Source organism: Clostridium sp. 2218st1_F5_2218SCRN_220325 (assembly GCF_039062665.1).
Classification (GTDB): Bacteria; Bacillota; Clostridia; order Peptostreptococcales; family Peptostreptococcaceae; genus Intestinibacter.
Genome location: NZ_JBCLNH010000005.1, coordinates 115,344 through 163,586, shown reverse-complemented (window position 1 = coordinate 163,586; position 48,243 = coordinate 115,344). Strand labels below are relative to the sequence as shown.

Sequence of the window (48,243 nt, the reverse complement as noted above, 5' to 3'; positions counted from 1 at the left end):
TTGGATATAAAACACCTGCAGAGGTCTTCGCTGCAACATAAACATAAAATGTTGCACTTATATTGACAATCTATCATATAAAAAGGGAAAGGTTAAAAGGTGATTATATGGCAAATTATATAACATTTTTTCCAGTAGATAATGGGGATATGACACTTATTGAAACAAAAAATAAAAGATATATTATGATAGATTGTAATATCAGAGATGCTCAAAGTAATGATAAAATTTATGACTGCAATGAATATTTGCATAATAATTTACTTACTGATAATGGACAAATTTATTTAGATGCATTTTTCTTAACTCATTCTGATAATGATCATTGTCGTGGGATTAGAGAATATTTCAATCTATGTGAACCAGATAAACTTGATGACGATAAAATGAGGATTGATGAATTATATGTACCTGCAAAACTTATGATGGATGATGAACATTATAATGATGATGCAGATGCAATAAGAGAAGAGGCACAGAGAAGACTAGACTTATTAGGTGAAGATAAAGCTGATTTGCCTGGTAATCGTATAAAAATTGTAGGATATAGCAAAGAGTTAAAAGATTACACTAATGTTATTATTCCCGCTGGAGCAACTATTGATACTATAAATGGAGATGAAGATTATGGTGCAGAAATATTTGTATTAAGACCGGTAAAGAAAGCAAATGATGATGAGGAATCAGATGTAAATGACTGTACGGCTTCTTTTAAAATAAGTTTCGAGATTAATGGTAGTACATATGTTGCTATAATTGGTGGGGATCTAGTTTGTGATAATTGGAAAGAAGTTATTGAATTAAATCCAGATATGGAATTTGATTTATTATTGGCACCACACCACTGCTCTTGGCATGCGGTTAGTACAGAAGATACACATACAGGAAAAGCAGATTCAAATATTAAATCCTTTCTTGAAAAATCCAAAGAAAAGGCTTATATAGTTTCTTCAAGCAAAGCTATTAAGCGTGATGACGATAATCCACCAAGTTATAGAGCAAAAAATGTATATATAAAGCATTTAAAAGAGGCAGAAAGGTTTAAATGTACAGCAGAATATCCGAATGAGAACAACCCAAAACCATTAACTTTTAAAATTACTGGTCAAGGACTTTCAATTAAGTCCATTGATATGTCAACAACTCAATATAACTCTTTTACACAAAAATCATATGGTGGGAAATAATATGCAGAATACAATTTTTGAATGCTACGAATTTCATGAATTAAAGGAGTATCCTGAAAAATATATGCCGTTAATAGAATCAATAAATGAAAATTATAGTATGGATATAATAAAAATATATGAAAGTAACTTATCTGAAGGGTTATTTATTCATATTAAGCTAAAAATTTCAATACCAACAAATGGTGTATATAGAGAACTAGATGTTAATCCGAATGAGGAAATTCTAATGTATGCAAGAACAGATTATCCTTTTTCTGCACCAGCAATTTTATTTGTAAGAAATGATTTTCCTGTTGATAGAATACCACATTTGAATAATGGTGTTCCTGATAGTAATATTCAAATGATGAATCTATGTCTGTACAGGGGAGATATAAACGAATGGTTTTATGAAAATGGTCCAATGGCATTTTGTGATCGTGTTAATGATTGGTTTTCTGACTTGGTTAATGGCGAACTTATAAATGATGATGGGTTTGAAACAGTTAGATATGAAAATATATCAGGATTTGTTGAAATTGATTTTGATTATTTATTAAATATTATATCAACGTATAAACAAGATTGTGGAGATTGTGTTATAGGAATGAAAAAAAAGGGAGAGCAATATTTTGAAGTTTTAAATTTACAATACGATAAAGGATTAGATAAAAATATTCTGCCATGTATATTTGTATTTGATAGGAAAAATGTAATAAGCGATTATATTAGTCAACCTTTTTATAAGGAAAAAGATTTAAAAAATTTTCCTTGTGAGAGTAGAATACAACATGGAATTCGTAAGATGGAGAATAAATTCTATGAGAGAAAAAAACTTGATGAATTAAAAGATATATTAATTATTATGGCAGTAAAGCGTCCAATGCAGGTAATTGGTGGATTTTCTGAGTATGAATTTATAGCAGTATTACTATCGTATAAATTAAAATCTTCCGCAGATATTAAAAATTGTCTTGTTCAAAAAGTTGTAACAATTCAATCTTTAAATAAGCAAATGACTGAGAGGTTGTCTGGCACAGAGAATATTTCAAAGAGACCAATTAATATATTAGGGTGTGGGGCATTAGGCTCTAAGATTTCTATGAATTTAGCACGTATGGGATATACAGAGCAACATCTTTATGATAAAGATATTATTTTACCACATAATTTAGTAAGGCATTATGTAAGTAAAAGGGCTGCTATAGGTTTTCCAAAAGCTCGTATTATGAAAATTGAAATGGACTGTATGTTTACTAATAATAGTTCAAGTCATTTTGAAAATATATTTGATATAGATATACTGCCAGAGGGTATTACGGTTGATTGTACTGCTTCAAAAAGAAGTTTATTTTGGTCTTTATCAAGAGAAATTATAAAATCACCAATGCTAAGAACAGAAATATACTTAGTAGGAAAGATGGGACTTTCTTTGTTTGAAGGTAAAAATAGAAATCCTGATGTATATGATATGCAAGTATCTTTATATTTGAAAGCATTGGAAGAAGATATTATTTCAAACTGGCTTACATATAAACAACCAGAGGATATGAGATATCATATAGGATTTGGTTGTAGTTCTGATACTATGATTTTAGATGATGCAACAATAAGCAATCATGCAAGTGTAGTTCCACATCTGATTAATAAATATCAAGAAAGAGAAAAAGGGATTGCATGTATAAATATTTTTGACTTTGATAATTTGACAAATAACCGACTATATATTTATGAAATAGAACCAATGGTGTTCTTACCATTAGTAGATGGATGGTCTATTCATATTAAACATTCACTTTATCAAAAAATTCAAGAATATTCAAAGGAAGGACTAGAAAATTCAGGAATATGGATTGGATGTATAGAAAAACGAATTAAACGAATTACTGTAATAGATACATTTATTCCTAAAGATAATAAAAGAGAGACTAATACTGTAGTGATGGGAAAAGAAGGAGTAAAAGAATATATAAGAAGTTTAAATGAAAGAACAAATGGTCATCTGAGATATATTGGGGAATGGCATACACATACTTCTGGGAATGCATCACCAAGCAAAAGAGATATAAAAACTTTTGAAGAAACAAAAGTTAGTACAGATATGTTTTTAATGACAATTATATCACCTACAAATACGCAGAACTATATTATTAAAGGGAAAAAACAATGAATATAAAAGATTATAGAGTAAATGAATTGAAAATTTTTGTTATAGCAAATATTTTGGTAGTTTTATGCTTGATAGGAACGATTACTTTTGATGGAGTAATAGAAGAAAATAGCTATATGAAATTGATTATTACAATTATAAATTCTGGACTGTTTTCAAGTATTATCTATGCAATGGTCATAGTTTGTGATTGTATGATCTCAAATCATATTAAAAAGATAATTGTTTTTTTGTGGAGTCCGATGCCAGGAGAGACGATTTTTACTGATATAAAAGATAAGACTAAAGATCTACGTTTTACAACATATGATGTAATTAAAGCATATAGTGAAATTTATGATAATATGCCATCAGAGAAAAAATCTCGTAGGCAATATGAAAATAGTAAATGGTATAAATTATTGCGACAACATGAATCAGAAAAAAAGGTTTTGATTGCACACAGAGATTATTTAATGTGCCGTGATATGTCTACAACGACAATTCTGATGATAATAGTATATATTATTCTTTCTATGGTAATGAAATTAATTACATTTGATAAGAAAGCAATTATATATTTACTGGCAGTATATATAGTATGTATGAGAGCTACAAGGGTTAAATCTAAAAGATTTGTAAAAACAGTTATTGCATGTGATATTAGTCCCAAAAAAGAAAATAGTGAGAATGTAAACTGATTGCAAATTGAGTAAATATATACCAAAATAGGTTTAACAAAGATATTTAAAATTATAAATATGCATGTAAACATCAAAATAAGAGTACTGAAAAATAGAATAAAAAACTATTTTGAAGTACTCTTTTTTATATTCATTTAGCTTATTTTTTAAAGGATAATCACCCTCCCAAAAGAATAAAATAAATAAAAACAAAAAAGGGGGAAACAAAATGAAAAAACTAATCCTAGCAACACTACTAATCACAACTCTACTAATCACTGCCTGCTCCAACACCACACCACAAGACGAGAACATGTACTACGCAATATACGATTCAATATACAAAGTAGACACAAACACCAAAAAATCATCACTATTATACAGCAAAAAGGGCTCGATATTTGATGACAACTTCATCATCCAAGGTGACTGGCTCTATGGTGTGATAGACACTGAGGGGGGATTATGCGATTATATATCCCCATATATTTTCAAAATTCGCACTAATGGTGAGGATTTTCAGATGTTGGCAGATGGAATAGATTTCACTATTTATGATGGAAATATATATTATATGAAGCAGGAGTTCAGCGAGGATCAGGGGTATTTTAAGAGTGGAATTTATAAGATGTCTTTGGATGGGGAGGATGAGGAATGTATAACGGATTCAAAGACAATCGAGGAGTTTACCGTTTACAAGTCAAGGATTTATTATGTCAATTATGTTAATGACATTTATTATTTGGAGAGTATGGATATGGCTGGTGGGCCAGAAGAAATTATATGTAGCGGGGATGTTGATTCTTGGATGAATTGTTTGCAGGGGGATTCTAATTATATATATTTTAATGATGATGGAAATATATATAAGGTTGATATAACTTCTGGTGAAAAATCAACAGTTTTGGAAGGTGCTGATATGCAGGGGATTTCTCCGGGGTATATTTATTACACAGATGATTCTGGTCTTTATAGAATGAGTTTTAGTGATGGATCCGAGGAATGTATAATGAGTGGCAATTCGATGTGGTACATCAGGATAAATGGAGATTATATGATTATAACTGGGAATTATTTTAATGAAAAGAATTATGATGAAAATACAGCGAAGTATCTTTGTAGGTTAAATGGGGATGGAATGACTGTTATTAAGAAGTATTTTTGTCAGTAGTATAAAAAAAATAAAAATGTCGCCTATTTTGTCGTTCACTTTTCGTTATTTATATACTACTATATAAACAAATTATATAAATAAGGAGAGGGAGAATGCAAAAAAAGAATTTTTTAAAAGAAAAAAGGGAGCTAACGGGTATATCACAGGAGCAATTAGCTGAGAAAATTGATGTTTCTGTAAGAACAGTACAAAGGATAGAAGCTGAAAGTGAACTTGTTAACAGAAAAAATGCTATAAATGCGTACAAAGCAATGGGAATTTTAAGAGAGGAAGAAATTTTTGAATTTAAGAATAAAGGGGCATCTAAAGATGTTAAAAATGTATTAGAAAAATTGGGAATTCAGAAAGGTGAAGACTTACTCCATAAGCTAGATAAAAAGTTATTATTGGCATCTAATTATGAGAAAGACGAAGATTTTGATAAGGCAATGAGTATATATAAAAGTTTTGAAGATATATTGCCTTGTGAATATATATTTTTAAGATATGCTAATATATATTTAAATATGGAGATTTGTGAAATGGCTTTAGAGTATAGTCAAAAAGTATTAGATGAAGATAAGACTAATTATGAGGCATTAATAATAAAGGGTATTAGTTTGGCAAAGATGGAAGAATATGATGAGGCTATAATGGTATTTAAGGAAGCTGAAGCAGTTGATAAAACAGAGGAGGTTTATTATAATTTAGGGGTTTGTTGTCACTTTGCTGAGAAAATTGAGGATGCAATAGAATATTATAAAAAATCTTTAGATTTAAATTGCAATTTGGCAGAATCATATTTAAATATGGGTGTGTGTTATTTTTATAAATTTATATATCCTGGATCTGGTGAAAACAAAGAAATTATGTATTCTGAATCTGATGAAAACAAAGAAAACTGTTTAAAATATTTGGACAAGGCGATAGAATTATATCCAATAATGTATCAAGCATATGCTCAGAAAGCAGAACTGTATAAATTTATTGGAGAAGATGACAAAGCAAAATATAATTTTGAAAAATGCTTACAGTTAAATCCAAATCATGATAATGCATTATTAGGGCTGGGAATGCTCTTAATTAAAAGTGGTGACAATGAAAAAGGTGAGGAGTATGTAGGTAAAGCTATAGAGAGTATTTTATATAATAGGAGATATAAAAAATCTATGCTCATAGGCGGTTTGGCTATAAGCGATGGTCAAAATGAATTAATTTATCCAACTATCGGCAAGGTGTGCAAAAACAAAATTGAGTTTGATTATATTGTTAATAAAATAAAATCATCTGTGGAATTATTTAATTTTTCGTATAGACCGATATATATTGATTTTAATAAGAGTATTAGTGTTAATGTTATGGAGCAACAAGATGATATATTGATAGAGATAAATTTTGGCGGATATACATTAAAGGGAACAGCAGATAAAGGAAATGGTTGTTTTAATGAATTCATAGAATTATATAATAATTTTGGACAATTTAGAATTCAGATTGAATCTGAAGAACAAATATTTATTATAGATTCATTAAAGGATATTAATTTTATTTCTTATAGATAGAGTAAATAGATTAAATGTAATAAAAAAGAAAGTAATAATGGTTGTAGTTTAGATATAGTTGTGATTGTAATGAATAGTTTATGGGGGATTAGTTATGAAGATAGTTAATACTTTAGCAAAACTTATAGAATTGATAATTACAAAATGTGGATTAATTACGCCGAAGCAATTTGAAGAGTTGATGTCTAAAGTCAGCAAGGAACAAAGTTATGTAGTCGGTGAGTACACTATGAGAAATATATTAATAACTTGTTTCTTATTTGGAGGCTCTTATTTATATGTGCCAACTTTAACAACAGTATACAAATGGGTGAGAGATGCTGAAATTTACAGATTATACAAAGTGGGCAACAGTACAAAAGACCTAGCGCTTATGTCTAATATAAATAGAAGAAGAGTCTATCAAATAATCAATATTGTCCTCACACTTAAGTATATACGAAAAATCATATATAATCAATATCGAGAAAGTATAGGACAAATAATTACACAATTATATAAATATAAAGATGTGAAAAGAATATAAGTGAACTTGATGACCGCTCATATACATATGTTGGTAAGCATACCACCCAAAATAAGTCTATTCAGTTTCATGGGTTATTTTTGTATGTATACATAAGTCCATAGCCACTGCAAAAACAGTAAATTGCCACACAACAGTCCCCAAACAAGGATAGATAATAAACTAGTGGAACACATTTAATCATGATCAGCGGCGTGAATAAGCCTTGATAATCTTTTGTGTAGAATAAATGTAGAAGTAGCATGAATAGTATGGCTACTTCTTTTGTTATTGATACTTGTTTTTTGTTAATTCCATAAAATTTCCCTCCGTACTTATATGAATGTATCATAATAATAGTATACATTTTAATAGGTATAGATGCTATATTATGTAGGCTTATAGATATTCCCCAGACAAAATGTTGAGAATGATTAAAAAACAAACTATAATTTTATTAACTAAAAAAATATGGGGGAGTAAAAACAAATGAAAAAAAGATTAATTATTTTAATGCTATTTATTCTAGGAATAATGGTTGTAGGTTGTAACAAAGCAGAAATAAGTGAACAATCAGAGGGTATAAGTCAAGAATATAAAGATGCTATGTCAAAAGGAAAATCAAATGTTATAGAGGAGGAATATGACAAAGCCATTGATTATTTTAAATTAGCGTTGGAGTCTAAAAAAGATGATACAGAGGCTAAAAATTTAATAAAGCAGCTGAATTTATTGGTGGAAGCTGAAGATTCAGAGGAACATGGAGCTTATTTCCTTCAGATAGAAAAAATAGATAAGATTAATGATATAAAAACTGAAACTGATGTAGTGAAAGATAAGGCTAATGAGTATAAAAAAACAGTATTGAAAAATATAGATGATTCGATTGATTCTTTTGAAGAGGAAATCAATGATGGTAAATATAAGAGTGCGCAAAAGGATCTTGAAGATACTATAGAAGAATGTAAAAAAAGTGATAGTCTTAAGGAACAATTAGATAAATGTAATGAGCTTTTGAAAACTTGTAAAGAAAAGAAAAAAGAAGCAGAAGAACAAGCTAAGAAACAGGAAGAGCAAAAGCAACAGGTGGCTAGTAATAGCAACTCAAATGAAAGTAGTAAAAAATCATCAGGTAAGAAGAATAGCAATAAAGTTTGGTGTGAATGGAAAAGACATTATGTAGATAAAGAAAATTTTATAGATATGACTAATCGTTGTCAAGGTTGTGAGGTTAGAAGATCGTTGTCAAGTACATTCACTTATGAAGATTGTCCTGTTTGTGGAAATACTTGTGCAGTTTCACGATATTTAGGAAAGTGTCAATATTGTGGAGAGAAGATTTATCCGGCTGTGAAGAAAATTTATGATGATGGGACTGTTATACTTGAAGATGGAAGTACATTGTAAAATAAATAAAAACTAAAATGCCATGCCAAATGGAAAATTAAGTGTAGTAAAAGTAGAACACAAAAAAGGTATATAATTTCCCATAATTAAAAAAATACCATAAAAAAAAGGAAAAAACTCCATTCATGTAGAATTGTAGAATGTAGTCTGAAAACGAACAAGGAGGCATTCCATGAAAATAACATTATCACAAGGAATATTGGTAAACGAAAGAAGCAAAGAAATAGATGAATTTGCGAATATTGTCAAAACAATCGAGAGTGATGTCATACCTCACAAAGGGGATTTTATAAGCGACAGTTTATACGGCGAGTTTAATATTTACGAGTATGAAGTTACTGATGTTGTAATAAGTTATACGGATAATTGCTGTCAAGTGGATTTGGAACCTATGATTGTGGGAAGTAAGGAATTAGTACAAAGATATAAAGATGAAATTGCTCCATGGCACGGTTGGGAGTAAATTAAAAAGGCTAGAATAAAGGTTCTAGTCTTTTTTACTTTTTGGGATGAACACAGTGAATTTTAAGTAACGGACGAAGTCGTTGACGTTATGAACGCAGTGAATTTTAAGTAACGGACGAAGTCGTTGACGTTATGAACGCAGTGAATTTTAAGTAATGTACGAAGTCGTTGACGTTATGAACGCAGTGAATTTTAAATTTAAAAACGAGTGCATAAATATATGAAACCTATGCAAAATATGAGCAAGATATGAAGTTATGAATTTTAAAAATAGAAATCATAAAGTTAATTTTAAGATATTGAAAGGAAGGATTGTTATGACTAAGGAAGAAATGATACAGGGTCTTGTAGAATATTGCGAGCAAGATGAGGACGAGCTGGCGGATTATTCTGAGGATGAGTTAGAGGAAATTTGGGAGACTAGGGAGGAAATTATTCAGGAGCTTATCGAGGATTTTAATCAATATGAGGATGAACTTCGACAATATTCTAAGAGCGAGCTTATTGAGTTGCGCGAGGAACTCGATGATATGAAGGATTTGTTATATCCAAATGGGTATGATGAGGATGATGAAGACTTTGAATATGACGGGTTTGACGATGATTATGAATAAGGAGGCATAAGTCATGTTGTTGGAGTTTTCGTGTAGCAATTTTAAGTCGATTAAGGAAAAGGTCACTTTTTCGGCTATTGCGACGGATAATATCAAAAATGAAAAATTTTTAAAGAAATTTGACGATTTTAGGATTTTGCATACTTCTGTCATTTATGGACCAAATGGTGCAGGAAAGAGCAATATTTTTAAAGGTATTGAATTTATGAGAGATCTGGTTATTAAAAGTAGAGAAAATAGACCTGGTGAAGTGTTGAAACAACCTACTCACAAGATGGCTCATGATAAAAAAAGCGAGTTTAATATGCAATATATAATAAATGATATTAGATATGCTTATGGATTTGTGTTAAAAGATAATTTGGTGGATGAGGAATATTTATATTATTTTGAGGATAAAAATGCTATGAAGGTTTTTGAAAGAGAGGAAGGAGAAGTCTGTTTTGGTGAAAAATTTGAAGAAAATAAGGTGTTGTTGGAGATAATCGAAAATGAAATTGGCGATAATAAACTATTGCTGTCGTGCATTGGTGATAAAAGTGATATTTTTGAGATAAATAATGCATTTTTGTTTTTTAAAGAATATCTTGTCATACAAAATAGTGATGTAAAGACTGAAAGAAAAAACTGTATTAAGGTTATGATGGAAAGTGAGAAGATGAGGGAGTTAATTATATCTGTTTTTCGCGAGCTTGATAGTGATATAAAGGATATTAAAATTGAAAGTTCAGGAGAAAATTTAGACGATAAAGATATAAGAATAAAATTCGTTTACGACGAGTTTGAAACTGATTTGTATGAAGAGGAGTCGATGGGAATCAACAAATTATTTGACCTTGTTTTACCTATTGTAGAGAGTTTTATAAATGGAAAGGTGATGATTGTGGATGAAATCGAATTAAACCTTCACCGAAATATTGCTTATAAAATTATAAGTTTATTTAATACCCATCTTCCAAAGAACTCTGCCCAACTTATTTTCACAAGCCACGATATAAGTTTGCTTAGCTTAAATTTATTCCGAAATGATCAGATTTGGTTTGCACAATTGGGAAAAGACAGGGCAACGGAGCTATATTCTCTTGTCGAAATTAAAAATATTAGGGCTGATGAAAACATCGCAAAGGGGTACATAATGGGAAGATATGGCGCTGTTCCTAGTCTAAAAGATAATGGTGGTGTTGGATGATGAAATTAGATAAACATCGCGATTTAGATTTATCTAAAAGAAAGTCAAATACAAGGGACAAAGTACAACCCGAAGTTATAAAATTCGACTTAGCCGAAATTAAAAAGCATTTTGAAGACAGTATAAAAGATATAGAGGAGCAGTTTAAAACTATTGACTTATTGGAGAGTAAGGATAAGGAAAAAATAGATTATATCCTGCGTTCTCAGATTGTGTTTTTAGGTGGCTCACTCGACTTTTATTTTCATGAAATTACTCAATTCGGCATAATGCAGATGTATGACGAGATATGGCAAGAGACAAAACCTTATAAAAATATAAATATAAAACTTGGAACGATTTTAGATGTATTAAAAGGAGAGCAAGACGACTCATGGTTTATTGAATTTATAAACTACGAATACAGCAAAATCTCGCTGATTTCCTACGATTCAATCGAAAAAGCGATGAATATGATCGGACTGCATATGTATCAAATTGCAAGCAAAATCTACAACTATGAAATAGACAGAAAGGAAAGAGTAACAAAACTAAAAGAAAGGATGAACAGACTTTGTGAAAGACGAAACTCCATCGCCCATCAGTTTGATATGTTTCATGAAAACGCAGAAAAAAAGCCTATTCACATCAACACAGTAAGGGAATTTATTAAAGATACAAAGGAGATTGTCGATGTTGTTAATGAGCTTATGTTGGAGCATGATATTGTTAAAAGATAGAGTGTTGTGAGGAATATGCAGAAGTAGATGAGTTTAATAATATATTCTTATATATAAATTATTTATTTCATATAAGAGTATATTATGATAATGTTCGAAAAATAACAAAAAATATTGTGGAAAAATATGGAAAATAAAAAGTGATTGGTTTATAATTGAACTATATATGATAAATAAGTGTGAGAATATAGTAATTTACAATACGCACTTAAAAAATTTGGGGGTGGTATATGGAAGTACCGAGGGAAGCGTTAGTACTTGCATATAGAAAAAGAGTACTGCATCAATTTGTTATATCAAAAAATAATCTATGCGAGTTCTGACAAAATTTTTATACAGAGTTAGCCCATGTGCTGGCAGATAAAAAATTTAAAGGGGGGAGCGTTGAGATGAAATATTTAAAGAAAACATTATCGTTTGTTTTAGCCTTCGCGATGATGTTTACGATGGTTATTGTGCCGAAGACTAGTGTTTCTGAAGCTGCAGCAAGTGATTATACTTATTTTGATACAACAATGTTTAATTATGATACTGATACATTCAATGCAGCAACTAAGGCATTAGAAAAAAATGGAGACCAAGGTATATACTTTAATACTGGTGGAACAACAACTACTATATCACGTAGAAATATTGCTAATGAAGACTATAATATATGGACTGGACAGCCGGGTAAAAAGGGTAAAGATTATGCATATACAGGTTTAGTTAAATCAGACCTTGATAAATCGGGAAATATACAATTTAACTATCCTCAAGCGGGAATATTTGATACAACTAAAACAACTGGAAAGAACACTTATACAAATGTAAAAATGCCATTTAAGAAAGATAGTGACGGATATTATTACTATGATAGTTATAAATATGATGTAAAATTCCCTAATAATAAACCAGCAAACAATGCTAAGCTTGAAGATGAAGGACTATCAAAACTATCAAGTGATGGAAAAGGAGCTTTTTTACCATTTTCAAAAAATACTTCTGGAAATATAGATAGTAATCCAACATTCCACTTTGGTATGGATATGTCTGTAAAATTCTATATGCCAGAAAATGGTCAAATAACAACATCTGATGGAAGTAAAAAAGATATGACATTTGAATTCTCTGGTGATGATGATGTTTGGGTATTTGTAGATGGTAAATTAGTTTTAGATATTGGTGGTATACATAATGCTATTAAAGGTGATATAAACTTTAATACAGGGGTAGCAACAGTTTATAAGGGACAAACTAATACTGGTGTTAAAACTACTAACATATACACATCTAATGTTCTAGGAACAAACTGGAAAAATGAAACAAATAAAGTTCATACTTTACAAGTTTTTTATCTAGAACGTGGTGAAGGTGAATCTAACTGTAAGATAAAATTCAATCTAGAAATAAAAGATCAACTGCAAGTTACAAAATCTTTAGGAAATAAAGCTGAAGATGATAAGGATTTAAAAGCTTTATTAAGTAATCGATTTAATTTTAAAATATACTCTTCAGAAGATAAAACTAATTACACAGCTTATGCAAACAAAAAATATTATATTTATAAAAATGGTTCCCAAACAGGAACAGGAATAACAGGTACTGATGGTAGTTTCACATTAGGATTCAATGAAACAGCATTATTCGTTGGTTCGGATTTTACTAGTGGTAAAACTTATAAAGTTGAAGAAATTGTAGATGATAATCCAACTTATACTTCGACATGGCAAACATCAAGTAAAATTCCTGGAAGTGAAACAATAGAAGATAAAGGTACAACTGGACAAAAGGATGCCATTATAACAACTGCTAAAAAAGAATCTGACAAAACAGAAGCAGCAAATTATGAGTTTGTATTTACTAATACTTTTAATGCTTCATTAAAAGATGATGTAGTTGTATTAGACTATGGTAAACCAGTGGAAATAGATGTATTATCAAATGATGTATTATATGGTTCTACAAGAAAGGTTAAAAATGTAGTTGGAAGTAACTGTCAAAACGGTACTTTAAAATTAACTGCTGATAATTCTAAAGTAAAATATACTCCTACAAGATATATGAATAGTGTAGATACAGCAAAATATAGTGTATATTTGGATAAAATAGCAAATCCTACTACTGAAACTGCAAATGTAAGTATAATGCCAGCTACATCAGTATATTATGAAGATGATTTTGGAAGTGATGATAATAGTAACCCTAATGTTGCCATAGTTTGGTCAGAAGGTTGGAATACAGATGGAAAATCTCAAAGTGAAACACAAAGTGATAAAAATAGTCAGTATGGATGGGATGATTCATATAAGGATGATACAAGATTTAGTAATGGTTCTGCACATGTTAGTTCTCAAAATTTTGCAACTGCTAAATTTAGATTTACAGGAACAGGCGTTGATGTATATAGTAGAACTAATGAAGGTGTAGGAAAAATAAGTACTTCTCTTAAAAAAGTTACAAAGAATGCAGATGGAACAGAAACTGTAAAAACTATAAAATATAAATCTATTGATAATTTATCTGTATCAGGTGACTATTATCAAATACCAACATTAAACTATGATGATTTAGATTATGGAACATATGAAGTTACAATAAAAGTAATAACTGTAAGTGCTGAAAATAGAGGAACTTACTATTTAGATGGTATAAGAGTATATAATCCATTAGGAAAAGTAGATGCTAACTCAGTAGCTGGAAAAGCATATAAAGAAGCAGGTGAATCTAATGCACAATATATTCAAGTTAGAAAAGATTTATTAGATAGTAGTAAAGTACAAGCTATAGATACAGCTATTAAAGGTTCTTTATTTATTGATAAATCTGAAGAGGGTATAACTGATATAGGAACATATAAAGACTATGGTCCAAAGAATGAAGTATATCTTAAATCATATATAGATAAATCAGATACAACAAAAAATAAAATCCAAGGTGTAGCATTTAACATAAATGGATATAATTCAGACAATAATAAAGTATTTATAGGATTGAAATCACCAACAGGGAAAGAAGTAACAGTAAAAGTTACTAGTGGAGAAAAAACTGAAGAGATAAAATTAAACTCTGCAGCAGACTTATATTATGAAATTACACCAACTGAACAGGGTAATGTAGTAATTGAAAATATGTCAGATAATTTATTATCTATAACAAAAGTTAGAATAACTGGTGAAATTTCAACAACTAATGGATATGCATTAACAAGTACACCGGAATTAATGTCTTATGTAAATACATTTGATGCATTACAAGAAAAACAAGATACAAATCAAAAAGATACAGAAGATACTCTTGATAAAGGTGATGTAGATATAAATAATCCTGGTGACAATGATACTAATAAAGATAATAGCAGCCAAGATAATAATGAACAAACTAAACCTGATAATACTTGGAATAAGATAATGAATAGTATAAAGAGTTGGTTTAGAAAATAATTATTGGAGGTGAAATAATAATGAAAAAAAAATATAGTAAACCTGGAATAATTATTGAAGACTTTGCTATAGCACAAAATATAGCAGAAAATTGTGGTAATGCTGGTTTTGGAGGAAAAAAACATACTTATGCAGATAAATATCATTGTGGATGGCATAATGGTGATTCAACTATATTTGTCTCAGCGCCAGCTTGTAATGATGAGAGAGATCCAGATGTTCCATCTGAAGATTTATGTTACAATACTCCAAGCCCAGGACAAGTTGTTTTTGGTTCTTACTAAAATAAAAATAAATAACAAAAATATATGGTCATGCCTTTGGCATGACCATATTGGTATATAGGAGAGATATGAATAATTACTACTTAAAAATAGCAGATATAAAAATACATGTAAAATCACCTTTTAAAATAAATATAAGTATGGAAAGTGAAGATTTTATTTCAGATTATGAAGATGAAGATATATTATTAGAATATAAAGAAGTAAAAGAAAGTCCCAAAATGGATGGAAAATTAGTATATGAAAATATAGTAAAATTTTATGAAACAAAAGAGGGATTTGTACATGAATTGTATCCAATGCCGGATAAAAATCCATATGCATGGGTTACACCTATAAATAAACATTATTATGAGGTTAGATATCTAGCTGGAGAAGAACGATATATAGATTATTCAAGAAATATAATAGATATTATGAATATCGAACAAGTATTAAATACATTTAATGCATATATCCTACACAGCTCATTCATAAAATATCAAGATAAAGCAATACTATTCACAGCACCATCAGGTACAGGAAAATCAACCCAAGCTGATTTATGGGAAAAATACGAAAATGCCGAAATTATAAATGGTGATAGAAGTGGAATAAGAAAGTTGGATGGAAAATGGACTGCGTATGGGCTTCCTATTGCGGGATCATCTGGCATTTACAAAAATAAAAAAGCTGAAATATCCCACATAATAGTCCTAAAACAAGGCAAAGAAAATAAACTTACAAAATTATCGCAAAGAGAAGCATTCATAAAGCTGTATAGCGAGACACTTGTGCATACTTGGGACAAAAAATTCCAAGAAAACATAATAAATATGATCACAGATGTTGTACAAAACGTACAAATTTATCAATATGAATGTTTGCCAGATAAAAGCGCAGTAGATTTCTTAAAAAATCAGATTATAGAGGATAGAGGTTTATTTATAGAAAATAATGAATGTGAAAAATCTATAAAATAAAATTACGATAATAAACGAAATAAAAAACATGGGATAATTGATTTTAATAAAAAATATAAACCAAAAGAGGGAGAAAATGAAACAGAAATTAATAGAACCTAGAATAACAGAATACCTTCACAGAAAGGCATCAATAACAAAAACACCAATAAGCGGTACGTTTGAACTTTTACCATTATGTAACATGGACTGCAAAATGTGCTACATAAAAATGTCAAAGGAAAAGCAAGAAAGCATTGCAAGGCTTAGAACAAATGAAGAGTGGATTGAACTTGCAAAAAAAGCAAGAGAAAGAGGGATGCTATTTTTACTTTTGACAGGAGGCGAGCCGTTTTTAGTCAAAGATTTTAAAGAACTTTACATAGAACTTCACAAGATGGGATTTTGCATATCTATCAATTCGAATGGAACGATGATAGATGAGGATGTAATTGAGTGGTTAAAACACTACCCACCTATGCGAATTAATATGACGCTTTATGGGGCAAGTGATGAAACTTACGAAAGGCTTTGTAATAATCCAAAGGGATTTACGCAAGTTACAAAAGCACTTTCTTTATTAAAGGAAAATAACATACAAGTTAAGTTAAATTGTAGTGTTACGCCTTATAATAAGGATGATTTGAAACAAATGATGGATTTTGCTGAGGAACATGATTTGGTGATTCAGGCGACTTCTTATATGTTTCCGCCACTTAGAAAAGATCATACAAAAATTGGGCAAAATAATAGATTTACAGCAGAGGAAGCAGTGTTTTATGGAGCTTATATAAACGCGTATAATAATGGTTTTGACAAATTTAAAGAATATGTTGAATCGGGTCAGCTTGCACTTTATGATACTGATGATGATTGTGGCGTTGTAGAAGGAGAACATATGCGTTGCCGAGCTGGAGTTACAAGCTTTTGGATGACTTGGGAAGGAAAGATGCTTCCTTGTGGAATGATTCCTGACGAGGGGCTTAATCCTTGGGAAGTTGGTTTTGATGAGGCTTGGGAAAATACGAAGAAAATAGTTAGCGAGATTACACTTCCTGTTAAGTGTGCAGGTTGTGGTAAAAAGGATGAGTGTAAGGCGTGTGCAGCGATGGTCTACACAGAAACAGGAACTTACGACAAAGTTCCACAATATAGATGTGATATGACAAAATATTATCCAGATGCTTGTAAAAAAGTTTTAAAGGAATTAGAACAACAATTGTAGAATAATTAATAGTACTGTCGATTAATTGCTAATTTATTCGATAGGAAATAAGACAATAAAAATTAATTTTGGGGGCGATTAAATTGAGTAATAACAAAAAAATAAACGGGATAATTATTGGGTTGATTATTCTATTAATAGTTATGATATCAGTTAAATCAGGAAAAGTAAATGTAGCTAGTATTATAAATCCATCGTATAGTGCAGGAGATAGCGCAGATTCTGGAGATGGGACTAATGGAAGTTCTAGCAGAAGTGGAAATTCTGAAGTAGATGGTACAAATAGTGAAAATAAAGGAGACGGCCAAAGTAGTGGAGATAGCCAAAATGGAGGTGATTCAAATTCCTCAGGGGGAGAAAATAGTTCGAGTTCAGATAATAATTCAAATGCAGGCTCAAACTCAGGTTCAAGTAATAATTCTTCATACTCAAAAGATGGAAGTATAACTAACTTCAATAATACTAGCCAAAAAGTATCATCAAATTTTAAACCATCAGATGCTGATATAACTATCCAACGTATAAATGGATATTCAGGAATATATATAGAAGATGGTTCTGACAAAGAGGTAAGCAATGTAGCAGCTATACAAGTTAAAAATAATTCTAAAAAAGCTATAGAGTTTGCACAAATTCAACTTTATAATGGAGATAAAAAATTAGTATTTGATGTAACATCACTACCTGCTAATGCTTCTGCAGTAGTAATGGAAAAAAACAAAGCAACTTTCAACAGCAGTAGTGGAGTGACTTATGGTGGAACAACTGCATCATATGTCAGCTCACTAGAAAAAGTATCTACTGTAAAATGCGAAAAAGTAAGCAACAATGGTATAAAAGTTACAAATAAATCTAAAAAAGATATACCTTGCGTTCGTATATTCTACAAATATAAATCAAGCGAAGGATATTATGTTGGAGGAATTACTTATACTGCTAAAATAGAAAATTTAAAAGCTGGAGAAAGTCAAACCGTTTATCCATCTCACTTTGATTCTGATGGTGGGGAAATAATGATGGTCAAAACTTACACTACTACAGATTAGTAGTGAATGCCCTATGAAATAATTACTAAAAAAATAAAAGCTACCGAATACAAATTGTTGTATTAATTGTGGAGGGAATATGAGATTTAAAAAAGAGTTTATCGAAAGAGAAATAGTTGGAGAAACTGTGCTAATACCAACAGGAGAAACAGCAGCACATTTTAATGGATTGATATCTGTTAATGAATTGGGGAGATTCATATGGGATAACTACGAAAATGCAAAAGATGAAGACGACTTGTTACAAAAGATTTTAGATGAATATGAAGTCGAAAAAGAAGTCGCAAAAGCAGACTTGGATGAGTTTTTACAAACTTTAAAAGATGCTGAAATAATATAAAAAAGCGGGCACGAAAGTGCTCGTTTTTTATAGAAAAATATATAATCAATGTATATTAATTACAAATTAGGGAAATCTACTTATATAGAACATAAGTTCATATAAATCTACATCTTTGTAAATATTGCGCCATGACTACCAAAAAGTGCTAAAATATCTATATACATATAAAACCAAATGGGGGAATCAAATGGAATTTATAAAAAAGGTTATAACAAAAATCAAAGATGGAATGCTACAGGAAATGTACGAAGAGACAAAATGGATGTACACTTATGCAAAAAAATACAAATTTCAAATTGTATTTTACATATGTCTGGGGATAATGACGACGCTTATGGGGCTAGCGTCGAGTGTAGGTTCAAAGTACTTAATCGATGCTGTAACAGGTCAGGACAAAGGCAATATAGCTTTAATTGCAGTTTTTATAATTGCTATGGGACTTTTTAGTATTGGAATTAATGCTGTGACAACTATGATTTCAGCAAAAATTAATATAAAAGTAAATAATGAAATTCAAGCTGAGGTATATGACAAAATCCTCGTGGCTGACTGGATATCTATGAAGGAGTTTCACAGCGGTGATTTACTAAATCGCTTAAACGGTGATGTAAATACTGTAGCCTCTAGTATTTTGAGCTGGATACCGAGTTTGATTACGCGCTCTGTTCAGTTTTTGGGAATCCTTGCGATAATACTTTATTATGATCCAACTATGGCTGTTATTGCGCTTGCCAGTGCACCTGTTATGGTTATAGTATCAAAGACTTTGATGAAAAAAATGAGGGATTATAACAAGAAAATGAGACAAGTTTCAAGTGAAGTTATGTCTTTTAATGAAGAGTCTTTTCAAAATATACAATCAGTAAAGGCATTTGATTTAGTTGAATTTTTTAGTAATAAACTTAGAAATGTCCAACAGAATTATAAAAATGTCTATTTAGATTACAACAAATTCTCTGTTTATACATCATCTTTTATGTCGGTTGTTGGAATGTTTGTGGCTTATGCTTGTTTTGGATGGGGAGTTTATCGACTTTGGACAGGTCACATAACTTTTGGGACGATGACTTTATTTGTTCAATTATCAAGTCAATTATCATCATCATTCAAATCACTTGTAAGTCTTGTTCCATCTGCAATAAGCGCGACGACGTCTGCTGGTAGGATTATGGAGTTTTTCAAAATTAAAAACGAAATAAAACTAGATGAAAAAAAGGTGAGAATGATAGAAAACAACACACAAGGCAAGGGGCTTAGTGTTGAGCTTGAGGATGTTAATTTTAGTTACAATAACACTAAAACTGTATTTAAAAATGCAAATGTAGTGGCAAATCCAGGCGAGATTGTGGCTCTTGTTGGTCCTTCTGGTGAAGGTAAAACTACAATGGTGAGACTTCTTTTGGGGCTTATTAATACTAAATCTGGAGGTGCATTTATAAAAGATATAAACGGTATAAAATGCAAAATTTCAGCATCTACAAGGCGATTTTTCTCTTATGTTCCACAGGGAAATACGATTTTTTCTGGAACAATAGCAGACAATATGCGCATGGTTAAACCAAATGCAACAGATGAAGAAATTATAGAAGCCTTAAAAACAGCTTGTGCATATGACTTTGTAAAAAAACTTCCAAAAGGCATAAACTCCAAAGTAGGTGAGAGGGGTGGTGGATTTTCAGAAGGACAAGCACAACGTATCTCCATTGCAAGGGCGCTTTTAAGAAAATCACCGATACTTTTACTAGACGAGGCGACTTCTGCATTAGACGTATTTACAGAAAGACAAGTCCTTCGCAATATAATGAATAGTGAATATGAAAGAACTTGCATCGTTACAACCCACCGCCCGAGCGTACTAACAATGTGTGACAGAGTTTATAGAATAGATAATGGAGATGTCAGCGATATTGATGAAAGAGAAGTTAATCGTTTAATAAAAGATTTTTAGAATTATATAAATTTAGCTAGTCAGGGGGAATAACTATGGGTAATAAAAAAACTAAGAAAAAACTAAAGATAGTATTGTGTATAATTTGTACACTAATTATAATAGCAATTCCAATTTGTTATTATCTAGTATACATTTCGTACAACCACCTAACAGTAAATTCTTACGATATAAATAGCGACAAAATAAATTCTTCAGTAAAATTCGTAGTAGTAGGGGATTTACACGACAATACTTTTAAAGACGATGACAGAGAATTATTAAAACAAATAAAAGAACAAAATCCAGATTTTATAATAGCAGATGGTGATATTTTAAACGACGATTCTGAAAACAGCGACATTGCAATGAGTTTTATAAAAAGACTTGTAAAGATAGCTCCTGTTTATTATGCTTTGGGAAATCATGAGCTAGAATATATGGAAAATCAACATTCTGAAAAATTATTAGACGAAATAAAAAGCACAGGGGCAACTTTATTAGAAATGGAGTACAAAGATATAAAGGTAAATGGTGTCGATATTCGTATTGGGGGAATGTATGGATATGCGTTTGATCCAAATGGAACAACAAAGCGTGATGATATGGGAGATGGAATATATGACTTTTTGACAGAATTTGAAGATACATCGAGTTATAAAATTATGATGAGTCACAGACCAGATAGTTTTGTATTTGGTGAAGCATCAAAAGCTTGGGATATTGACTTAGTTGTAAGTTCACATGACCATGGTGGACAAGTTATAGTACCATTTTTAGGCGGTCTTTATGGCGGTGATCAAGGTTACTTCCCAGAATACATCCATGGTCTTTATAAAAAGGACAATATGCAATTATTAATTACAAGTGGACTTGGTTCAAATACTCAAAAGCTACCTCGTTTTAATAACGTTCCAGAAATTATGGTTGTGAATTTAAAGAAATAATTATAGTAAATAATTAAAGATAAAAAGATTAAAAAAGTGAGTTGCAAAACTTTAAAACATTTTACAACTCACTTTTTATATAACTAAATTTAAGTATTTTATATAGATAAAGTTATTTATTTTATCCTAATAATTAAGCTTTATTTTACTATCATCTTTTAAATACTCATTATCTTCCATATTAATATCTTCATATATGAAATCGTGAAGTACTCCTGTTGAGTTCACATCATATAACCATACCCAACCTGCGTTTTTATATTTTCCACCTTTTACGTGTTTATCGTCGATTATTGGATATTCTGCTTGTTTGATTTCTTTTGATGTTGCAAAACTATATGAAGTAAATGCAAGGTTTAGCATTTCTCCTACTGTCAAGTTTGTTTTGACATAAGGAAGTAGTGTATTTAGTAGTTTTGGATATTCAGACATTGAAAGGTCCTTTACTCCATCAAACATCCCCGAAATTATTTTACGTTGTCTTCCATCTCTGTATATACCATTATCAAGGTATCTCATACGAGCATAGGCGATTGCTTGGTATCCATTTAATGTGTGTTTTCCGGCTTCATTTATAAGTTGCATTTCACCTTTTTCAGCATAAGTACATGAATTATATGCACCTGGAATACCTTCATTTAAAGATTGAATTTCCCTTTCTTCAATCTCGACGTCTACACCACCAATAACAAATACTATATTCATAAGGTCTTCAAAGTCAACTTGGACAAATTTATCAAGTCCTATTTTAAAGTTCTGTTCTATAGTTTTGAATAATAAATCTTCTTTGCCCCAGAAATAAGCAGCATTAAGTTTTCCTTTTCCATGGCCTGGGATATCTACATATGTATCACGTGCAAGTGATGTAAGTTTTATATCACTGTGAATTGTGTCGATAGTAAGAATCATCATAGCATCTGATCTATATTTATCTTCGTTTTCACGACCATCTGTACCTAATAAAAGTATGTTTGTTATTCCCTCTACTTTTTGGTATTGAGAGTTGTAGTTATCGTCTACATGAGCCGAATTTATTCTAATTAACACAACCCCGAATGTAATTAGTGGAATTAGAATAAGTAAGACTAGCAAGGTTATAGTAACCTTTTTAAAAGTAAAAAAGTTTTTTAATTTACCCAAATATGTGTGCTACTGATAAATATTTTTATCGTAGCGTTTCACCTCCCCTTAAATTTTCATTATATTCATTATATACAACAAGTTAAATTGGTTCAATATGCAAAATTAAAAGAAATATGGAAAATATACAAGAAATTATAAAAAATATACTGTTTAGATAGCTCAAAAGATGTAGATAAATTATAATTAATGTAGTAATTAAAAAGATTTTGCTAACTAAATATAAAAAATAATTCTATACAATATTAATAATAAAAGGGGGAAATATGGAGAAGTTTAATTTACAGTTTTTAGACTTATTAAAGTCATCATTAAATAATGGTACTTATGAAGGCGGATATATTGATTCACAAGATTTGAAACAGATTTATCGTTTATCTGAAATTCATCACGTTTTGCCTATGATATACAGTGCTTTACATAATGAAGAGTGTTTTAAAAATACTGATGAAGAGTTTAAAAGAATGTTTAAGCAAGTGGCCCTTAGGTTAGTTGTATCTCAAATTCAACGCAGCAATAGGTTTTTAGAACTTTATAAAATTTTGCAGAAAGAAAATATAGAAATAATTGTATTTAAAGGTATAATTTTTAGAAATATGTACAATAATCCAGATGATAGGATGTCGTCGGATGAAGATATATTAGTAAAGCAAGAAGACTATGATAGGATTAAGGATATTTTATGTAATGAGGGGCTTGAATTTATTGAAAAAGAGGGAAATGAGTGTGCGTATTTCTGTAAAAAAACAGGCCTTTGTATAGAAGTCAGTACAAGCCTTTTTCCTGTTGAATCAAAGGCTTATGGACATCTAAATAAAGTATTTGAAAATATATTTGAAAATAGTATAAATATAAACATAGACGGCATTGATATCAAAACTTTATCACATGAGCAACATCTTATATATATTGTATTTCACAATATGAAACACTTTTTACATGGAGGTTTCGGCATAAGGCAAGTTGCCGATTTCTCCAAATACATAGAAACTTATAATCAATTTATAAATTGGGAAAAGTTCTGGAGTGATTTAAAAACCTTAAATTACGATACTTTTGCACTAAATTTAATCGATATAAGTTTAAAATATCTCGGATTTGATTATACTAAAGCTATATATCCTGAAGGGGTTAGAGATTTTAACATAATTATAAATTCTAAGGACTACTACATAAATAGTGACGATTTAATTAACGACATATTAAATGCAGGAGTCTTTGGCGGAAGTACAAACGAGAGAAAACATACAGCGCTCATGACTTTAAATGCAGTCGAAGGGCAAAATAACACAAATAGATTTAAGGCGATATTCCCAAATGTAGACTATTTAAAGGGAAGTTATACATATTTACAAAAACATCCGATTCTTCTTCCTATCGCTTGGACACAAAGAATTTTATCTTATTTAAAGAAAAATAAAAACAACACTACATCTTATATAAATACTATGGAATTGGGAAAACAGAGAATAGAGCTATTAAAAGAATATAAAATCATCAAATAAAGTCGAAAATAGTAAATTTAAGAAAAATGTAATATTGTTGTAAGTTGAAAATATACTGGAAATATGGTATTTTTAATCTAGATTTTGACTAAAAATAATAAATAAAAGAGGGAAGAGGTAAAACGCAGAATGGATAAATATATCAGTAATAAGATAAAAAATGTGTCGTTATTCATGACGTTTTTTGTAGTTTTACTACATTCAAACAATCTTGAATCGGCAAAAGACGTAATAAGCGCAAATTCAATAATACAAAACTTTATAGGTCAAGGGATTGTCAGAATTGCCGTTCCTGTATTCTTCTTAATATCAGGATACTTATTCTTCTACAATTTCACACCTACTATGGAAAAATGGAAATACAAATTTAAAAGCAGATTCCATAGTTTATTTATACCATATGTAATTTGGTGTACAGGTTGGTTAGTTATACTATACTTAGTAGAATTAGTACCTGCGGGTAGGGCTTTATTCTCAGACAGAATAATAACAGACTATACTTTAAAGGAATTATTCGTAAATACATACGTATATCCACTACCATACCAATTTTGGTATATAAGATCATTGATGTTAGATGTATTATTAACACCAGTGTTCTACTATATAATTAAATCATTAGGCAAAAAATCACTACCTATATTTATTGTAATTTGGTTCTTATATCCAATATCAGAGATGTTTGGAGGAGTATGGATATTACAAATATTTAATTATCCATTCATGTTATTTGGAATAGGGGCAGCTCTTGCAATAAACAAAGTAGACTTACGCTTTAAATCAGTAACAGAAAATCAAGTTGTAGTAATAGGAATTATATATATATTAGCGTGTGCAGTTAGGGCAGCCCTTATGTACACAGATTTACCATTATTAGATTTAGCAGAGAACGTAGTAATCCTATTTGGTGTTCCGTTTATGTGGTTATTATACGATAGAATGGACAACATAAAAAATAAGAAATTCAAAATGGCTAAATACGGAATATTTATATACTTCTTCCACATACCATTCCAATCTATCCTTAAAAAGATATGGTTTAAAGTTATGCCTATGAGTAATATGAGCAGCTTAATAATATTCTTCGTAGCCCCAGTTATAACAATAACTGTATGTGTACTTGTGGCTATGTTCTTAAGAAGATTTATGTATAGATTCTATGAAATTCTTACAGGAGGAAGATAGATTCTATTAATATGAATATATATAGTACTTCATTTCAACTATTTTGATGTGGAGTACTATTTTTTTATATAAAGTCTATAAATACTGTAGTTTTGTATATTAGTAACTTGATATTAGTTGTATTTATGAATTTATTGTAGATATTTGACATTTTAAGGTGGCTATAAAGATAATTATATCGAATTTTTAATAGAGGTTATTTTATTTTAGTGTCAAATTTGATTAATATAATATTCAAGAGTGCAAGTTATAATCTGTAGATTGATTAGGAGGGGTTGCTGTGAAAAAATTTTTTAACGTTTTTACTATTTTAATAATAGTATTTATATTTAGATCGCCATTAAAAGATATATCTAATAATTTAATAAGTTATGTGCAAGGAAATGTAAACAATATAATAAATAAAATAGATAATGAAGATGAATACATAAATAATTCTGCTATTGGTGATGAAAATAATGTAGAGGAAAGTGTATCAGATTATAATGGTTCAGTTTCATTTGATAATTACTCAACAATAAAGCTAGGAGAAAGTGTTAAAAATGTAATATCTAAAATGGGGGAGCCAAATAAAAAAGAAGGTAGCGAGTATGGTTTTAAATGGTATGTATACAATCAAGATATAGATAAGTTCTGTATGATAGGAATTTCTAAAAATAAAGTCGTAGCATTATTTAGTAATACGATGAATTCATGTGAATCTAATGGTATAAAACTAGGTGACATGGAAAGTAAAGTGAAAAGTGAGCATAAATTACTTGATTATAGACGAATAAAAAACACTAGATATATCTTAAATGAAAAATATTATAATTTGATTAAGACAAAATCAAGTTATATCACAGTTTTTTACGATTCATTTGAAGATAATAAAGTAGTAGGAATACAAATTATAGGCAAAAAGACAGAAGAAAATATGGCTGAAATTTATACATCTGATGAGTTTGTTACTACTAGTTTTGAAAATATAAACAGATATTTGATAAATGAGGAAAGAAGCAGACGAGGACTAAATATGCTTTCATATGATGAAAACGCTACTTTGTGTGCTCGTGCTCACAGCAAAGACATGAGAGACCAAGACTATTTTTCACATACTAACTTAAAAAATCAAAGTCCATTTGATAGGATGATTCAATATGGAATCAACTATCAAGGTGCCGCAGAAAATATCGCAGCTGGACAAACTAGCGCAATCTTCGCTCACTATGCACTTATGAATTCAGAAGGTCACAGAGTTAATATATTGGGAAACTATAGATACATAGGTGTCGGCGTTGTATTCGGTGGAAGCTCAAGCATGTACTTAACACAAAACTTTTATAGATAAGTATATAATTTAGAATGAATATAATTAAAATTCAAATATATGCTTGACATAAATAAACAAATGTGTTAATATAGGATTCGATTAAGTAGACCAGATAATCGCGGGCAGCGCAAGCTGCGTGAGGAAAGTCGGAGCTCCATAGAGCAGGGTGCTAGGTAACGCCTAGTGGGAGTGATCCTAAGGAAAGTGCAACAGAAAATAACCGCCACTTTATGTGGTAAGGATGAAAAGGCGAGGTAAGAGCTCACCGTCGACTAGGTGACTAGTCGAGCCGTGTAAACCCCACCTGGAGCAAGGCCAAGATAGGGCATAAGGGATGTTGCTCGCATCCTCCGGTAGGTAGGCCGCTCGAGCTTATTGGTGACAATAAGCCTAGAAAGATGATTATCAAATACAGAACTCCGCTTATAGATTTGCTTAATTAACCATGAATGTAAAACTGCAATTTTAATAATTGCAGTTTTTTTGTGCAAAAAATAGTATTTTGTAACATAAAACTACATCATAACCGACGTTTAGATATTTAGTAATCTAATTTATTGCGGTTTCATACCAAATGTGATACTTTTATGCAAAAGGGGTAATTATAAATCTGACTGTATAAAGTCCATTGGGGGGAAGACAAATGAATATTTTAGTTACTGGCGGTGCTGGTTACATAGGAAGCCATACTGTCATAGAATTAATCAATGCTGGGTATGAAGTAGTTATTGTCGATAATTTATGCAATAGTAGTTCTATTGTATTGGATAGAATTGAGGAGATTACGGGAAAACGCGTAAAATTTTATGAAATCGACACGAGAGATAGCGAAAAACTTAAAGTAGTATTTGAGGAGAATAAAATCGACGCAGTAATACATTTTGCAGCGCTTAAGGCAGTTGGTGAATCTGTCCAAAAGCCACTAGATTATTACGATAACAATCTTACAAATACTTTAACAGTATTAAAATTAATGAGGGAGTTTGGGGTAGATAAATTTGTATTTAGCTCATCTGCAACTGTTTATGGCAATCCAAAAACTTGTCCAATAAAGGAAGATTTTCCACTTTCAACAACAAATCCTTATGGAACAACAAAATTAATGATAGAAGAGATTCTTAGAGATATCTGCAATGCTAATAAAGATTTTAATGTTGCAATACTTAGATATTTCAATCCAATTGGCGCGCATGAAAGCGGTCTTATAGGAGAGGAACCAAATGGAATTCCAAATAATTTAATGCCTTATATAACTAAGGTAGCAGTTGGTCAGTTAAATCAACTTAGTGTGTTTGGAAATGATTATGATACACACGACGGAACTGGTGTAAGAGATTATATTCATGTTGTCGATTTAGCAAATGGCCATGTCAAGGCACTTGAAAAATTAAACCAAAAGCCAGGATTAGTTACATATAATCTTGGAACAGGAACAGGATACAGCGTTTTAGATTTAGTAAAGGCGTTTGAAAAAGCAAGTAATGTACAAATTCCATATAAAATAGTAGATAGAAGACCTGGAGATATAGCTATGTGTTATGCTAATCCGACAAAGGCTAAAGAAGAATTAGGATGGATTGCAAAATACGATGTAAACAAGATGTGCAGAGATTCTTGGAACTGGCAAAGTAAAAATCCAAACGGATATAAAGATAAAAAACTTCAAACTGCTAAATAAAAATTCTAATATACACAATAATTTTATAATCGATAAATTAAGAAAATTTAAGAAAGCTTTATAATATAATTAATAAAAAATTGACTAAAAGTATGATATATAATATATATGGCTTTTAGTCAATTTGCGTTTATAATAAAAATTTTTAGCTACAATAGGAGGAAACGTGGAGTATTTAAGAATTTTAATTTTATCAATGATACCAGTAACAGAGCTTAGAGGAGCTATACCGATTGGGATGGCGCTAGATTTAAATCCAATTGGAGTTTATATAGCGAGTGTTGCTGGATCGACATTAGTTTCAGTGCCTTTAGTCTTGACTTATAGGCATATTGTACAATTTATGAGGGATAAAAAAATTTTCGTAAAATTGTTAAATAAAATAGATCAAAAAATAGAAAATAGTATGAAAAAAATGAAGGCAGCATCTTTGCTTGGAATAATATTATTTGTCGGGATACCACTTCCAACAACGGGGACTTGGACGGCTGCGGCGATTGCATCAATTCTTAGAATGAGGATAGTAGAGGCGTTTGCAGGTGTTTTCATAGGAAACTGCTTATCGGGAATTATAGTTTCATTAATCTCTTATCACATAATTTAACAAAAAATGGTAACAAAATCTTAACCTATTTTCGTAGAGAAAAATAAGGTAAAATATGGTAAAAGGTGCTAATATATTTGTAGAGAGGGGGTAAGAGTATGAAGAAAGCATTCAAGAAAATTTTCATTGTACTTTTTACAGTAGTAGTTATATTAGTTGGTACAGCACCAATAAGTAGTGCAGAATCAAAATATCTTATAGTTGTAAATTCAAAGAAAAATACGTTGAATTATTACGTTAATTATACTCTAGTAAGATCATTTAGATGTTCTACAGGAAAACTTAGCACTCCGACACCACAATGTAAAACAACAATAGTAAATAAAATAAAAAACAGACCATATTATCAAACTCATATTCCAGGGGGAGCACCAAACAATCCTTTGGGAAAAAGATGGATGGGGCTAAATATCAACGGAACTTATGGAACTACTTACGCTATTCATGGGAATAATAATGAATCATCAATAGGTAAAAATATAACTGGAGGATGCGTAAGAATGCACAATAGCGAGGTTGAGTGGTTATTTGACCAAGTCCCAGTTGGAACAACAGTATTAATCAAAAATACTAGTGAATCAGATAATTATATAATGAAATACTATAATATGGGAACATTAAAAGCTACTTGGTACACAGAAAACAAGAAAACATATTATAAAAATCCAGATGGTACATTAGCTAAAGGATGGCAAACAATCGATGGAAATAAATATTATTTCGGAGCAACTACAGGAAAATTATATAAAGGTTGGGCAAACATCAATGGAAGTAAATACTACTTCGGCACAAACGGAGTAAAAGTAACTGGATGGCAAACAATTGACGGCAAGAAGTACTATTTCGGAACAACTACCGGAAAATTATATACAGGATGGAGCCAAATCGGTTCAAACACTTACTACTTCAGCAAAACATCAGGTAAATTATATACAGGATGGAGCAAGATAGGTGGCAAGACTTATTACTTAGGTTCAAATGGTGCTAAACAAACTGGCTGGGTTATAGTAGACGGAGAAAAATACTATCTAGGTACAGATGGAGTTAGACGTACAGGATGGCAAACAATCGGTCAACATAAATACTACTTCGGCAAGAAAACTGGTAAGTTATGCACTGGCTGGGCTCAAATTGGAAACAAAAAATACTATCTAGGTGACGATGGTGTTATGGTTACTGGAAAACAAACAATTGACGGTGTTGTATATGAATTTGATGCAAATGGAGTATTAATCCAAGGTTCAGAAAGTAATTCTACTAATAAACCAAGTCAAAACACTACTAAACCAGAAAATAACCAACCAAGCCCAGATAATAATCAAAATAAAGAAGACAATACGCCAAATCAAGATAATACAAATGGCGATGTGAAAAATGAAGATAACTCTTCAAAAGAAGATAATTCTTCACAACAAGAAAACGTAGAACAAATGCAAAGCGAGATTGCAAACTAAAATAGAACAAATACAAAGTAAAATTACAAACCAAGCAAAGGATTGTAGTTTATGCTTTAAAATACGAATATAATTATTTTTGTTATAAATACTGCTTAACGTAAAACAAACCTACATTAGGCAGTATTTTTTTAATTGTAAGTAAATTGTAAGGTTTTATCCGCCCTACTTAATTGAAATTTAAAATTTATTGTTCTATAATAAATTAAGTAACACGAACTATTTCAATGTATTGAGTATAAAAATAAGACAATTTCAATTTAGGGGGGGAATGTTGTGAAGAAATTAAACGAAATATTTAAGTTAGACAAAAGGACAATACATCAAATTTTATTATGGTTAATCGGAGGATTAGTACTAGTATTTGCAACTGAATTTCTACTAAGAGGCAGTTTTGAAGATGTAATAACATTGATAAAAGAAAAGCCAGGAGTAGTTTTGGCTAATTATCTTCTAATACTTATGTTGACATCTATATTCTTCTTAGTAAAAAGAAAATATATGGTATATTTTATTTCCTTTATGGTAATATTAGGAGTAGCAATTACGACTTTCTTCTTAATGAAAGTTAGAGGTATCCCGCTTACTTTCTCTGATTTATACTCTATTGGAGAAGCTATGGAAATAGCCGATAAATACATAAACAAAACTATGATAATAATAGCAGTGATATGTTTAGCATTCTTAATAGCAGTTGCAGTATTTTTATATAAATTAGACTGTGATACAAAAAGATTTAAATTAATCAACTTTGTACTTATATTTATAGTATCAATAGGATTTTTCTCAACAGTAAGATCTCAACAATCAAAAAATATAATGCAATTTAAAAGATGGGACATACCTGCATCATATAAATGCAACGGTCTGACTTATTCAACTGTAGAGTCATGCGTTAAATACATCAGAAAAAAACCAAACGACTACTCACAAGCTAAGATACAAGAAATTAAAGACAAGGTGGACAAGGCTGAAGCAAGCGACAACAGAACACTAAACAACAAAAAGCCAAACATACTATTTGTTCAGCTTGAGGCGTTTATGGATCCTACTGAAGTAAAGGGAATCAAATACAGCGAAGACCCAATACCAAACTTCAGAAAGTTAACACAGACATTTACTCATGGGATGGCAAGTGCTCCGACAACAGGAGGAGGAACAGTAAGAACAGAGTTTGAAGTTATGACAGGAAACAACATCGACTACCTTACACCTGGAGAAATCCCATACAACACAATACTTAAGAGTAAATACTATAACTCTGTAGCAACAACACTAAAATCAGAAGGATACAAAGCTCATGCAGTCCACAACTTCCAAGGTAACTTCTACGGAAGAAACAACGCTTATGCAAAACTTGGATTTGACGATTTTACATCAAAAGAATACATGAGCAACTACGAATTAAACGAAAGAGAATGGGTAAAAGACGTAATCTTAACTAAATATATCGAAAAGGCATTAGATTCTACAAAAGACTCAGACTTGGTATATACAGTCAGCGTTCAAGGTCACAGTAGTTATCCTACAGATGCTGAAAACTACGACTTCCCAATAAAAGTATCAGGTACATTAGACCAAAAAGTTCTAAACCAAATGTACTACTATGTCAACCAAATAAAAGGAACTGACGACTTTATTGGAGAACTAGTAGATATGGTAAACAAAAGAGACGAAGACACAATAATCTTATTCTACTCTGACCATATGCCAAAGCTTAAAATATTTGAAGATGACGATTTTTATTTAGATAAATACAAAGCCCCATTTGCATTTTATGCTAACTTCGACATAGAAAAATACGATATAGATGAAATAGAATCTTATGAATTAAGTTCATTAATGTTTAAAGAAGCAGGGTTAAAATACGGTCCAATGGAGAGATTCAACACATATATGAAAGATGATCCAGAATTCTCAAAAATGCAAGACCTTATAGAATACGATGTTTTATTCGGAAAATCATACTACATAAATGATGACGAAAAAGCAAAGAAAAACACTCTTAAAATGGGAGTAGAAGACATCGTAATCAACAATATCGAAACTAAAGGAAATAAAATGATTATACATGGAGAAAACTTCACTACAAACAGTAGAGTTTACCTAAACGACAAACAAGTCGATAAAAAATTCATAGACGAAAATACTTTAGAAGTCGATAAAATAGACAACTTAGACACAATATCAATAAAACAAATTGGACGTAATAGTGTAGTACTTAGTTCGACACAAGATTTCAAATACAGCGATTTACAAGCTAGCAAATAATTTTATAAAATAAATTAGCAAGTAAGTCACAAATTATCAAATAAACTGATTATAAGCTATGAAACAGGTTTAGTAAAATTTATAAAATAAGCTGATTATAACTTATAAACATAAGTGGGGGATATAAAAATACTTAGAGATTTTTATATCCCCTTTATTTGTTTAAATTAACTTAATATTAATTTGCTAAATTATAAATTTAAAACAAACATTATTAGGAGGTGGGGCTGATGTCTAGGACTGCGAAGAATGCAGTTATAATTATGGTGGCGACTTTGTTATCTAGAGTACTTGGATTTTTAAGAGAGACAATACTTGCGAATTTCTACGGAACAAGTATGGTTGCGGACGTATTTGTACTTACTCTAAATATCCCAGGGCTTATTATATCTATTGTCGGTTCTGTAATTTACATGATGTACATACCGATGTACTACGACACGAAAGAGCGTCTCGGCGAAGAGGAATCGCTTAAATTTACAAATAATATACTAAATATTTTATCAGTATTTTCAATAATAGTTTCAATCTTAGGGATAATTTTTGCATCCGAAATAATCAAAATCTTTGCGATTGGATTTACTGGAGAAAAATTCGCACTAGCAGTAAAATTCTTGCGTATTATGATGTTTGGTGTATTATTCTTATCTTTAAACAAGATTCAGTCATCCTTCTTACAAGTGAAGGACAGCTATTTGCCAGCGTCAATTGTAGGCGTTGTCTACAACTTAATCATAATAGGCGCGATATTTATAAGTGTAAAATACGGAAGTTATTACTTGGCGATTGGAGCATTAGTAGGTCTTTTTGTCCAAGTTATCATACTACTTCCTTGCATGTATAAAAGAGGATATAAATACAGCTTTTATATGAATATAAAAGACGAATCCATCATCAAAATGATTAAATTAAGTATACCTATGATGATGGGGGTTGCGATGAGTCAGCTTAATGTATATGTCGATAAGGCGCTTGCGAGTACTTTAGGTGATGGTAAATTATCAGCTCTTAACTACGCATCAAGACTTAACGACTTTGTCGTTGCTATTTTCGTAACATCTTTAATTACTGTTATTTATCCGAAATTATCTCAGTTTGTAAACGAAAAAGACATAACAAACTTCAAAAAGATAATGGTTAAATCGAGTAACTGCATAATCTTAGTCGTTGTACCGATAGTATTCGGAGCGATATTATTAGCAGAGCCGATCGTAAGAGTTTTATTAGAAAGAGGAAGTTTCAGCCACGAATCAACTCTTATGACTTCAAACGCACTTAGATTTTATGCAATAGGTATAATCGGATATGCAGTAAAAGAAATACTGAGCAGAGGGTTTTACTCATTGGGAGACACAAAAACGCCAATGATAAATTCATCAATCGCTGTAATTATAAATATAATACTAGACTTATTATTTATAAAACCATTTAGTTATATGGGGCTTGCGATGGCGACAAGTATCTCATACATGGTTACAGTAGTTCTGATGTTCTTCAGCCTTAGAAAAAAGGTCGGCTCATTTAACGGTAGAGCAGTAGCACAAGTTCTTATAAAATCTATAATTGCATCAATTGCTATGTCGATAGTAGTATTATTTACTTACGACGCTTTAGTTACAATGTTAGGATTATCGTTTATAGGAGAATGTGCGTCTTTAGGTGGAGCGATTTTATTAGGAGTTGTAGTATATGCAATTTGTATAAAATTATTTAAAGTAGAAGAAATTAAAGTTTTAGAAGGAAGTATAAAAAACTTCTTCTCTAGATAAACTATATTAGTTTTAATAAATTACTTTGATAGTGACGATTTTGATTTGGAAAAGTAAGAATCATACCCCTAAACAGCCAAAAACTTAGTTTTAAATTTGTGTATGTAAATTTATTAAAAAATAAAATGAATTTAACTTAAAATAAATTTAAAATCGAATAAATTTGGTTTCTACTTTAAATTAAAAAGAAAAAGTAGAATAAAACATGTAAAAAAATTTACCAAAAAAGCCAAAAACTAACTATAAATTACCTGGCTTTGTAGAAAAAAGTTTTGAAGTATGTTAGAATAAATAGGAAATAAAATTTATAATATTAGGGGGTGAGTGTCACAAATCATGTTTACTGAAAAGAAAACAAAAACGACACTATCAAAAGCATTAGCTCTAGGAATGGTTGCAACATCTGTTTCTTTAGCTGGGCAAACAACAACAGCAGACGCAGCAAAAAACGAAAATACAGATACAACTTCATTATATAAAACTCAAACAATATCATCAAAAACAGGAACAGTTACAGCAAGTTCTTTAAATATTAGAAAGGGACCATCTACTTCTTACTCAATCGTAGGAGCTTTAAAAAATGGCCAATCAGTTACTATAACTGATACTGATAGCGCTACTGGCTGGTATAAAATAAAAACTTCAGCAGGAGTAGTTGGATATGCAAGCAACAAATACATAAAAGTTGATGGGCAAGTATCTGAAAATACTGGAAGCAATAACACAACTACAGCAACTGCTAAAAAAACTGCTACAGTTACTGCATCATCACTAAATGTTAGATCTGGACCAAGCACAGCATACTCTATAGTAACAACTTTATCAAGAGGACACAATGTTACTATACATGAAACTGCTAGCACAGGTTGGCACAAAGTTACAACTGCTACAGGAAAAACAGGATATGTTTCACCAACTTATGTAAAAGTAACAGGAAGTACTAATAGTGGAACAACTAATAACAATACTAACACAAACACAAATATACAAAGTGGTGTTTATGTAGTACAAAGTTACTCAACTATAACTAAAGTTGGTAAAGTTAATGCGACATCATTAAACGTTAGAAGTGGACCATCTACATCTTACAGCGCGAAATCTAGTGTTAAAAAAGGAAATGTAGTAGGAATACTAAAACAATACAGCAATGGTTGGTATGAAGTTAAATTAGCTAATGGAACAACAGGATGCGTTAGTGGAAGTTACTTAACAATAACAGCAGGAAGTTCATCTAGTATAACTTCAGGAAGTACTTCTGGAACTACATCAGGAAATACAAATACAAATACAGGAACAAGCACAAATGCAAAAGTTCAAGCTGTTGTAAATATGGTAAAAAGACAAGTTGGTAAACCATATGTTTATGGAGCTAGTGGACCAAACTCATTTGACTGTTCAGGACTTATGTACTACTGCTACAAAAATGCAGCTGGAATAACTATTAATAGAAGTTCTGCTGCTCAAGCATCAAACGGTAGATATGTAAGCAAAAGCAACTTACAACCAGGAGATTTAGTATTCTTCAACAGTGGAACAAACAGAATACGCCACGTTGGAATGTACGTTGGAAACGGACAATTTATCCATGCTCCAAGTCCTGGAAAAAGTGTTAAATACGAAAACTTATATTCTTCATATTACGTAAAAGGATACGTAACTGCTAGAAGAATTATCGGATAATAAATATTTTTTACATTAAATAATTATATTGTGAAGAAGACCACAAAACTTCTATTCGAAATAAAAAGAATAGTTGTTTTACGTGGTCTTTTTTGCGTTTTATAGAATATACTATGTTTCTGATTCATAAAATTTACTATTATAGAGGTAATTGGAGGAAATTGGTATGGTAAATATTACGAGCGGATTAATAGATAAAAAGGTAAAAAATATGAGGTTTTTCTTAAATTATCCGAAAATCGAGGTGGATGATGAAGGCGAAGAGATTCAACAATTTGCACAAGAGGTAAATAAATCAATATTAAACGAGGTAAGCATTTTTGAAGAAGTGGTTATCTACACTTATTGTGATGAAATAATAATTGGAAATATAAATGTTATTTCGGAATACAACGTTGCATTTAATAGAGGAAATATTGTCAGCATTCCTATGGAGTTTTCTCAAATTATTGGACTCACTGACATAAGCAATATCTACAGCTATAATTACGATTTTGATTTAATGAAAAAGATTACCTTAGAAGATATTTTTAAAGAAGATGTTGATTATGAAAAAATAATCCAAAGTTATATAATGGAAGAGATTTACGAGATTTTGGATAATTATACAAGCCACATAACTTATGATTTATATGAGTTGATGATGGAATCTATCTATATATGTGAAGATCCAGTTTTCTATTTTAATGGTAGAGATTTAGTAATCTGCATATCGAGTTTTGAATTAACAAGTCAAGTCTGCAATCTAATTGAATTTACAATATCATTTAAAAAAATAAAGAATATTCTAAGCGATTATGCTTTGAAAAATATATTTTTATATTAAATTTTGAGGAAGTGAAAAAAATGTTTGTCCGATATAATAGAGAATTGGCGGTGAAATACGCTACTGATTGGGCACAAGACAGAAACCCAAACTACAAAGATTATGAAAAATGGGGAGGGGACTGTACTAATTTTGTGTCACAATGTCTACATGAAGGAGGTATACCTTTTGATCATCATGGAAATGATATATTAAAACAGTGGTATTGGTATAGCGATATGAACAGAACTCCTACATGGACAGCCGCCGAGCCTTTTTACAAATACATCACAAAAAACAACACAAAAGACACCCAAAACTTTGGGATATATGCTGTGGAAGTATCATATAACGAATTGCAAATAGGAGATATTGTACAACTTATATACGAAAATGACTTAGCATATCACAACATGATAATCACAGATGTTATTTTAGATGGAGGGTATTTAATCGACTACTTAGTATGCCAACACACATATGATTTATACAACTTTCCTCTTAGCCAAAAACAAGGTGAAAAGCGATATATAAAAATTTTAGGATATTATGAGTAAAAGAGGATTAAATTGTTAATAATATTTGAAAAAAGCCTTTCTTAATGATAAAATTACCTTATAATATATAATGTAAAATATGCTCAGAATTGACTTAATTTAGGGCATATAAATTTAACCTAAAATGGAAAGGTGAATTCAGTGACTAAGAAAAGAACAAATAATCCAAGAACTACCTCAAATCAAGGTAATAAAACAAATACTCAAAATAGAAGACCGCAGACAAAGACGGCACAAAGGCCTACACAACCGCGAAAAAACAAAAAACAAAAAGGTTTACATAGAAAAAAATCATCAACTAAAAGGAAAAAACAACTAATAGTTTTAGTAGGGTTAATCATATTGATTTCTGTTGTAGGATTTATAGGAAAGAAAACATACAATTTCGTAAGTACTATTTGGCCAAATGTAATATCACTAAAAAATTCTCTGACAGGTGGAGCCATTGACACTTCAAACGTAAACACCGACGAGCAATACGACGTAGGTGACGAAAAAGAAGCAACTCTACAAGTTAGACACAATGTATTTATAGATGCCGGTTGTGGCGGAAACGAAACAGGATATATAACAAATGACAAAGTAAAAGAAAAAGAACTAAACTTAGAAATTGCAAAAAAAGTAGCAAAAGAGTTAAACAAACAACAAGATATCAACGTAATACTCTCTAGACAAGATGATGTCTACATGAGCCCAGACGAAAGAAAATCTCTAGCAGAAAGTCAAAATGCTGAGGTATTTGTATCTATCCATATGGCTGCTGAGACTACAGGAAAAGCCACAGGAATAGAAACTATATACCACAAAGATTCCAAAAATGGCTCGGCTGACTTTGCAAGTCTTATGCAAACTTCTATAGTAGCGTTTGTAAAAGCCGAAAACAGAGGAACAAATACATACAATATGAGTGTATTGAGAGATAACAGTATGCCTTCTATATATATTCAATGTGGATTTTTAAGTAACTCTGGTGAGGAGAAAAATTTAAAAGACGAAAATTACCAAAATGAATTAGCGAAAGGTATAGCACAAGGGATATTAACTTATATAGATGCCAAAAAATAAAAAAGGAAGTGCAGATATGGCTGATTTAGAAATAAAGAAAATTTTAATTGAAGAATCTTTGAGAAAAAATCAAATGTCGCAGATTTTTGATGTGGTGAAAAACGAAAAAATGGTGTTTTTCAGATCACTACAACAATACAAAAACAACAAATTTTTATTAGGCATAATACTAGACGAATCTGCCTACACTACAATTACGATATTTTTCGGGAAAGTAGCAGACGAGTCCAAAAAAGACATAATAATTAAATTAATAAATGAATTAAACGGTATACATAATGTAGAAAAATTTGTACTAAACAGAAATGACGAGCTTTTAGTCCAAATTCCTTATGTCTCACTATCACAAGACTTCAACGGAGACGTAGCGATAGACTTATTGAGAACACTTTATCACATGCTTGTCCACAATGCATACGACAAGTTTGAAGAAATCCTAGGGGAGAGTATGTATAACCAGATATAATTAACTAGCTTAAATACAAAATCAAATAAAATTAGCAATACTCTAAAGCCAAATTTAGATAAAAATCAATCTAAATTTGGCTTTTTTACATGCAGAAATCAAAATATAACTATATAATTATTTACAGGACTAACTTTTAGTTTAAGTAGTAGTGATTTCGTTTAAATTTATTTGATGGGGGGCGACTATGGAAGAAAGTTTTGAAGTTTCAAAGAGGTATGAGAATAATTTAGATATTAAAAAGAGAAAAAATCAGGGGATTTATTATACGCCATACGTTGTTGTGGAGTATATATTAGAGCAGACAATACAAAAACACGATGTAGTAGATGAGCCGTATCCAAAGGTGCTCGATATGTGTTGTGGCTGTGGAAATTTCTTAATAAGTGCATATGAAATACTTCACAAAAAGTTTTTGGAAAATATAGATAATTTAAGGGTGAAATATGGAAGAGATTTTATTTCATCAGAAGATATAAGTCTGCATATTATAAAAAACTGCATTTTTGCAGTAGACACAGACGAAGATGCATTATTTATATTTAAAAGACAAATTATGAATATTTTAAAAGATGAGCTTAGCGAAATTTATAAAGATAAATTTCTAATTAGTGAGGACGAGCTAGACGAGATTTTATTTGATAAATACGAGAAAAATCTCAATATACTTTGTGCTGACAGCTTAAAAACAGACTTATGCGAAGTCTTTTCTATAAAAAAGTTTGACTATATTGTCGGCAACCCGCCATACATTGGTCAAAAGCTTTTAGACAACGAATATAAAAAATTTTTATACAAGGAATTTGGTGATGTATATAAAAACAAAGGGGATCTTTATTTTTGCTTTTATAAAAGAATACTGGATTTATTAAAAGAAGATGGAAAATCAGGGATTATTACACCGAGGTATTTTATGCAGAGTCCATCTGGAAAGTATCTTAGAAAATACATGATAGACAATGCCAAGATAGACAATATAGTTGACTTTCTAGGTGCGAATTTATTCTCAAGCCTAGGAATTGCAAGTTGTATCGTAGTGTTTGAGCATAAAAATAAAAAAGATAAATACATACAATACTATAAAATAATAGATGAAAATATCAATATAAAGAAAATAGACAACTTAGGATTATATTTAAAACAAGATAATTTTAAAAAAATCATGGTAAATATCGAGTCACTTGGGGAAGATTGGTTAATGCTAGACCAGGTAGAATTCGAATTTTATAACAAAATCCAAAATAAGTGTCAATATTTTTTAGATGAAATAGGTGAGAGTTTTCAGGGGATAATCACAGGTTGCGACAAGGCATTCGTCGTAAATAAAGACGACAAAAATATAAGCAAAATAGACAAAAATCTACTAAAAAACTGGATTAAAAATACAAATGTCGAAAAGTACATAATTGATAATTCAAATTATAAATTGATATATTCAAACGACATAAAAACAGAACAGGACCATCCATTTGTTATAGATAATTACTTTATGCCATATAAACAAAAGCTCCAAAACAGGAGAGAATGTATACGAAATAGCCGAAAATGGTACGAACTTCAGTGGGGAAGAGAAAAATCCCTATTTGAGCAGACAAAAATAATGTATCCATATAAGTCTAGAAACAACAGATTTGCGATAGACTTTGATAATAGCTATGGAAGTGCAGATGTGTATTCATTTTTTATAAAAGAAAAATACAAAGATGAATTTTCATATGAATACTTAGTCGGGCTATTAAATTCAAAAGTATACGATAAATATTTTAAGATAATAGGTAAAGAAATGGGCAAAAAAATATTCGATTATTATCCGAATAGAGTTATGAAATTAAAGATTTTTAAAGATGAAAATTACAAAAAAATAGAGTCATTATCAAAAGAAATAATATTCCTCTCAAGAAAAAAACTATCTATAATAAATGAATTAGAAAGTACTTCAAAAAAATTAGTAATTTCAAGCGATTTAACTAAAATAACAACTTGTGAAAACGTTATGGAAATACAAGACAAAAATATTTCGCTCTTAAAAGAAAAACATTACCTTGAAAATAAAATCGATTTCATAGAAAATATAATAGAGGAAATAATTAAAAAATCTTTAAATTTAAATCATGACACTAATTTGGATTAAAACTTAAAAATTAGGTGATGTAAATGAAAGGTTTAGTATTAGAAGGGGGAGGCACTAAAGGTGCTTACCAATTAGGGGCTTATAAAGCTTTAAAAGAATTAGGTGTCGAGTTCGACGGGGTAGTTGGAACTTCAATTGGGGCATTAAATGCAGCATTTATAGTCCAGGGGGACTATGAAATAATGAAAGACATCTGGTTAAATAGGGATTATAAAAGTTTTATGGACATAGAAGAAGACTTCTATGAAAAATATAAAAATGTGGAGTTTAAGGCAAAAGATATAAATGTAGTCATAGGTCTTATGAATAAAGCTAGAAAAAACGAAGGAATAGATATAACTCCTCTTAAAAATTTACTAAAAGAAAATATAGACGAAGAAAAAATAAGAAATTCATCAAAAGATTTTGGATTAGTAACAGTATACTTAGACAAAAAAATCATCCCACAACACTTGATGAAAGAGGACATACCGCAGGGGAAATTGGTAGATTATTTAATCGCAAGTTCGAGCTTACCTATATTTCAATTAGATAAATTTGAAGATAAACGTTATCTAGATGGCTTTTTATCAGATAATACGCCAGTTGGGTTATTGGCGAATAAAGGATATAATGATATAATAGTAATTAGATTATCGAATGATGCCGCAGGAGATAAAAGTTTGCAAAAATATGTAGATTTAAATCTAACAGTGATAAAACCTTCGATGGTTTTGGGAGGTTCTCTAAACAAGGACAAAGATCATATGGAGACATTGTTCAAACTTGGATATATGGATACAATGAAAGTATTTAAAAGATACGATGGGGTGAAGTATTTCTTTAATGCAGATTTTATATATGACGAAGAGACATGCTTTAATTTGATAAGTAACATAGATATAAAAACGATAGAATACATATGCAAGATCTTAAAAATAAGGAGAAAACCAAGCCTAAGAGTTTTATTAGAAGAAATCATACCACAACTTGGGGATATGTTTCATTTAGAAAAGGAATTTACATATAAAGATATTTTTTACAGTATATATGAAAGAAAACTTGAGGAAAATAATATAGACGTTTTGAATTTATACGATTTTTCAAAGGTTATAGACTCAGTCAATTCACAAATTGACTCAATTAATTTCGATTATGAAAATAATGAAAATAAATCCATTATTTTGTTAAATAAAAAAGAAAAAAATGAAAAGGCGATAACAAATAAACTACTAAACGATTTTAAAAATCAAAGTTTAAGAAAAATGCCTATATAAGTTTTTATGTGTATTAATTAGGAGGTACAAAATGGAAAAAACAGTAGTAATAAAAAATGCAACAGGATTACATGCTAGACCAGCAGGGATGTTCGTTAAAAAAGCATCTGAATTCACTTCAACAGTAGAAGTATTAGCTAAAGGAAAAACTGTAAATGCTAAATCAATCATGGGAATAATGAGCTTAGGTTTAGGTCAAGGTGAAGAAATAGTTGTTAAAGCTGAAGGTGCAGATGATGCAGCAGCAGTTGACGCATTAGTAGAATTAATCGAAAGCGGATTTGGTGAATAATATTAAAAGCCACATACAATATAAAACCTGGGGAAACCCAGGTTTTTAAAAATCAAACTGCAAACTATCTAAAAGAAGTTAAAATAAAATGGAAAATAATAAATAATAAAAAGAAGTAAGGGTATATTTTAGGAGGAGTAAAAAAGATGTTTAAAGGAACAGCAGCATCACCAGGTATAGTACTTGGGAAAGCGTTAGTATTAGAGCATAATGAATTAGTCATAGAAAAGAAATCGATATCAGACGTAGAAACAGAAATAGCTAGATTAAACGAGGCAGTAGCTATATCAAAAACTGAACTTGAAAAAGTAAGAGATAAAGCAAAAGTTGAATTAGGTGAAGAAGAGGCACAAATATTTGAGTCACACTTATTAGTTTTAGAAGATCCTGAACTACTAGGCTCTACAATGGACAAAGTAAAAACTGAAAATGTCAATGCAGACTTTGCACTAAACGAAATAAAAGAGATGTTCGTTGGAATGTTTGAAGCTATGGACAACGAATATATGAGAGAAAGAGCGGCTGACATAAAAGACGTTACAAACAGAATATTAAGACACTTACTAGGTGTAAAAATAGTAGACTTAGCTGCATTAGAAGATGAAGTAGTTTTAGTTGCACACGACTTAACTCCATCAGATACAGCTACAATGGACAAAAAGAAAGTATTAGGATTCTTAACTGATATCGGTGGTAGAACTTCTCATACAGCTATAATGGCAAGAACTTTAGAAGTTGCTGCAGTAGTTGGACTAACAGATGCTACACAAAAAATAAAAGACGGGGACTTTGTTGTATTTAACGGAGATACTGGAGAAGTAATAGTAAATCCAGACGAAGAAACAATAGCTAAATACTCACAAATGAAAAAAGAATTCGAAGATTATAAAAAATCATTAGAATTATTAAAAGGACAACCCTCTGTTACAACTGACGGAAAACATGTTGAATTAGCAGGAAACATAGGAACTCCAAACGATGTAGATGGTTTAATTAAAAACGACGCTGAAGGTGTTGGACTTTATAGAACAGAATTCTTATATATGGACAGAGTAGACTTCCCAACAGAAGACGAACAATACGAAGCTTATAAAGCAGTACTTGAAGGAATGAGCGGAAAACCAGTTGTAATAAGAACTTTAGATATAGGTGGAGATAAAAAACTTGACTACTTAGAAATGGACGAAGAGATGAACCCATTCTTAGGATATAGAGCAATCAGACTTTGCCTAGACAGAAAAGAAATATTCACAACTCAATTAAGAGCTTTATATAGAGCGAGTGTTCATGGAAAATTAAGAATAATGTTCCCAATGATATCTTCATTAGAAGAATTATTACAAGCAAAAGCAGTATGTGAAGAAGTAAAAGAAGCGTTAGATAAAGAAAACATAGCTTATTCAAAAGACGTAGAAGTTGGTATGATGATAGAAGTGCCATCAGCAGCAGTAATATCAGACGTACTTGCAAAACACGTGGACTTCTTCTCAATAGGAACAAATGACTTAATCCAATATACTTGTGCAGTAGACAGAATGAACCAAAAAATAAGCTACTTATATAACCAATTCAATCCAGCAGTATTAAGATTAATAAAAATGGTTATAGAAAATGCACACAAAGAAGGTAAATGGGCAGGAATGTGTGGAGAAGCAGCAGGAGATCAAAGAATGATACCAATATTATTAGGATTTGGTCTTGATGAATTCTCAATGAGTCCAATCTCAATATTACCAGCTAGAAAATTAATAAACTCTGTGAGCCAAGCTGATATGAAAGTATTCTCAGAAAAAGTGTTAGAACTTGGAACAGCACAAGAAATAGAAGCATTTATAGCAGAAACTTTTAAACATTAATTAAATAAATGCTATAGACATAGCTACCGAAAAATTTATATATAAATTTTTAATGGTGTAAAGCAATATAGATTAAACTAATTTTCTATATTGCTTCACACCTTTTTTAATTTAAATAACGAATGAAGTCGTCTGCGCCATGAATTTTTTATAAAAACACCCCAATCGGTAGGTTTTATTCCTACGACTGGGGAAACTAAAATATAAATTGTAAAATTTACATAACTCTAAAAGGTATTTTGTTTTGGTTTGCATACCAATGTGCGTACGAATTTTTCTTTCCGTAGATTGTTAAGTTTGGACAGTTTTCAAAAGCAAATTCGCTTATTGATGTTATTGTCTGTGGTATAACAACTTTTTTCAAATTCAGACAACTTCTAAATGCATATTCCTCGATATTTTGGATAGTTTCTGGAAGAGTTATTTCTTCAAGATTTATGCAGTCACAAAATACTCTAGAACCAATAAATTTTAACCCATGATTTAATTTTATTTTGTTTAGATTTGTGCAACCTAAAAATGCTGTATTTTTTATGTAAGTCACCTTTTCTGGAAGTTCAATTTCTTTTAGTGATTTGCAGTTGGCAAATATTCCAGATGAAATAGATTTTAAATTTTTAGGTAGTTTGACTTTTTTTAATTTAAGGCAGTTTGAAAAAGCACCTTGTTTTATTGATAAAATTGAATCAGGCAAATCAACCTCTCTCAAATTCATACACATTGAAAAAGTTCGTGAGCCTATTGACGAGATATTAGGTGAAAATTTCACATTTTTTAAATCAGTACAATTAAAAAATGCCAAATCGTTTATAAGTTCCACACTTTCTGGAATATCAATTTCTTCTAGATTTGAGCAATATCCAAATAAATACGTATCTAAAACTTTTAACTTTGGAGAAAGAGCTACATTTTTTAAGTGGCTACATTTAAAAAATGCCCCTTCATTTATATTTTCAATATCATCTGACAAATATATATCAGATAAATTGTTACAATTTTTAAATGCGTATTTTCCAATAGTTTTTAAACTTTCTGGTAGACTTAAATATTTCAAATTTGTGCAATTTAAAAAACATTCATCAGAGATAGTTTCTAACATATCTGGAAATATTACTTCAGAAAGTGAGCTACACCCAGCAAAAAGTTTTTTGTTAAGTTCTTTCATACTTCCTAAAAAGACAATTTCTTTTAAAGATTCGCAATTAGAAAATGCCTCTCTTTCAACATTAGATATATTGTCTGGTAGATGAAGTGATTTTAAATTTATACAGTCCGAAAATCCTAGATATGGAATAGATTTAACATTTCTAGGGATATATACATTTTCAACACTTTTGTTTACACAACTTACGGCATTATTTATTATAAATAGATTTTTCAAATTATCTGGATCATCTGCTAAAAAGTCGTCGTTTAAATTTCCATGTAAATCATCAAAAATCGGCATTGTATTCCTCCTTATATAATTGATTTTTTATATAAAGTAAAGATAGGCAACCCATCAATTGCTTGGTTTACCTATAATTGTTATATAATAATGATAAGATAATATCACTTTTCAAATGGATATTCAAGTGATAAAATAATTGATAAGAGAGTCATTAAAATATGTAAATGGTATCGACATAATTTAATAAAAACCCGACATTTAAGTAAACAATCAAAATAATAAATTTACATATTAAAATGAGAATATACTTATTTAAGGAGGATAAATATGTCATCATTAACAATTAGCCCAGAAGAAGAGAAAAGAGTGAAAGGACTAGGATTTTTGAACAACAAAGGAACAGACAATTTTTCAGCAAGAGTATTAACAGTCAATGGTAAAATAACTGCAGCTCAACATAGATGTATTGCAGAAGCGGCAGAGTTATTTGGAAATGGAAATATAACATTTACAACAAGATTATCTATAGAAGTTCAAGGGATACCATTTGACAAAATTGACGATTTTAGAAATTACATAGCAAAAGAAGGCCTAAAAACTGGTGGGACAGGGGCGAAAATACGTCCGATTGTATCATGTAAGGCGACAACTTGTAAATTCGGTAGACTTGACTCATTTGCAATATCTGAAGAAATGCACCATAGATTTTTTGAAGGCTATAATGATGTAGCTCTACCACATAAATTTAAAATGGCAGTAGGCGGATGTCCAAATAACTGCATGAAACCAGACCTAAACGATATGGGGATTGTAGGTCAATTAATTCCAACTCATGACTTAGATAAATGTAAAGGATGCAAAAAGTGTAAAATAGAACAAGTATGTCCAATGGATGCATGTAAAGTTGTGGATAAAAAAATAACTAGAGACACAAATATATGTAATAATTGCGGACGTTGTGTCGGAAAATGTCCATTTGGTGTAGTCGATGAAGGTACACCGGGATACAAACTTTATATAGGTGGTAGATGGGGAAAAAAAATCTCTATAGGGAAACCACTAACTACAATTTTTAAAACACAAGAAGAAGTTCTAGACGTTATGGAAAAAGCAATCTTACTATATAAAGATCAAGGTATAAAAGGTGAGCGTTTTGAAGAAATAATAAAACGTATCGGCTTTGAAAATATAGAAGAACAACTTTTAGACGACGATTTATTAAATAGAAAAGATGAAATACTAAACAAAGAATTAGCATTAGCAAAATAAAAGTTTATAGATAAAATAAAATTAAAAAATTTAATATATTTACAATTAAATTATCAAAAGAGGTTATCAATATCCAGATAACCTCTTTTTTAATATAAAATTATACTTATTTTTTAAAAATACATGTCTGGAATCCATGAAATCACGTATTCATAATCTGTTTTTATATTTGGATTCAATATTTTAAATCTTCCTTTTACCATTTGTTCCTCAAATACACTATCTAAATGGCAAAGAGCGATTCCCATATCTATTTTATTTATATCTTTAGTTTTAGTGCTGTAAAAATGAAGTCCATCATCATTTAGTACAACTCTCCATGGCTGACAATTTAGTGAAGATGGAGCAAGACGAACTGCCTCTAATGCATCTGAATAAATTCCCGCATCTTTTTTTGTAAGAGGGGTATAAAAATCGTCTTTGTGAAATAATGAACTAAATGAATCTCTTTTGTTGTGGTTATTTCCAATTAAAAATCCTATTGGACTTCTTCTGCCACCTTCATACCCAACAGGTGATACAACCGGTAGAACATATCCATCTTTAAGTTCAACAGCTTTTGCAAATTTCCCTTTATTAAAAGTTCCACCAAGCCAAACTGTACCAAGTCCAAGTGAAGTACAATATAAGATAACTTTTTCAAAAGTATAACCAAGTGCTTCGAGTGTAAGGGGTTTATCCTCACAATAAGCAGCCAAGAAATAACTTGGATTTTTGATAACGCCATATGTACCCAGCTTTTCGTTGTGATATCCGTCTGGTTTTAAAAGTTTAATTTGAATTTTCTTGTTGAATGGATTTGTAACAC

Annotated in this window: 39 protein-coding genes, 1 other RNA gene and 1 pseudogene (1 of these 41 cut by a window edge); 38 read left to right on the top strand and 3 right to left on the bottom strand. The window is 30.5% G+C overall.

Going from position 1 to position 48,243, the window contains the following annotated elements:
- Positions 1 to 107 precede the first annotated feature (107 nt).
- The 19 genes and pseudogenes from ABCM86_RS05025 to ABCM86_RS04935 all read left to right on the top strand — a co-directional run bounded on the left by ABCM86_RS05025 (position 108) and on the right by ABCM86_RS04935 (position 21,750).
- Positions 108 to 1,187 (top strand): hypothetical protein, encoded by a 1,080-nt coding sequence (locus ABCM86_RS05025; RefSeq protein ID WP_307993489.1) that lies wholly within the window; start codon positions 108 to 110, stop codon positions 1,185 to 1,187.
- A gap of 1 nt (position 1,188) precedes the next feature.
- Positions 1,189 to 3,339 (top strand): ThiF family adenylyltransferase, encoded by a 2,151-nt coding sequence (locus ABCM86_RS05020; protein WP_343003628.1) that lies wholly within the window; start codon positions 1,189 to 1,191, stop codon positions 3,337 to 3,339.
- A 68-nt stretch (positions 3,340 to 3,407) separates the two neighbouring features.
- The gene (locus ABCM86_RS05015) at positions 3,408 to 4,019 is read left to right on the top strand and encodes a hypothetical protein (RefSeq protein WP_343003627.1); all 612 of its coding nucleotides are present in this window, start codon (positions 3,408 to 3,410) and stop codon (positions 4,017 to 4,019) included.
- Positions 4,020 to 4,230: 211 nt separating this feature from the next.
- Positions 4,231 to 5,172, top strand: coding sequence for a hypothetical protein (locus ABCM86_RS05010; RefSeq protein ID WP_343003626.1), 942 nt, complete (start codon positions 4,231 to 4,233; stop codon positions 5,170 to 5,172).
- 95 nt (positions 5,173 to 5,267) lie between these two features.
- Positions 5,268 to 6,716: a helix-turn-helix domain-containing protein gene (locus ABCM86_RS05005; RefSeq protein WP_307993484.1), complete on the top strand. Its 1,449-nt coding sequence runs from the start codon at positions 5,268 to 5,270 to the stop codon at positions 6,714 to 6,716.
- A gap of 94 nt (positions 6,717 to 6,810) precedes the next feature.
- Positions 6,811 to 7,320, top strand: a pseudogene (locus tag ABCM86_RS05000) (transposase); the annotation flags it as partial.
- A 414-nt stretch (positions 7,321 to 7,734) separates the two neighbouring features.
- Positions 7,735 to 8,628 (top strand): hypothetical protein, encoded by an 894-nt coding sequence (locus ABCM86_RS04995; protein ID WP_343003625.1) that lies wholly within the window; start codon positions 7,735 to 7,737, stop codon positions 8,626 to 8,628.
- A gap of 172 nt (positions 8,629 to 8,800) precedes the next feature.
- A complete protein-coding gene (locus tag ABCM86_RS04990; RefSeq protein WP_195928835.1) occupies positions 8,801 to 9,091 on the top strand; it encodes a hypothetical protein in 291 nt (96 codons plus the stop codon).
- Between the two features lie 319 nt (positions 9,092 to 9,410).
- A complete protein-coding gene (locus ABCM86_RS04985; RefSeq protein WP_343003624.1) occupies positions 9,411 to 9,707 on the top strand; it encodes a hypothetical protein in 297 nt (98 codons plus the stop codon).
- Between the two features lie 13 nt (positions 9,708 to 9,720).
- The gene (locus ABCM86_RS04980; protein WP_343003623.1) at positions 9,721 to 10,896 is read left to right on the top strand and encodes an ATP-binding protein; all 1,176 of its coding nucleotides are present in this window, start codon (positions 9,721 to 9,723) and stop codon (positions 10,894 to 10,896) included.
- A complete protein-coding gene (locus ABCM86_RS04975) occupies positions 10,893 to 11,615 on the top strand; it encodes a HEPN domain-containing protein (RefSeq protein ID WP_343003622.1) in 723 nt (240 codons plus the stop codon). Before ABCM86_RS04980 ends, ABCM86_RS04975 begins: the two co-directional genes overlap by 4 nt.
- Positions 11,616 to 12,004: 389 nt before the next feature.
- Positions 12,005 to 15,037 (top strand): fibro-slime domain-containing protein, encoded by a 3,033-nt coding sequence (locus ABCM86_RS04970; RefSeq protein ID WP_343003621.1) that lies wholly within the window; start codon positions 12,005 to 12,007, stop codon positions 15,035 to 15,037.
- Positions 15,038 to 15,057: 20 nt separating this feature from the next.
- The gene (locus tag ABCM86_RS04965; RefSeq protein ID WP_343003620.1) at positions 15,058 to 15,321 is read left to right on the top strand and encodes a hypothetical protein; all 264 of its coding nucleotides are present in this window, start codon (positions 15,058 to 15,060) and stop codon (positions 15,319 to 15,321) included.
- A 68-nt stretch (positions 15,322 to 15,389) separates the two neighbouring features.
- On the top strand, positions 15,390 to 16,283 hold the full coding sequence (locus ABCM86_RS04960) for a hypothetical protein (protein ID WP_343003619.1): 894 nt from the start codon (positions 15,390 to 15,392) through the stop codon (positions 16,281 to 16,283).
- A 76-nt stretch (positions 16,284 to 16,359) separates the two neighbouring features.
- Positions 16,360 to 17,487, top strand: coding sequence for a radical SAM protein (locus tag ABCM86_RS04955; RefSeq protein WP_343003618.1), 1,128 nt, complete (start codon positions 16,360 to 16,362; stop codon positions 17,485 to 17,487).
- A gap of 83 nt (positions 17,488 to 17,570) precedes the next feature.
- Positions 17,571 to 18,533: a hypothetical protein gene (locus ABCM86_RS04950; RefSeq protein WP_343003617.1), complete on the top strand. Its 963-nt coding sequence runs from the start codon at positions 17,571 to 17,573 to the stop codon at positions 18,531 to 18,533.
- 79 nt (positions 18,534 to 18,612) lie between these two features.
- Complete coding sequence (locus ABCM86_RS04945) at positions 18,613 to 18,873, top strand: PqqD family protein (RefSeq protein WP_295575803.1); 261 nt, start codon at positions 18,613 to 18,615, stop codon at positions 18,871 to 18,873.
- A gap of 190 nt (positions 18,874 to 19,063) precedes the next feature.
- The gene (locus ABCM86_RS04940; protein WP_343003616.1) at positions 19,064 to 20,824 is read left to right on the top strand and encodes an ABC transporter ATP-binding protein; all 1,761 of its coding nucleotides are present in this window, start codon (positions 19,064 to 19,066) and stop codon (positions 20,822 to 20,824) included.
- A 35-nt stretch (positions 20,825 to 20,859) separates the two neighbouring features.
- Positions 20,860 to 21,750 carry a metallophosphoesterase gene (locus ABCM86_RS04935; RefSeq protein ID WP_343003615.1) on the top strand — a complete coding sequence of 297 codons (891 nt, stop codon included), beginning with the start codon at positions 20,860 to 20,862 and terminating at the stop codon, positions 21,748 to 21,750.
- Positions 21,751 to 21,876: 126 nt separating this feature from the next.
- Here ABCM86_RS04935 and ABCM86_RS04930 read toward each other — a convergent pair whose 3' ends face one another.
- Positions 21,877 to 22,797, bottom strand: a complete 921-nt coding sequence (locus ABCM86_RS04930) for an LCP family protein (protein ID WP_343003614.1) — start codon at positions 22,795 to 22,797, stop codon at positions 21,877 to 21,879.
- 359 nt (positions 22,798 to 23,156) lie between these two features.
- On the opposite strand from ABCM86_RS04930, the gene ABCM86_RS04925 reads away from it, so the two are divergent.
- The 18 genes from ABCM86_RS04925 to ptsP all read left to right on the top strand — a co-directional run bounded on the left by ABCM86_RS04925 (position 23,157) and on the right by ptsP (position 44,776).
- Positions 23,157 to 24,395 (top strand): nucleotidyltransferase family protein, encoded by a 1,239-nt coding sequence (locus ABCM86_RS04925; protein ID WP_343003613.1) that lies wholly within the window; start codon positions 23,157 to 23,159, stop codon positions 24,393 to 24,395.
- Positions 24,396 to 24,524: 129 nt separating this feature from the next.
- Entirely contained in the window at positions 24,525 to 25,580 is a 1,056-nt protein-coding gene (locus ABCM86_RS04920; protein WP_295778989.1) for an acyltransferase, read from the top strand.
- 280 nt (positions 25,581 to 25,860) lie between these two features.
- Positions 25,861 to 26,910, top strand: coding sequence for a CAP-associated domain-containing protein (locus ABCM86_RS04915; RefSeq protein ID WP_343003612.1), 1,050 nt, complete (start codon positions 25,861 to 25,863; stop codon positions 26,908 to 26,910).
- Between the two features lie 82 nt (positions 26,911 to 26,992).
- Positions 26,993 to 27,334, top strand: an RNA gene (gene rnpB / locus ABCM86_RS04910) — RNase P RNA component class A.
- A 201-nt stretch (positions 27,335 to 27,535) separates the two neighbouring features.
- Positions 27,536 to 28,570: a UDP-glucose 4-epimerase GalE gene (gene galE / locus ABCM86_RS04905; RefSeq protein ID WP_343003611.1), complete on the top strand. Its 1,035-nt coding sequence runs from the start codon at positions 27,536 to 27,538 to the stop codon at positions 28,568 to 28,570.
- 166 nt (positions 28,571 to 28,736) lie between these two features.
- Positions 28,737 to 29,174, top strand: coding sequence for a small multi-drug export protein (locus tag ABCM86_RS04900; RefSeq protein WP_295677328.1), 438 nt, complete (start codon positions 28,737 to 28,739; stop codon positions 29,172 to 29,174).
- Between the two features lie 98 nt (positions 29,175 to 29,272).
- Complete coding sequence (locus ABCM86_RS04895) at positions 29,273 to 30,628, top strand: L,D-transpeptidase family protein (protein WP_343003610.1); 1,356 nt, start codon at positions 29,273 to 29,275, stop codon at positions 30,626 to 30,628.
- Between the two features lie 276 nt (positions 30,629 to 30,904).
- A complete protein-coding gene (locus tag ABCM86_RS04890; protein WP_295733851.1) occupies positions 30,905 to 32,899 on the top strand; it encodes a sulfatase-like hydrolase/transferase in 1,995 nt (664 codons plus the stop codon).
- Between the two features lie 230 nt (positions 32,900 to 33,129).
- A complete protein-coding gene (murJ, locus tag ABCM86_RS04885; RefSeq protein WP_295677338.1) occupies positions 33,130 to 34,668 on the top strand; it encodes a murein biosynthesis integral membrane protein MurJ in 1,539 nt (512 codons plus the stop codon).
- 324 nt (positions 34,669 to 34,992) lie between these two features.
- Entirely contained in the window at positions 34,993 to 36,348 is a 1,356-nt protein-coding gene (locus ABCM86_RS04880; RefSeq protein WP_307993466.1) for an SH3 domain-containing protein, read from the top strand.
- 166 nt (positions 36,349 to 36,514) lie between these two features.
- On the top strand, positions 36,515 to 37,174 hold the full coding sequence (locus tag ABCM86_RS04875; protein ID WP_195928894.1) for a DUF3298 domain-containing protein: 660 nt from the start codon (positions 36,515 to 36,517) through the stop codon (positions 37,172 to 37,174).
- Positions 37,175 to 37,194: 20 nt separating this feature from the next.
- Positions 37,195 to 37,710, top strand: coding sequence for an amidase domain-containing protein (locus ABCM86_RS04870; protein ID WP_195928896.1), 516 nt, complete (start codon positions 37,195 to 37,197; stop codon positions 37,708 to 37,710).
- A 141-nt stretch (positions 37,711 to 37,851) separates the two neighbouring features.
- On the top strand, positions 37,852 to 38,775 hold the full coding sequence (locus ABCM86_RS04865) for an N-acetylmuramoyl-L-alanine amidase (protein WP_307993465.1): 924 nt from the start codon (positions 37,852 to 37,854) through the stop codon (positions 38,773 to 38,775).
- Positions 38,762 to 39,241, top strand: coding sequence for a hypothetical protein (locus ABCM86_RS04860; protein WP_243269516.1), 480 nt, complete (start codon positions 38,762 to 38,764; stop codon positions 39,239 to 39,241). The genes ABCM86_RS04865 and ABCM86_RS04860 overlap by 14 nt, the downstream gene beginning before the upstream one ends.
- A gap of 187 nt (positions 39,242 to 39,428) precedes the next feature.
- Entirely contained in the window at positions 39,429 to 41,372 is a 1,944-nt protein-coding gene (locus tag ABCM86_RS04855; RefSeq protein ID WP_343003609.1) for an N-6 DNA methylase, read from the top strand.
- A gap of 23 nt (positions 41,373 to 41,395) precedes the next feature.
- A complete protein-coding gene (locus tag ABCM86_RS04850) occupies positions 41,396 to 42,628 on the top strand; it encodes a patatin-like phospholipase family protein (protein ID WP_343003608.1) in 1,233 nt (410 codons plus the stop codon).
- A 31-nt stretch (positions 42,629 to 42,659) separates the two neighbouring features.
- Positions 42,660 to 42,920 carry an HPr family phosphocarrier protein gene (locus ABCM86_RS04845; protein WP_007287452.1) on the top strand — a complete coding sequence of 87 codons (261 nt, stop codon included), beginning with the start codon at positions 42,660 to 42,662 and terminating at the stop codon, positions 42,918 to 42,920.
- Positions 42,921 to 43,066: 146 nt separating this feature from the next.
- Positions 43,067 to 44,776, top strand: a complete 1,710-nt coding sequence (ptsP, locus tag ABCM86_RS04840) for a phosphoenolpyruvate--protein phosphotransferase (protein ID WP_343003607.1) — start codon at positions 43,067 to 43,069, stop codon at positions 44,774 to 44,776.
- Between the two features lie 217 nt (positions 44,777 to 44,993).
- On the opposite strand, the gene ABCM86_RS04835 is transcribed toward ptsP, so the two are convergent.
- Entirely contained in the window at positions 44,994 to 46,223 is a 1,230-nt protein-coding gene (locus ABCM86_RS04835; RefSeq protein ID WP_295761646.1) for a leucine-rich repeat domain-containing protein, read from the bottom strand.
- Between the two features lie 270 nt (positions 46,224 to 46,493).
- On the opposite strand from ABCM86_RS04835, the gene ABCM86_RS04830 reads away from it, so the two are divergent.
- Positions 46,494 to 47,435, top strand: a complete 942-nt coding sequence (locus tag ABCM86_RS04830; RefSeq protein WP_295761643.1) for a (4Fe-4S)-binding protein — start codon at positions 46,494 to 46,496, stop codon at positions 47,433 to 47,435.
- Between the two features lie 113 nt (positions 47,436 to 47,548).
- Here the strand turns inward: ABCM86_RS04830 and ABCM86_RS04825 are convergent, their stop codons facing one another.
- Positions 47,549 to 48,243: the 3' portion of a nitroreductase family protein gene (locus ABCM86_RS04825; protein ID WP_343003606.1), read on the bottom strand. Its footprint extends 109 nt past the window's final position; 695 of the gene's 804 nt are visible here — the last part of the coding sequence; its start codon lies off the right edge, out of view; it ends in the stop codon at positions 47,549 to 47,551.

Excerpts from the sequence above, each read along its gene's own strand:
- ABCM86_RS04955 (WP_343003618.1), top strand. The coding sequence starts at position 16,360 with ATGAAACAGAAATTAATAGAACCTAGAATAACAGAATACCTTCACAGA.
- ABCM86_RS04860 (WP_243269516.1), top strand. The coding sequence starts at position 38,762 with ATGCCAAAAAATAAAAAAGGAAGTGCAGATATGGCTGATTTAGAAATA.
- ABCM86_RS04925 (WP_343003613.1), top strand. The coding sequence starts at position 23,157 with ATGGAGAAGTTTAATTTACAGTTTTTAGACTTATTAAAGTCATCATTA.
- ABCM86_RS04940 (WP_343003616.1), top strand. The coding sequence starts at position 19,064 with ATGGAATTTATAAAAAAGGTTATAACAAAAATCAAAGATGGAATGCTA.
- ABCM86_RS04830 (WP_295761643.1), top strand. The coding sequence starts at position 46,494 with ATGTCATCATTAACAATTAGCCCAGAAGAAGAGAAAAGAGTGAAAGGA.
- ABCM86_RS05025 (WP_307993489.1), top strand. The coding sequence starts at position 108 with ATGGCAAATTATATAACATTTTTTCCAGTAGATAATGGGGATATGACA.
- ABCM86_RS04920 (WP_295778989.1), top strand. The coding sequence starts at position 24,525 with ATGGATAAATATATCAGTAATAAGATAAAAAATGTGTCGTTATTCATG.
- ABCM86_RS04960 (WP_343003619.1), top strand. The coding sequence starts at position 15,390 with ATGAATAATTACTACTTAAAAATAGCAGATATAAAAATACATGTAAAA.
- ABCM86_RS04965 (WP_343003620.1), top strand. The coding sequence starts at position 15,058 with ATGAAAAAAAAATATAGTAAACCTGGAATAATTATTGAAGACTTTGCT.
- ABCM86_RS04990 (WP_195928835.1), top strand. The coding sequence starts at position 8,801 with ATGAAAATAACATTATCACAAGGAATATTGGTAAACGAAAGAAGCAAA.
- ABCM86_RS05005 (WP_307993484.1), top strand. The coding sequence starts at position 5,268 with ATGCAAAAAAAGAATTTTTTAAAAGAAAAAAGGGAGCTAACGGGTATA.
- ABCM86_RS04855 (WP_343003609.1), top strand. The coding sequence starts at position 39,429 with ATGGAAGAAAGTTTTGAAGTTTCAAAGAGGTATGAGAATAATTTAGAT.
- murJ (WP_295677338.1), top strand. The coding sequence starts at position 33,130 with ATGTCTAGGACTGCGAAGAATGCAGTTATAATTATGGTGGCGACTTTG.
- galE (WP_343003611.1), top strand. The coding sequence starts at position 27,536 with ATGAATATTTTAGTTACTGGCGGTGCTGGTTACATAGGAAGCCATACT.
- ABCM86_RS05020 (WP_343003628.1), top strand. The coding sequence starts at position 1,189 with ATGCAGAATACAATTTTTGAATGCTACGAATTTCATGAATTAAAGGAG.
- ABCM86_RS04845 (WP_007287452.1), top strand. The coding sequence starts at position 42,660 with ATGGAAAAAACAGTAGTAATAAAAAATGCAACAGGATTACATGCTAGA.
- ABCM86_RS04935 (WP_343003615.1), top strand. The coding sequence starts at position 20,860 with ATGGGTAATAAAAAAACTAAGAAAAAACTAAAGATAGTATTGTGTATA.
- ABCM86_RS04995 (WP_343003625.1), top strand. The coding sequence starts at position 7,735 with ATGCTATTTATTCTAGGAATAATGGTTGTAGGTTGTAACAAAGCAGAA.
- ABCM86_RS04970 (WP_343003621.1), top strand. The coding sequence starts at position 12,005 with ATGAAATATTTAAAGAAAACATTATCGTTTGTTTTAGCCTTCGCGATG.
- ABCM86_RS04985 (WP_343003624.1), top strand. The coding sequence starts at position 9,411 with ATGACTAAGGAAGAAATGATACAGGGTCTTGTAGAATATTGCGAGCAA.
- ABCM86_RS04895 (WP_343003610.1), top strand. The coding sequence starts at position 29,273 with ATGAAGAAAGCATTCAAGAAAATTTTCATTGTACTTTTTACAGTAGTA.
- ABCM86_RS04835 (WP_295761646.1), bottom strand. The coding sequence starts at position 46,223 with ATGCCGATTTTTGATGATTTACATGGAAATTTAAACGACGACTTTTTA.
- ABCM86_RS05010 (WP_343003626.1), top strand. The coding sequence starts at position 4,231 with ATGAAAAAACTAATCCTAGCAACACTACTAATCACAACTCTACTAATC.
- ABCM86_RS04980 (WP_343003623.1), top strand. The coding sequence starts at position 9,721 with ATGTTGTTGGAGTTTTCGTGTAGCAATTTTAAGTCGATTAAGGAAAAG.
- ABCM86_RS04875 (WP_195928894.1), top strand. The coding sequence starts at position 36,515 with ATGGTAAATATTACGAGCGGATTAATAGATAAAAAGGTAAAAAATATG.
- ABCM86_RS04870 (WP_195928896.1), top strand. The coding sequence starts at position 37,195 with ATGTTTGTCCGATATAATAGAGAATTGGCGGTGAAATACGCTACTGAT.
- ABCM86_RS04945 (WP_295575803.1), top strand. The coding sequence starts at position 18,613 with ATGAGATTTAAAAAAGAGTTTATCGAAAGAGAAATAGTTGGAGAAACT.
- ptsP (WP_343003607.1), top strand. The coding sequence starts at position 43,067 with ATGTTTAAAGGAACAGCAGCATCACCAGGTATAGTACTTGGGAAAGCG.
- ABCM86_RS04975 (WP_343003622.1), top strand. The coding sequence starts at position 10,893 with ATGATGAAATTAGATAAACATCGCGATTTAGATTTATCTAAAAGAAAG.
- ABCM86_RS04850 (WP_343003608.1), top strand. The coding sequence starts at position 41,396 with ATGAAAGGTTTAGTATTAGAAGGGGGAGGCACTAAAGGTGCTTACCAA.